Raw genomic sequence first — 57671 nt, forward strand, 5'->3', positions numbered from 1 at the left:
ATATTGGGGGATTTGAATAAACCTCTGCCGAATCAAAATATTATTATTAAGCGCGAAACGCCGGTTTATTTAGCGGCAGATGTCGACAGCGAACAATTCGCGACTCTGGTTGAGAACTTGCGCTACCCCATTGTGGGTAAGTTGAAAGACCGGCTAAGTAATACCTGGTATCAGGTCAATATTGGCGATCGTTTGGGATATGTCAGCAGTGCTGATGCTGAAATAGATAATGGCATTCCTATCCTGACTTATCACCATATGTTGAAGAATGAGGAAAATAAACGTTTCCTGAATACCTCAACGACAACCTCTGATGCTGCATTTAGCAATCAGATGACCTATCTCAAGCAGACCGGTTACGACACTATTTCTCTTTATCAGCTTGAGGGTTATCTGAATAACAAGATAAACCTGCCCGCAAAAGTGGTCGTGCTGACATTTGATGATGGTCTTAAATCGGTCCATCGCTATGCTTATCCGATTCTGAAAGAAAACGGCTTCCGGGCCACGGCATTTATTATTTCATCGCGTATTAAACGCCACCCGCAAAAGTGGAATTCGGACTCATTACAGTTTATGAGCATTTCTGAGTTGAAAGAGATTCAGGATGTATTTGATATTCAGTCTCATACTCACTTTTTACACCGGACAGATAATAAACGTAATCCCATTTTATTGAGCCGTTCTTATCATAATATTGTTTTTGACTTTGAACATTCCCGCCGGGCATTGTCGCAGTTTAATCCGCATGTGATTTTCCTGTCATACCCTTTCGGTGGTTTTAACCAAACGGCTATTGATGCGGCGAAAAATGCAGGTTTCCATTTAGCGGTGACGACCATGCAGGGCAAGGTTAAACCGGGTGATAATCCGTATACTCTCAAACGGCTTTATATCCTGCGCACGGATTCTATTCCGACGATGGCTGAGCGTATCGCGAATGAACCTGGCCAAGTTCCAGTACCAGCCGCACCGGCGGTGATGGAGTCGGATTAACTCTGAATAGTTTAAGTATATGAAAAAAGGCGCTTTAATTAAGCGCCTTTTATGGTGAAAATTCAACTATTACAGGTGATTAGGCAACCTGAACCGGCACCGCTTTAGCCTTGCGCTGTAGTTGATTCTCGCCCTCAAAATATGCCACTTTGGGGTGATGCAGGCGGGCATCTGCATCGGACATCTGGACATAGGAACAGATGATCAATTTATCACCCGCACAAGCACAACGTGCTGCGGCACCGTTCACTGAAATAATTCGTGAACCGCGCTCAGCGGCGATGGCATAGGTCGAAAAACGTTGGCCATTATCAACGTTATAAATATCAATAGCTTCGTATTCAAGAATACCTGCGGCTTCCAGAAAATCCTGATCAATAGCGCAGGAACCTTCATAGTGCAAATCAGCTTGAGTGACTTTCACCCGGTGCAGTTTGCCTTGCAACATAGTGCGTATCATAACTCTTACCTTTGACCCCGGTTATTGCCCAGAATAAGTCTGGCACCCTATCCCATCATCGACCGATTTAGGGAGAAGCATTCAGTTTTGCTGATTTTATATCAGTTGTCTATGACTGACTTTACTGCTGGCTATTCGCCCTAATCAGTTACCTGTGTCGGGCCAGATAGTCAGCTTTGCAGATCAACCTGTTGATTATCAATCAGGCGCGCTTTACCCAGCCAGGCGGCCAGCAAAATCACCGCTTGCTTGCTGTCCACAGTCAGCGGCTGCAAGGATTGGGCATCGCGAATAAACAGTTCGTCTGGAGTGAAACCGGCATGGCGTAATTGCTCGGCGGTATCTGCCAATAAATCATCAATTTGCCGCTCACCCGCAGTCATTTTCTCGGCCAATGTTTGCATTATCTTATATAGCTGCGGTGCAATTTTGCGCTCTTCAGCACTCAGATAGCCATTGCGAGAACTCAGCGCCAGGCCATCTTTGGCTCGCACAATTGGCACGCCAACAATATTGATGTCATAGCCCATGTCCGCCACCATTTTGCGGATCAATGCCAGTTGCTGATAATCTTTTTCGCCAAAACAGGCCACATCCGGTTGCACCAGATTGAACAGTTTGCTGACGATAGTGGACACCCCACGGAAATGGCCGGGGCGGCTGGCACCTTCCAAAATAGTGGACAGGGCAGGGACGTCAACATAAGTCTGAGCATCAAGGCCCGCGGGGTAGACATCTACAGCTGCGGGGGCAAACACTAAATCCACCCCGTGGCGGGTTAATTTCTCACAATCTTCTTGCAAAGTGCGCGGGTAGCGAGCCAAATCATCAGGTCGCTCGAATTGCAGCGGATTAACAAAAATACTCACGACGACAACATCGGCGCGCATTTTGGCATCTTCCACTAATGTCATATGCCCCTCGTGCAAATTGCCCATCGTGGGAACCAGCGCGACCCGCAGGCCCTCCTGCCGCCAGCGGCGAATTTGCTGGCGCAACAGCGGCAAGGTTTCAATAATCAGCATTCTTTTGCTCCGCTATTTTTATCCGCAATGATTTACTGGAATGTATGTTCTTCAGCTGGATAGACACCGCTCTCAACTTCTTGAATATAAAGCTGAATGGCCGCACGAATATCCCCGGCACTTTGCGCCAGGAAGTTTTTGCTGAACTTAGGTGTATGGCCCCCAGTAATGCCTAGGGCATCATGCATAACCAGAATCTGCCCGTCGGTAACATTACCCGCGCCAATACCAATTACCGGGATTGTCAGCGCCTCAGTCACGCGTTGTGCCAGTTCCACTGGGACACATTCCAGAACCAGCAACTGTGCGCCGGCATTTTCCAGCGCCTGGGCATCTTTCAACAGCTGGTTGGCGGCGACTTCTTCGCGGCCCTGCACTTTGTAACCACCAAAGATATTGACCGACTGCGGTGTTAATCCTAAATGTCCGCACACCGGAACCGCGCGCTCGGCCAGCATGCGAATGGTGTCGCACAACCAACTGCCACCCTCGAGTTTGACCATATTAGCCCCAGCCCGCATCAGCTCGGCTGCATGGATAAATGTCTGTTCTGGGGTGGCATAACTCATGAACGGCATATCTGCTAATAACAGGCAGTGAGGCGCGCCACGGCGCACGGCACGAGTATGATAGGCGACATCTGCAATGGTGACCGGTAGAGTAGAATCGAACCCTTGTAATGTCATACCGAGCGAGTCACCCACCAGCAAAACTTCTATTCCCTGCTCGGCAAATAGCTGAGCAAAGCTGGCATCATAGGCAGTCAGTGTGGCGAACTTGCGCTTATCGAGCTTCCATTGGCGTAAGTGGCTGATGGTAGTAGCTTTCATCACTCTTTCTCCTGAGACGGTAGATTAAGATGGCGGGATATCAGATAGGCGTATTATATGTTGGGTTTAGCCCGTACTGCTACCAAAGCACAAGACCATTTTTATCCACGAGTTTAAGGCGCTCTGACAGTGATTCGCCGTCGGGGAAAACCAAGTCTGGGGCGATATCAGCCAGTGGGTAGAGCATAAATTCGCGCTCTTTCAGGCCATAATGCGGCACGATAAGGCGATCGGTTTTTATCACCAAGTCACCATACAGCATAATATCAAGGTCCAGTGTGCGCGGGCCCCAGCGCTGTTCTTTCCTCACCCGCCCCTGATTGCGTTCAATGGCTTGGGTGTTATCTAACAGTTGCTCTGGTGGCAGAGAAGTCTCTAACGCGACTACCGCATTAAGAAAATCGGGTTGATCCTGTGGGCCTAACGGTTTAGTGCGATAAAAAGGTGAACAGGCCACTAGCCGGGTGCGCGGCAGATGCTCCAGCGCCTCCAGTGCGGTATTCACCTGTTGCAGTGGCATGGACTGATTACTGCCTAGCGCAATATAGACCCGGATCATAGTGCGTATTATGCCCCTTCTTTACGTGGTGCCGGCTTGCGTGGGCGGCGAGGGCGAGAGCGGCGCGGCGCGGGATCGGCCCCTAAAGTATTTAGCATATTCTTTTGTTGTAGCGGCGTTGCTTCTTGGAATTCCCCCCACCACTGCGTAAGACGCTGTAGTTCATGGTTATTTTCCACTTCGGCACGTAGTGCCAGCAAGTCGTAAGCAGCCCGGAATTTTGGATGCTCCATCAGTTTGTGCGCACGTTTACCCTGGCGACGTGACAGGCGCAATTGCAGCAGCCAAATATCTCGCACTAATGAGGTAATACGTTTTGGAATCGCTAGTGAACGGCACTCTTCATCCAGCACGTCATTCATTGCCAGAGCGAAAGCATCGTAGTATGCCAAGCCACTCTCTTGGGTCAGCTTCTGCGCATGTTCGATCAATGGATACCAAAGCATCGCGGCAAATAAGAAGGCAGGATTGACGCGCTTATCATTATGTAGACGATGGTCAGTATTTTTCAGTACCTGCACCAACATACGTTCCATCGGCGAGTCATGATGCTCGGTAAAATGACGGGCAATGAGTGGGAATAACGGCTGGAAAAGCTGATATTCACACAGTTTTAAATAGGTTTTATAGCCATAGCCCGATTGCAACAATTTGAGTGATTCTTCAAACAGGCGAGCGGGGGGGATCTCACGTAGCAAAGAAGCCAGACGAGGGATCGGCTCCGCCGTTTCCGGGCTTATCATCATATCCAGTTTCGCGGCGAAACGAACAGCGCGTAGCATCCGCACTGGATCTTCACGATAGCGAGTTTCAGGAGAACCAATCAGGCGGATAACACCCTCTTTCAGATCACGCAAACCGCCGGTGTAATCCCGCAGTGCAAAATCAGAAATCCCGTAATAAAGGCTATTGATGGTGAAATCACGGCGCTGGGCATCATCTTCAATAGTGCCGAAAATGTTGTCACGCAGCAGCATGCCATTTTGTGCCTGTTGGGAAGAGTTTTTGTCGCTATCTTCTGCCTGTTGCTGCTCGTGGTGACCACGAAAAGTTGCAACTTCAATGATTTCCGGGCCAAACATCACGTGGGCCAGACGGAAACGGCGGCCGACCAAGCGGCAGTTGCGGAATAATTTTCGCACTTGCTCTGGTGTGGCGCTGGTGGTGATATCAAAATCTTTCGGTTTTTTGCCCAGCAGCAGGTCACGGACGCCGCCACCAACCAGATAAGCTTCATAACCTGATTTATTCAGGCGATAAAGAACCTTCAGTGCATTATCACTGATATCTTTACGGGAAATATTGTGCTGATCGCGCGGGATAATTGTCATCGAGCCCTGTTGTGAAGCAGGCTCCGCATGATTTTTGCGGCCAGTATTCGTTCTGGCAGGCCTTCTCTCTTTGCGGGCCACGTTATCTTCACCTTGCACTATATCTTTACGGGCACTGCTATCACGAGCCGTGTCATCACGGGCTGTTTGGCTATCGCGAGCTAATTTATCATCGCGAATCAGTACCTTACGGCAGAAATTGGCTACTCGGGTAAAAATGGTACACCTCGATAGTGGCTAATAAATTACAGAACAACAGAAAAACAGCGGCTAATCATAGCTCACCGTGCTTCTTTTGAGAATGCCGTTGTGTTGTCAGTGGCGGCTAGCGCCCCCTGACGTGGAATTGTTGCTAAGTCCCAGTTTTTGACAGCAAAACGTAATAATAACGGCAAATCAAGATCTTGCCAGCATTCTGGCACAGGTTGATGCAAAAACTTCAGTGCCGCAACCAAGACTGGGCGCGGATCACCATGGGGCAACGGCGGCGCATGATTTTGCTTAGAGAGCTTATTACCATCATGGTTCAGTGCCAGTGGCAAGTGCAAATAACAAGGTGCTGGTTGCTGTAACTGCTGGTAGAGCGCGATCTGACGCACCGTCGGCTCGATTAAATCTGCGCCGCGCACAATCTCGGTGACGCCCTGAAAAGCATCATCGACCACCACAGCCAAATTATAGGCAAATAGGCCATCTCGGCGGCGAATAATAAAATCTTCTTCGGCCAGCGCGGGCACAGCATGCAGCTCACCCAGTAATTTATCACAAAAGGTATAAACCGGATGAGTCTGTCGTAAACGAATAGCGGCACCGGCGGCGGGCACATGACGGTTACGGCAATACCCATCGTAATAACCGCCAATCTGCTGAATGCGGTTGCGGGTGCAGGTGCAGTAATAACTCAGCCCTTGTTGCTCCAGCCAGTCTAAGGCCGCGCGATAGGCGGCGTGGCGCTGAGATTGATAGATAACCGGGCCATCCCAATGCAGGCCATAGTGCTCGAGCGTCGCTAAAATGCGCGCCGCAGCACCAGGGATTTCGCGAGGGGGATCAATATCTTCGATGCGAACCAGCCAGCGCCCATCTTCGGCACGAGCTTGCAGGTAACTACCCAATGCCGCAATCAGCGAACCGAAATGTAAATCACCAGATGGGGATGGCGCAAAGCGCCCAACATATGGCACACGTTTCTGCAGAGCTTGCTGAGAATGGATATTTTTTGGCATAAAGGAGAGGAAATTCAGCGGGTTAAATACGGTACCAGAAATGACTCTGGCACCGTATTATTGCTGTGTTAGCCTGCCATCTGCTTTTCGCGGATTTCGGCTAGGGTTTTACAGTCAATGCACAAATCTGCAGTTGGCCGTGCTTCCAGACGGCGAATGCCTATCTCTACGCCACAAGATTCGCAGAAACCGAAATCGTCATCCTCGACTTTTTTCAGTGTCTTCTCGATCTTTTTAATCAGTTTACGCTCACGGTCGCGGTTACGAAGCTCAAGACTGAACTCCTCTTCCTGCGCGGCACGGTCCACCGGATCGGGGAAATTAGCAGCTTCGTCTTGCATGTGCGATACAGTACGGTCCACTTCATCCCTGAGCTGGTTGCGCCATGCTTCAAGAATAAGCTTGAAATGCGCCAATTGGGCGGCATTCATATACTCTTCGCCTGGCTTCTCTTGGTATGGTTCTACCCCAGCGATGGCGAGAATGCTCAAGGACGAGGTTTTACGTTTTTGCCCTTCTTGCATGATGCTTCTCCTACATTCATACGCACTATCGAAATCCCCAAGACGGGGAAAAATCAGGCCGCTATAAATAACAGAAGGAAGGTAGGTTGGCAATTATTCCTGTCGCCTGCTTGACAATGGTGTGAAGGAAGGCGTATTTGGCGAGCAACTTCATCCAAAAATCGCTTCTTTATTCAGCGTTATGGATTTGGTGTTTCGTCCAGTAATAACGGTAGGCGGGCGTCCAGCGCAATACCGTCAGGCGATAGTTGAAAACCGTAGCAAATCACCTCCACTCCTGCTTGCTGAGCCTGGGCCAGCAATTGGGCATAGCGATTGTCAATGTGTCGGGCGGCGGCAACTTGCCTGATACCCGTATGCAATACGGCAAAAAAAAGTACCGCCCGGTGACCGTTGGCGACCCTGTTTTGTAGCTCCCTGAGATGCTTCTGACCCCGCAGGGTGACGGCATCCGGGAAATACCCACATTGTTGCTGTAATAAGGTAACCGACTTGACTTCAATATAGCAGTTAGACCTATTTTCTGCCTGCAATAACAAGTCTATACGGCTGTTCTCATCCCCATACTTAACCTCTCTTTTGACAGAAGTGTAACCAGATAATTCAACAATATGATTATTATCTATTGCAGCACTGGCTAACTCATTGGCGCGTAGGGTATTTACGCAGATCCAATCACCGGTTTGGGTTTGAGTTAGCTCCCAACTATGGGGATATTTACGTTTGGGATTATCCGAGGTCGAATACCAAACTGTGTCCCCAGGTGTGGCGCAGCCAGTCATTGCTCCAGTATTAGCGCAATGAATAGTTAATGTTTCTCCAGCGGGCGTCACAATATCAGCTAAAAAGCGTTTATACCGCAGGATAAGTGTGGCGGGTTGTAACCGAGGAGCAAAAGTCAGTAGCTGCGGGTTAGATGGCATCGGAAGTCCTGTGTGTGCTAGTCAATGGCCAGCTTTGTACAATGTTATAACGGGTTCGACCGCGTGCAAATACCGACTCATATAACGAAAAATGGTCCACCCGAAAGCTTTCACTCGTCGTTTTCGCCGGAATAGCGACGGGGCGAATAGCCGCGCGGAACAAGGTGACATGGGGATGAAATGGCAGCGGTGTTTGGTAGCAGCCACTGCGTGCCGCTTGAGATCGCAACAACTGAGCCAACTGCAACAGCCCGCGCGCGGGATTTTTACATCCCAGCCAGATCACTCCGGAGTTGGGCCAGTGGCCCATATCATCCAGCGTTACATGAAAACCTGACTGACTAATTCGCCCGGCTTGTTGTTGCAATATCTGTGCTTTGGCCTGACTGACCTCACCGAGGAACGCCAGTGTCAGGTGAAGATTCGCCGCCGCAATGGGCCGTCCCGCGTCTGGCGGGAAATGAGCTGCTCGCCATTGCACTATGTTCTGTTGCACGGTGTCGGGCAGGTCGAGTGCAAAAAACAGGCGTTTATTCATCGTTTTATCAACAGTATTAATCATTAGGCTGGCATAATCACTCGGCTAAATACGCTATACGGCCATGATGTTACAATGGCTGATGATGAAAGTAGAGAGGATGGGGAAGAATGTGGTGGTGAGTTGGAAAGAAAGTGATGCTGCGAGGGGCGCTTTGCCCGTAAGTGAAGTGCTTGATGCGCTTTTGGCCGCGCTGCAAACCTCACCGCAAGTTCTGCTCCATGCCCCCACCGGGGCCGGTAAATCGACTTGGCTGCCGCTGCAAATCCTGCAACGGGGGGGCTTGTCTGGCCGCATTATCATGTTGGAACCCCGCCGGTTGGCGGCAAAAAATGTGGCTTATCGCTTGGCGCAACAATTGGGTGAACAACCGGGCCAGACCGTGGGTTATCGGATGCGCGCCGAAAGTAAAAGCGGGCCAGATACCCGGCTAGAAGTGGTCACTGAGGGCATTCTCACGCGAATGCTCCAACAAGATGCGGAGCTGAGCGGGATATCGTTGGTCATCCTCGATGAATTCCATGAACGTAGCTTGCAGGCCGATTTGGCGCTGGCGCTGTTGTTGGATGTGCAGCAAGGGCTACGCGATGACCTGAAACTGCTAATAATGTCCGCGACCCTGGATAACCAGCGCCTTTCTGCCTTATTGCCATCCGCCCCGGCAATAGTTTCCGCGGGGCGCAGTTTTCCTGTCGAGCGCAGCTATCAGCCTCTATCGAGCCATGAACGGCTGGAGGATGGGGTTGCCCATCGCGTTAAGCGCTTATTAAACGAACAATCGGGTTCTTTGCTGCTATTTTTACCCGGCGTAGCAGAGATTCACCGCGTTATGGAGCGGTTGCAAGGTGAAGTTGCCAATGACACTGACCTTTGCCCACTGTATGGCGCTCTGCCACTCAGTGAGCAGCAGAAAGCCATTCAGCCCGCTCCGGCTGGGCGGCGCAAAGTGGTGCTGGCGACCAATATTGCCGAAACCAGTTTGACGATTGAAGGTATTCGGCTGGTAGTGGATAGCGGATTGGAGCGGGTGGCGCGTTTTGATGTCAAAAACGGCCTCACCCGATTGGTCACTCAGCGCATCAGTCAAGCTTCGATGGTGCAGCGCGCCGGGCGTGCTGGGCGATTGGCTCCGGGGATTTGTTGGCATTTGTTTGCTAAAGAACAGGCCGAACGCGCGGCGCAATACAGTGAGCCGGAAATTCTTAACAGTGATTTATGCAGCCTGTGGCTGGAGCTATTGCACTGGGGATGTCAGGAGGCGGGCCAGCTCAATTGGCTTGATAAACCGCCTCGAGCGGCACTGGCCGCGGCGCGCGATTTATTGCGGAACTTAGGGGCGATTGATTCACCAGGGCAGCTTACTGGCATGGGGCGCATGATGGCCAGTTTAGGCTGCGAACCGCGTCTGGCCGCCATGCTGTGTTTTGCCGCCGGACAAAGTCCGGATGCATTGGCGACAGCGGCGTTATTGGCCGCGATTCTGGAAGAACCCCCGCGTTCAGGCCAAATTGATTTACATGACTGGCTCAGCCGCCCACAGCCGCATTGGCAGCGGCGGGCGCGGCAATTGACCTCAAGAATTAATGCGCGCGTCGGCGCCATCGACAGTGATATCGCGGGCCAATTGTTGGCATTGGCTTATCCGGACCGCATCGCCCAACAACGTGGACAGGATGGGCGCTATCTGCTGGCCAATGGTATGGGCGCTGCCATGGCGCAAGATGAGGCGCTAGCACGAGCACCTTGGTTGGTGGCGGCCAGTTTGTTACAAAGCAACAGTGGGCCGGATGCGCGCATTCTATTGGCGCTGCCGATTGATATTGACCAACTGGCGCAACAATCGCCCCGTTTGGTCGAAGAAAAAACCGTGGTGGAGTGGGATGAGGAAAAGGGCACATTGCGTGCCTGGCGGCGCTGGCAAATTGGGCGGCTGACATTGCGGGCGCAGCCATTAGCGAAACCCAGTGACGAAGCATTGCAATCGGCGTTGTTAAACTGGGTGCGCGAGCAAGGTTTGCAGGTACTGAGCTGGGATGAGCAGGCTGAACAGCTGCGCACCCGCTTACATTGTGCCAGCCGTTGGCTCCCCGAAGAGCCATGGCCGGCCACCGATGATGATAGTTTACTGAGCCAGCTTGAGCTATGGCTGCTACCCTCACTGCCCGGTGTACGGGATTTGCGTGGCTTACGGCAGGTGAATATGGCGGAGGCGTTGACGCGTTTGTTGAGCTGGCAATTACGTCAACGGCTGGATACTGAGCTGCCAACTCATTACACTGTGCCGACTGGTAGCCGCCTGCCCATCCGTTATGCTGTTGAGAGGCCGCCGGTGTTGGCGGTGCGTTTGCAGGAAGTTTTTGGTGAGCAGCATAGCCCAATGTTGGCGAGTGGGCGGGTCGCCGTGGTGCTTGAGCTGCTTTCCCCAGCACAGCGGCCGCTACAAATTACTGGCGATTTGGCGGCTTTCTGGCAGGGAGCTTATCGCGAGGTACAAAAAGAGATGAAAGGGCGCTATCCCAAGCATGTTTGGCCGGATGATCCCGCCAATACCCGGCCAACTCGTCGGACTAAAAAGTACCAAGATAAGTAAGGTCACATGGCTAACAGCCAATAATTTCAGATGTTTCCCCTTTCTATCCGATAAATTGGGGAATATATGATAGCCAAAGTAATTCGAGTTGCAGGAAGGCGGCAAGCGAGAGAATCCCGATGAGCTTACTGTAGTAAGTGATTCGCGTGATTGAACGCAGCCAACGCGCATGCAGCTTGAAGTATGACGGGTATAAGCCGCAATAATCGCCAATGCGCGTGGAGAGAAAGACATGTCTGGGGATGACCGCGAGCCAATAGGGCGCAAGGGCAAGAAAGCCCAACCCAAAGCTGCACCAAAACGGCCAGTGCGCCGGCGGCGTGATGAAGATGAATACGAAGATGAAGATTATTTAGATGACGCAGACCAAGACGATGATGACTATGACGACGAGGAAGAACCGATGCCAAGAAAGGTAGCATCACGTCCGCCCCGCAAAAAACGCCGTTGGCTTGGCTTATTTATCAAACTGTTCCTGGTCGGCGCGGTGGTATTGGCTATTTATGGCGTTTACCTTGACTCGCAAATTCGTAGCCGAATAGATGGTAAGGTTTGGCAATTGCCCGCCACTGTTTATGGCCGCATGGTGAACCTTGAGCCGGGGATGTCTTACAGCAAAAAAGAAATGATCGATTTGCTGGAGGGTATGCAATACCGGCAGGTTACCCGTATGACTCGCCCGGGCGAATTTACCGTGCAAGGTGACAGCATCGATATTTTGCGTCGCCCATTTGATTTCCCTGACGCGAAAGAAGGCCAAATTCGTGCGCGTTTGGTGTTTAAAAATGATCGGCTAGCCCAGATTCAAAACCTGGATAATCAACGCGATTTTGGTTTCCTGCGGCTTGATCCTAAGTTGATAACCATGCTGCAATCGCCGAATGGTGAGCAGCGCTTGTTCGTGCCGCGGGCTGGCTTCCCTGATTTGCTGGTTGATACTTTGCTGGCAACAGAAGACCGCCATTTCTATGAGCATGACGGTGTCAGCCCCTATTCCATTGGCCGTGCCGTGGTGGCTAACCTGACTGCCGGTAAGGCGGTACAGGGCGGGAGTACCCTGACACAGCAATTGGTCAAAAACTTGTTCCTGACCAATGAGCGTTCGCTGTGGCGTAAGCTTAATGAAGCCTATATGGCGCTGTTGGTGGATTACCGTTACAGCAAAGACCGAATTCTGGAACTGTATCTGAATGAAGTGTATCTCGGCCAAAGTGGCAGTGATCAGATTCGCGGTTTCCCGCTGGCGAGTTTGTATTACTTTGGTCGACCGGTGAATGAATTGAGCCTCGACCAGCAAGCCATGCTGGTGGGGATGGTGAAAGGGGCCTCGCTGTACAACCCATGGCGCAACCCGGCTCTAGCACTCGAGCGCCGTAACTTGGTGCTGCGTTTATTGCAAAATCAGGGGGTGATTGATGCCGAGCTGTATACCATGCTCAGCGCCCGCCCACTGGGGGTGCAGCCGAAAGGTGGGGTTATCACTCCTCAACCTGCTTTTATGCAGATGGTGCGCCAAGAGTTGCAACAGAAGTTGGGCGACAAGATTAACGACTTGTCCGGGGTGAAAATCTTCACCACGCTAGATCCGGTATCACAGGATGCGGCAGAAAAAGCCATCGAAGATGGGATCCCAGCCTTGAAAGCTGCCCGTCATTTGGATGATTTGGAAGCGGCAATGGTGATTGTCGACCGTTTCAGTGGTGAAGTTCGTGCTATGGTCGGTGGCGCACAGCCGCAATTCGCCGGTTTTAACCGCGCGATGCAGGCGCGCCGTTTGGTGGGGTCGCTCGCCAAGCCACCGACTTATCTTACTGCCTTGAGTGAGCCGGATAAATACCGACTTAATACTTGGCTGTCTGACCAACCGCTGTCGATTAAGTTATCCAACGGCACATCATGGCAGCCTAAAAACTACGATCGTCAGTTCCGGGGTCAGGTGATGCTGGTTGATGCTTTAGCCAACTCGCTGAACGTGCCGACGGTTAATCTGGGGATGTCTGTCGGCTTGGATCAGATAAGTGCCATGCTACAACGTCTGGGGATCCCGAAAGCGGTGATTAACCCCGTGCCGGCGATGCTGCTGGGGGCGATTGACCTGACGCCGATTGAAGTCGCGCAGGAATACCAGACTATCGCCAGTGGCGGCAATCGTGCGCCATTATCTGCCGTGCGCTCGGTGATTGCTGAAGACGGTACGGTGCTGTATCAGAGCTTCCCGCAAGCGGAGCGCATGGTACCTGCACAGGCCGCCTATCTCACTCTTTATGCTATGCAACAAGGGGTGGCGCGTGGAACATCGCGTTCATTATCAGTGAAATTCTCAAAATACAATCTGGCCGCCAAAACGGGTACAACCAATGATCTACGTGATAGTTGGTTTGCCGGTATTGATGGCAAAGAGGTGGCGATTGCTTGGGTAGGGCGCGACAATAATGGCCCAGCCAAATTGACCGGTGCTAACGGCGCATTGACTTTGTATCGCCGCTATCTCGAGAATCAAACGCCATTACCGCTGGTATTGCAGCCACCAGAGGGAATTAGCCAGATGAACATTGATTCGGCTGGGAATTTTGTCTGTGGTGATGGCGGCGGTATGCGCTCAATCCCGGTGTGGACAGAAAATCCGCAAGGGTTGTGTCAGGCGGCCCAACCAGCAGAGCAAGCCAAACCCGATGGTGATGGTGTCGCAGGCTGGATTAAAGATATGTTCGGCCAGTAACGTTTTATCGGCTGGCGCGGAAATCATCACCGTGCCAGCCTCTCCCGCTGTACTTGCCGACTCAACCTCTGTGTTACGCCCGAGTAAATCGTCTGGCTTTGCGCTTGCAGTTCGCCGTGGGTTACGCATAAACTATTTGCTTTGATAACTATTATCGTTTCGATTCACTTTCTCGTTATTTATCGATAACGTTCGGGTTGCAATAACAGCTACACCCGTTAACTTCTTCAATCGCAGGGCACCATCTTGGACCAACAGGCAAGCCAATCCAGCGTATTTTCACTCCGTGAGCTGAGTTTCTCGGTTCCTGGTCGAAGCTTATTGCAGCCATTGTCACTGACCTTTCCGCAAGGAAAAGTATGCGGGCTGATTGGGCATAATGGTTCTGGCAAATCGACACTCTTAAAAATGCTGGGTCGCCACCAACCGCCCTCCAGTGGTGAGGTGCTACTGAATGACGTGGTTTTATCTCAGTGGGATAACAAAGCCTTTGCCCGTGAAGTGGCCTATTTGCCACAGCAATTACCCGCCGCGGAGGGGATGACGGTACGTGAGTTGGTGGCGATTGGCCGTTATCCCTGGCATGGCGCGCTGGGGCGTTTTCGCCAAGAGGATCGTGAACAGGTGGAGGAGGCCATTGCGCTGGTCGATTTAAAACCACTGGCAAATCGGCTGGTTGACAGTTTATCGGGGGGGGAACGCCAGCGAGCTTGGCTGGCGATGATGGTGGCGCAAAATAGCCGGTGCCTGTTGCTCGACGAGCCGACCTCGGCACTGGATATTGCTCATCAAGTTGAGGTGCTGGGGCTGATTCAGCGCCTCAGCCGCGAGCGCGGCCTGACCGTGATTGCGGTATTGCATGATATTAATATGGCAGCCCGCTATTGCGACCATTTGGTGGCATTACGCGGGGGCGAGATGATAGCGCAAGGCCCAGCGTATAGCCTGATGCAAGGTGCGGTACTGGAACAGATTTACGGCATTCCGATGGGAATATTGCCGCATCCGGCCGGTGGTGCGCCGGTAAGTTTCGTGTACTAATGGCCAAGTATTTCCCCATGGAACAATCCCATATAATGTCACCGGGCCTGACTCGGCGCAGGTTACTGACCGCGTTGGCTTTATCGCCATTATTGTATTCATTGCCCGCGGGGGCTGCTAATTCTCTCAAGATTGATAGCAGCAGGGTTGTCGCGCTTGAGTGGTTGCCGGTGGAGCTATTGCTGGCTCTTGGGGTGACGCCATATGGCGTGGCGGATACTCATAATTACCGGTTATGGGTCGAGGAACCGGCATTACCTGCGAGTGTGATTGATATAGGGCAACGTACGGAACCTAATTTGGAATTGTTACAACAAATGGCTCCGTCACTGATTTTGATGTCAGAGGGTTTTGGCCCCTCAGCGGAAAAACTTGCTCCCATCGCCCCCTCGATGAGTTTTGCTTTTAACCAACAGGGTAGCTCACCGCTGGCCACCGGCCAGCATTCATTGCGTGCGCTAGGTCAGCGGCTCGGGTTGGAAGCGGTTGCTGAGCAGCATATCGCTGATTTTAATCACTTTATGCAAACTGCTCGGCAACACTTCGCTGCCACTCATAAGACATCATTATTGATGTTCTCCCTGTTGGATACTCGCCATGCATTGGTCATAGGCCAAGGCAGCTTGTTCCAGGATGTATTAAACGAATTGAATATTAACAATGCCTGGCAGGGCGAGACCAATATGTGGGGCAGCGCCGTCGTGGGAATTGAACGTTTAGCCACGGTAAAACCAGGGCGAGCAATGTGCTTTGTCCATGGTAATAATGAAATTTTACAGCAGGTTGCCCGCACACCATTATGGCAATCCATGTCATTTGTGCGCCAAAATCAATTACAGATATTGCCCGCGGTGTGGTTCTATGGCGCAACATTGTCAGCCATGCGGTTTGTACGCCTATTGGCGTCAGCATGGGGTCAATCTTCATGATGGCCAAAAAACGACGTAAAAGTTGGCTGCTGCCAGCCTGCTTACTTGGCTTGCTGCTCATGTTTGCCGTGGCATTGACGCTATATAATTTTAGTCAGGTACTACCGGCCTCACTCTGGGGGGCTGCACTATGGCAGCCAAATAGTGATGATGTGCGCCAAATGTTATTTCACTACAGCCAACTTCCCCGGTTGGCGGTGGCACTGCTCACTGGGGCCGGGCTGGGGCTAGTGGGGGTTTTGTTTCAGCAGGTATTGCGCAATCCACTGGCTGAACCGGCCACTCTGGGGGTTGCTGCCGGTGCTCAACTTGGCCTGACTATCGCGACATTATGGATGTTACCCGGTGGTGAATTGACCCGGCAACTGGCGGCGATGGCCGGTGGCATCATGGTTGGGTTGTTGGTATTTGGTGTTGCCTGGGGCAAACGGATGTCGCCCGTGACCCTGATATTGGCAGGGTTGGTTCTCGGCCTTTACTGTAGCGCGGTCAGTAATTTGTTGGCGCTATTCAATTATGATCAACTGCAAGGATTGTTCCTGTGGAGTAGCGGTGCCCTGAATCAACAAGATTGGAGCACGGTGCAGTTTTTGCTACCGCGCTTGCTGATAACTGGTGTATTGGCTGCTTTATTAATTCGCCCATTAACTTTGCTCGGTCTGGATGATGGTGTGGCCCGTAATCTGGGCTTAGGATTGTCGTTAGCGCGGCTAAGTGCGTTGGCAGTGGCAATCTTATTTAGTGCAATGTTGGTTAATGCCGTCGGAGTCATTGGTTTTATTGGTCTATTTGCGCCTTTACTGGCAAGAATTTTGGGGGCTCGCCGATTAGCGCAACGTTTGATGTTGGCTCCGCTCTTGGGAGCTTTACTGCTGTGGGTTACGGACCAGAGCCTTATCTGGCTGGCACAAGTTTGGCAGGAAATCCCAACGGGGGCGGCAACTGCGCTAATTGGCGCTCCGCTTTTATTATGGCTGTTGCCTCGCCTGCATAGCGCGACCCCACCCAGTATGGATTTTGGTGACAATGTTCCTGCCGAACGGCAACATTTGGGCTTATGGATCAGTGGCGGCTTATTGATAATGCTTGCCGGCTTATCTGTGGCGCTAATGTTTGGTCGTGATAGTCATGGCTGGAATTGGATTTCTGGGGAGGATATCCAAGCATTGTTGCACTGGCGCTGGCCACGGGTCTTGGCTGCGCTGGCCGCCGGTATGATGCTGGCAGTTGCGGGAACATTAATTCAAAAACTGACGGGTAATCCAATGGCCAGCCCCGAAGTGTTGGGGATCAGTTCCGGTGCATCTTTCGGTGTTGTCATCATGATGTTTATCGTGCCAGGTAATGCGCTAGCATGGTTGCTACCCGCCGGAAGCTTGGGGGCGGCGGTAACTTTATTACTGATTTTGGTGGTGGCTGGCCGTGGCGGGTTTTCACCTGGCCGCATGTTATTGGCAGGGATTGCGCTGAGCACCGCCTTTACCACGGTGATAACTATGTTATTGGCCAGCGGTGATCCGCGCATGCGGGGTTTACTGACTTGGATCTCAGGTTCTACCTATGCTGTTGATGGCCCACAAGCATTGATTACCGGTGTTATTGCGCTGATTTTGGTGGCATTAACTCCATTGTGCCGCCGTTGGTTAACTATCTTGCCACTGGGGAGTGTGACCGCCAGAGCATTGGGGGTGGCGCTATTACCTAGCCGATTAGCCATCTTGCTGTTGGCGGCCACGATGACAGCAGCGGCCACATTGACGGTGGGGCCATTAAGTTTTGTCGGCCTGATGGCACCGCATATGGCTCGAATGCTAGGCTTCCGGCGTGCTATCCCACAGTTATTTCTTGCGGCTATCTTAGGTGGTTTATTGATGGTCTTTGCTGATTGGTGTGGCCGGATGTTGTTATTCCCAAATCAAATCCCCGCAGGGTTATTGGCGACGTTTATCGGTGCCCCGTACTTTGTTTATTTATTGCGTAAACAGGGGCGGTAATTGGATTCTATCGTCTATCTCATTCAGCCTGATAATAGGGTGTCCTCCATGGGCTAATGAGATAGCAATATCAGATTTTTTCTACAAAATTCTGATAATAAGCGCCACGTGAATTCATCTTTAAGGATAAAGATAGTGGTGCTAGTAAGTGAATTTAACCTTTTAATTTATATGCATATATTGTGTGTCTAGTTATATGAGTAATACAATCCCGCGAGGAAGGCGGTTGTAGCTATTACGAATGATGAAGCCACCGAGGAATTGAGCAAATATGAATTTTTTCACCACCCCCCATATTGGGAGATGGTGAATGAATTGGGATTAAAGCTTGGCAAAACAGCGACGAGCCGCATTCACAGTTTTCTGGATATCTTCTGGGCTGTGCGCCACGGACATAAAGCCCGCTTCAAAAGCCGACGGAGCCAGATAAATACCTTCTTCTAGCATCAAATGGAAGAAGTGCTTGAATCGCTCGACGTCGCAGTTCATCACATCCTGATAGCAAGTCACGGTTGGAGCATCGGTAAAGAATATGCCGAACATCCCCCCTACATGGTTAACTACCAGTGGAATATTCTCTGCTTTCGCGGCATGTAGCAGACCAGTCGCCAGAGAGTCGGTTAACTCTGTTAGGGTCTCATGAATACCAACCTGAGCCACCTCAGTCAGGCAAGCAAAACCGGCCGCCATGGCAATTGGGTTACCGGATAGTGTACCCGCCTGATAAACCGGGCCTGTTGGTGCCAGAGCATCCATGACATCGCGACGACCACCAAACGCCCCCACCGGCATACCGCCGCCAATAATTTTCCCCAGACAGGTCAAATCAGGGACAACACCGTAATAATCCTGCGCTCCGGCTAATGCCACACGAAAACCGGTCATGACTTCATCAATAATTAACAGCGCGCCAAACTCATCACATAATGCGCGTAATCCGGGCAGGAACTCCGGTAAGGGGGGAACGCAATTCATATTACCGGCGACAGGTTCAACAATGATACAAGCCACGTCTTGCGGATATTGCTCAAAGGTTTTGCGCACGGAGGCTAAATCATTATAGGTACAAGTCAGGGTATGCTTCGCAAAGTCTGCGGGCACGCCTGGAGAGTTAGGTTGGCCAAGTGTTAAGGCGCCTGAACCCGCTTTTACCAGCAGACAATCTGCATGGCCATGATAGCAACCCTCAAACTTGATAATTTTATCGCGACCAGTGAAGCCTCGGGCCAAACGAATGGCACTCATGGTCGCCTCTGTACCGGAGTTGACCATGCGCACCATATCCATGGTCGGGACTAAATTGGTTACCAATTCAGCCATTTTGACTTCCATTTCTGTTGGTGCGCCAAAGCTCAGACCGCGTTCGACTGCTTCAATCACGGCCTGACGAATTGCCGGGTGATTGTGCCCCAAGACCATTGGCCCCCAAGAACCAACATAATCAATATAGGCATTACCATCCACATCAAATAAATAAGCGCCATCAGCACGTTCAATGAATAATGGGACGCCACCGACACCGGTGAAAGCACGCACCGGAGAGTTAACCCCGCCTGGGATTAGCTGTTTTGCCTGGGCATACAGACTTTCGGATTTACTCATAAAACGGCTCCTGAATTGGGCGACATTAACATTGGCAACATCAGCCTTGGCAATAACAATGCTGCTTATTCTAAAGAACTGGCAGCAGTTATCAAATGATTGGCTATATTTAACCGCTAGCTTGCGCGATGCGCCGCAAATTGAAAATAAAGCCTTTTCTGAGCGAGATCATTTCATTAGCGTTTAAGTAGGCACACTCTCAACGTCTAAGCTAGACTCATATTGCGGATTTGTATTACTTATTATTCAACTCAAAACATACAAAATATGACTGACTCAACGCAAAACATATCTACAGAAGGCATTTCTGAGGTGAAACGTGGCCGCTTTATCCATGCTTTGGTTAATCGTGATACGACACCTTTAGTTATTCTTATCATGGCAGCGGTGGTTGGTGTGGTCACCGGTTTAGTCGGGGTGGCTTTTGATCGCGGCGTCGATTGGATTCAGCAAGAAAGGTTGTCGATTGTCGCAAACGTTGCTAACAATGCGATTTTAGTCTGGCCGCTGGCCTTTATTATGTCGGCATTGCTGGCGATGGTGGGGTATTTTCTGGTGCGCCGTTTTGCTCCTGAGGCCGGTGGTTCGGGGATACCTGAAATAGAAGGGGCCATGGAAGAGATGCGGCCCGTTCGCTGGTGGCGGGTTATCCCAGTCAAGTTTATTGGTGGCCTTGGCACACTCGGGGCTGGCATGGTGTTAGGCCGCGAGGGGCCGATGGTGCAAATGGGGGCCAATAGTGGGCGGATGATTGTCGATATCTTCCGTCTGCGCAGCTCTGAAGCTCGCCACTCTTTATTAGCGACCGGTGCCGCTGCGGGGCTATCTGCCGCGTTTAATGCTCCACTAGCGGGGATATTATTTGTTATTGAAGAGATGCGTTCGCAGTTCCGCTACAGCTTGGTATCCATTAAAGCGGTATTTGTCGGGGTGATAACTTCAACCATTGTCTATCGCTACTTTAATGGTGAGCGGGCCATTATCGATGTTGGCAAGCTCAGTGATGTGTCGCTAAATAGCTTGTGGCTCTATTTGTTGCTGGGCATTATTTTCGGAGCAGTGGGCGTGATGTTTAATGCGCTAATATTCCGTACGCAAGATATGTTTATGCGCTTTCACGGCGGTGATTGGCGCAAACTGGTGTTGATAGGCGGCTTACTGGGGGGGATGTGTGGTTTGCTGGCATTGATTCATGGTGAAGCTGTGGGCGGCGGTTTTGCATTAATTCCTATCGCGGTCGCCGGTAACTACAGTATTGGCATGTTGCTTTTTATCTTTGTTGCCAGAGTGGTCACCACTTTATTGTGTTTTGGTTCTGGTGCTCCGGGCGGGATATTTGCCCCTATGTTGGCTCTGGGAACCATTCTGGGAACCGCTTTTGGCTTATCTTGCGCGCACTTTTTCCCTGAATACGCTATTGATGCAGGGACTTTTGCCATCGCTGGAATGGGGGCGCTGTTTGCCGCTTCGGTGCGGGCACCTCTTACCGGGATCGTGCTGGTGTTGGAAATGACCGATAATTATCAGCTCATTTTGCCCATGATAGTGACTTGCTTGGGGGCAACATTAATCGCGCAATTTATGGGGGGTAAGCCCTTGTATTCAGCTATTTTGGCCCGCACTTTACAAAGGCAAGAGCAAGCAGCAAAGGCGGCGGAGCAACAAGCGGTGGTTGAAAGTAGCACTCAAACAGGTAGATAATATATAACATTAGGCCACAATACTTGAATGAATTACTCGGGTATTGGATAATCAATACATAGATCAGGCTGCCATTGTAGTAACCTGCACCTCGAACACCGGTTGGGAGTGATGAGTATGAGTGACGAAACAGTACTGCCCCTGCAGTTTACCGAGGCAGCGGCAAAAAAAGTGAAACTGCTGATTTCTGATGAGGAAAATCCAAATCTGAAGCTGCGGGTCTACATCACTGGTGGTGGATGTAGCGGGTTCCAGTATGGCTTTACTTTTGATGATCAGATAAACGATGGTGATATGACCATTGAAAAGCAAGGTGTTGAACTGGTTGTTGACCCAATGAGTTTACAATATTTGGTCGGTGGTGCAGTGGATTATACCGAAGGGCTGGAAGGTTCTCGCTTTATCGTGACAAATCCGAATGCGAAGAGCACTTGTGGGTGTGGCTCTTCTTTCAGCATCTAGCCTATCCCTGGTGCTACCGCTATGTTAGCGGCATTCATGCACCCGAATCACTGACTTGAGTAAGTTCACCGGGGTTTCTACCTTGCTGTAACACCAATGTTTTTGGCTATAAAATCACCTAATATTTTGCTAAAAAAAAACCGCAACCTTATACAGTTGCGGTTTTTTACATCAGAATATTACCACTCTACAGTAATCAATTGCGCCATCTGGCCGCTAACGGTTTTGCTCAATTGCGAGTCACCAGATGCAATCACGGAATGGCTAATTTTAGGTTCCGTAGCTAATCCATTCCCTCGATTACACTGTATTTCTGGATAATTCATTTTTGAGTCATTAGTTTGGCGCTCATTTTGAGCAGGCGATTGCACCTGACAAGATGGCACGATAGAAAGCTGTAAATTGATTGTGCCGCTTACCCCCTGGGCTAGCGACGGACTGGCAAAAAAGACCAGCCAAAACATCAACAAAAAGTATTTCATGATTTATAACTGCATTTTTAACTGCTACTGCCCAACCCAGGCAGTAATGATATCTAGATATCGGCTAATTATTTAAAAACTTGAAGATTTAATACGGACTAAAATATAAATTCCATATTAATTTATACGCCGCTACGAAAGCTTGTAGGCTCGGTGGGAGTCTACAAGTTATCCGCATTGTACAAAATATAGGCTGCTCCTGACAATCGGTATCTGTGCATCGCCATTAATGCTCGATTTCAAATGTTGGCAGTTTTAAACGCCAGCGAATAGCGGCGAGCCTGATACCAAGGGTTATCACCATGCCCAGCATCATCGCTTGTTGCAGTGGCATGCCAAAAGTATAAAACGCTGTTGCATGGACAATTCCGCCGATGATGCAGGCTGTGGCGTAGATTTCAGTACGCAGGATCATTGGGATCTCACGGGCTAAGACATCACGGATAATTCCTCCCCCAACGCCGGTTATTACTCCCATACAGATAGCGACTAAGGGGCTGGCATCGGCTGCAAAAGCTTTATTGACCCCGATCCCCACGAACACCGCCAAGCCAATGGCATCGAGCACCGGCAAGATCCATTTTGGTGTGCGTCGTGGCTGTCGCACCAGCAAAATAGTTGCCAGACAAGTGACCATCGCCACCACTAAGTCAGTGGGATCTTTGACCCAAAATACGGGGCCATTGGCTAAGGCCATATCGCGGATTGTCCCACCACCAACCGCGGTCACTACACCCAAAACCAGTACGCCAAAGGGATCCATACGCAACTTCCCCGCCAGCAACACACCAGAGATAGCAAATACCGCAGTACCTAAAATATCCAGCCAATAGACCAGCATTAATGTGACTCCGCCACAGAAGATGGAAGGCTGGCCATTTGTTGGCACAGCTGTTTGGCCGCCAGTACAATGCGTGGGCCAGCACGATTAAACCAGTCCTCATTGAGTGTTATCACCGGCACTGTAAGCTGGGGCTGCCAAAAGGTGTGGATGTTATCTGCCTGAGACTTATCACCACTTACCACTATCAGCTGTGGCTGGCGCGTCATCACTTGCTCACGACTAACTTGCGGCCAAGGAACACGGCTACCGGCAAAAATATTTTCCCCGCCACAAAGGGAAATAACTTCACTCTGTAATGTATGTCCTGAGCTGGTAAATAGCGGTTGAGTACCAAATTGCAGGAAAGTCCGTAGCGGCTGACTGCGGGCATTATTGTTGCGTAACTCACTGACTTCCTGACGTAATTTCCCAGCAGCCAGATGTGCTTTCTCTGGTTGTGGGCTGTATTGAGCCAGTTTATCCAGATCATCTGCAATTTGATCAATATTAGCGGGATCAGAATAGAAAATCGGAATACCAAAAGAAGCCAGTTGATCCAACGGGCGCTGTGGATTTCCGCCGCGCCAGGCAAGGATCAAATCTGGCTTTAATGCCAAAATACGTTCGACATTGACCCCTTGCCAGGAAGCGACGTGTTCCAGCTTTTTAGCCGCTGCGGGATAGTCAGAGTAAGCACTTACTGCAATTAGTTTGTCCCCAAGCCCGGCAGCATAGGCCAACTCAGTGGTGCTGGGAGACAAACTGATAACCCGCTCCGCTGCCAGCACTGATTTGGTCAACAGGCTGAACAACAATATCCCTGCCAAGGGCAGGATTATTGCTGCTCGCGCCCTCGGGGCAATCTTGCGCCGCACCATTAACCGCGCTGAGCCAGTGTGGTTAGCATTGCTTCAATCATCAGAGTCGACTGTTTGGCGGCGACAACCAGAAATTCATCAAAACTCAGATGAGACTCTCTATCAGCAACGTCAGAAATAGCGCGAACCACAACAAAAGGTGTTTTGAAGAGGTAGCAAACATGGCCGATGGCCGCGGCTTCCATTTCAACGGCTGCCACGGTCGGGAAAGTGGCGCGAATGCGAGCCAAAGGGGCTGCCCCATTGATGAAAGCATCGCCGCTACAAATCAGGCCACGCACTGCATTTAAATTCAATTCATTGATGCAACTTTCAGCCAGTGCAATCAGCTCAGGAGCGGCGATGAAAGCTGCTGGACAACCCGCCATTTGTCCTGGTTCATAGCCAAAAGCTGTCACATCGGCATCGTGATAGCGGACTTCAGTAGAAACCACGATATCGCCGACTTTCAGACTAGAGGCTAGGCCACCAGCGGAACCGGTATTGATAACAATGTCTGGCTGGCAATGCTCTAATAATAGAGTGGTGCCCATTGCTGCAGACACTTTACCAATACCCGATTTCAGCAAGGCGACATCAACACCATTGAGTTGGCCGGTGTAAATCTCACAGCCCGCGCGTGCTAAGGTTTGGCGATTTTCAATTTTGTCACGCAGCAGTGTGACTTCTTGTTCCATTGCACCAATAATGCCTACTTTCATATAGATACCTACCGATTTTAAAAAATGGATTATTCTGTAATCATCAAGACACAGTTTATCAGGTAAGTGATATAGTCGGGTAGTTCACCAAAGATAATGCGTAATGTGCCGCAGTTCACACGTAATCAATTGCATCTTCTCCTGAGAGTGGGTATCACTGTTTATTCCTTTGGTACTTGAAGTTACGGCGGCGTGATCGGCTCTTATACATCTGAATCACCAACTTATATCAGCTCGTAGGGATATACTCATTTGCTGCTTTGCCGTAATACTAATGACTGTTGGGATACACTTAGATACTCAGGGGGTAACATGTCCGGGATCGACTTTAAACAGAAAATAAGTTTTCAGCGGCCATTTGGTAAACCCAGCTCGGCTGAGGATGAATATGAGATTACCCGAGTATTTGAAAGTGATCGCGGCCGCATTGTTAATTCCGCTGCCATTCGGCGTCTACAACAAAAAACACAAGTCTTCCCGTTGGAGCGCAATGCCGCCGTCCGCAGCCGTTTAACTCATTCGCTGGAAGTCCAGCAGGTCGGCCGTTATATCGCCAAAGAGATCCTCAATCGCTTTAAGCAAGATAAAAAAATCACCGCCTATGGGTTAGATAAACTGCTTGATCCCTTTGAAAGTATTGTAGAAATGGCATGTCTGATGCATGACATTGGTAACCCACCTTTTGGCCATTTTGGCGAGTCGGCAATTAATAATTGGTTTACTAAACAAATGGATCCTAATGGAGGGGGGGCCGAGCCACGGGGTAAAGATCAATGCAAAGTTAATATATTAAAACTGCGGGAGGGGGAAACTGAACTCAATATTCTGCGCAGTAAAATCCGTCGTGATTTAAGTCAGTTTGAGGGCAATGCACAAGCTATTCGCCTGGTTTATAGCTTATTAAAGTTGAATCTCACCTATGCCCAAGTTGGTTGCATTCTTAAATATACCAAGCCAGCTTATTGGTCAGATGATATTCCGGCTTCTCATCACTATTTGATGAAGAAACCAGGATTTTATCTCGCTGAAGAGGCATATGTTAAAGATTTACGTCGTGAACTTAATATGGGGGAGTTTAACCGTTTCCCGCTGACCTATATTATGGAAGCTGCGGATGATATCTCTTATTGTATTGCCGATTTAGAAGATGCGGTGGAAAAAAATATTTTTAGTGCTGAACAACTTTATGAGCATATGGTGAAAGAGTGGGGAGAAGTGAGTCATGGTGATATGTTTGATAAAGTGGTTGGTGGTGCATTTCGTCAATTAGGACGCGAACAAGGTCGGCGTAGTTCTGAAGATCAATTCTTTATGTATTTACGGGTTAATACCGTAGGGAAATTAGTTCCGCATGCAGCACAGCGTTTTATAGAGAATCTACCGGCGGTATTTTCAGGTTCGTTTAATCAGGCTTTATTAGAAGACTCCAGCCCGGCGTGTAAATTACTGCAAATTTTTAAAAAGGTAGCCGTAAAGCACGTATTCAATTATCCAGAAGTAGAACAGCTTGAATTACAAGGATATAGAGTTATTAGTGGGTTGCTTGATATTTATAGCCCGCTATTAGCTATGCCGCAAACAGCATTTACGCAATTAGTGGTAGAAGACAGTCATCGGGAGTACCCGATTGAGACTCGTTTGTTCCATAAATTGTCAACTAAGCATCGTCTGGCCTATGCGGAATCCGCGGAGCGATTACGTAATTTACCGCCAGAACAACATGAGATATATGAATATTATTATCGTGCGCGTTTAATTCAGGATTATATCAGCGGTATGACAGACCTTTATGCTTATGATGAATATCGCCGTTTGATGGCCGCGGAATAGCATACAGAAAAACTAAAATGTCCGTTTAATTAACTATAGATTTGTAAAGACGGACAATATTTTTTACTTTTCCAATTATTGGTTCTCTGAACTTCATCCCCCATATTTAATCTTACTAAGCAAGACGACTATATCCCTCTTACTTGAAATTGTTGGGGTGCTAGCGGTTAGCATTCACCCGATTCACTAAATTGAGTTAGATTCTCGGGTTTGCCTGCGGTACCTGCGGCAACATCATTTATGACGGGATAAGTTTGCGATACACCATTTTATTGACTCATTATTAATTGTACAGCGAGAGCCAGAATACATGAAAAAAACAACTTTAGTGTTAAGTGCATTGGCATTGAGCATCGGTTTAGCCATGGGGCCGGTTTCTTCTGCCATTTCGGCAGAAACGGCGTCTTCTAGCAGCCAGCAGCTCCCTAGCCTGGCGCCAATGCTAGAGAAGGTCATGCCTTCGGTTGTGAGTATCAATGTGGAGGGGAGCGCTCAAGTCAGCAATGCTGCAGGCGCTATTCCACCACAGTTCCAGCAATTCTTTGGTGATGATTCGCCATTCTGCCAGGACGGTTCCCCGTTCCAAGCTTCTCCGATGTGTCAGGGCGGCCCTGGTAGCAAAGGTGGTGCGCCGAGCAAACAGGATTTCCGAGCTTTGGGCTCAGGTGTCATTATTGATTCCGCTAAAGGTTATGTCGTGACCAATAACCATGTGGTAGATAATGCGACCAAAATCAGTGTGAAATTGAGTGATGGCCGCAGCTATGAAGCGAAAGTGATCGGCAAAGATCCACGTACCGATATCGCCTTATTACAGCTGAAAGATGCTAAAAATCTCACCGCGATAAAAATTGCTGATTCTGATCAACTGCGTGTTGGGGATTATACCGTGGCAATCGGTAACCCTTATGGCCTGGGTGAAACCGTCACTTCTGGTATCGTGTCAGCATTGGGTCGTAGTGGCTTGAATGTGGAAAACTACGAAAACTTTATCCAGACTGATGCGGCCATTAACCGTGGCAACTCCGGTGGCGCACTGATCAACCTGAACGGTGAGCTGATTGGGATTAACACCGCTATTCTGGCACCTGATGGCGGCAATATTGGTATCGGTTTCGCTATTCCAAGTAACATGGTGAAAAACCTGACCGCTCAGATGGTTGAGTTTGGCCAGGTGAAACGCGGTGAACTGGGAATCATGGGCACTGAGTTGAACTCTGAGCTGGCCAAAGCGATGAATGTGGATGCACAGAAAGGCGCCTTTATTAGCCAGGTACTGCCAAAATCTGCTGCTGCTAAAGCAGGGATCAAGGCGGGGGATGTGATTGTCAGCATGAATGGCAAAGCTATCAACAGTTTTGCAGGCTTCCGTGCTGAGATTGGTTCTTTGCCAGTGGGTAGCAAAATGACCTTAGGTTTGCTGCGCGAGGGTAAACCAGTCAATGTGGAAGTCACATTAGAGCAGAGCAGCCAAACGCAAGTTGATTCAGGCAATCTTTACACCGGTATTGAAGGCGCTGAATTAAGCAACTCTGATGTTAATGGTAAAAAAGGTGTGAAAGTTGATAGCGTGAAAACAGGTACCGCTGCGGCGCGCATCGGCCTGAAAAAAGGCGATATTATCATGGGCGTTAACCAGCAACCTGTCCAGAATCTGGGTGAGCTGCGGAAAATCCTTGATACCAAACCATCGGTATTGGCATTGAGTATTCAGCGTGGTGATACTTCACTCTACTTGTTGATGCAGTAATAGCGCTTAATACAGTGGCTGTTATTTATACAGTAACATTATAGCTAAGCAGTAAAAGGGTAAATATCTCAAAAAGGGCACGGCCGATAATCGGTGTGCCCTTTTTTATTTCTGCCAGAGGCGGCAGGGTTATCAGGCTACGCCTAAATAACTTCGTGCGGCAAAGCGGACGTTTTCTATTTCATCTAGCAATTCAAGCCATTCGGGTTGCAAGTCTTGTAAATCAGCTTGTTGGCGTAATTGCTGTTCAATCGTCATACACATTTGCTTCAGCCGTGGGACACCGCTGCATGCGCAGCTGCCATGGAATTTATGAATTAGACTCAGAATATCATCATCATGGCTACCGGCCAGAATCGCCTGCACGCGCTTTGTCACTTGGGGCGTGAACTCTAATAACATGGCCAACAGATCTTTGGCCAGCGACTCTTTATTGGCCGCTTGTCTTACTGCCAGCGGCCAGTCTATTGCGCCTTCACATTCAGATGGTGAAATTGACGGAATCTCGGGTTCAGTGGGCGTTTGTGAGTCACAATCAGGTTGATAACGCGAAAGAGCTTGTATCAGCCGAGCTTCATCAATAGGTTTCGCTAGATAATCGGCCATGCCTAATTTCAATAATTGTTCTTGCTGCCCCCTAACGGCGTGTGCAGTGACGGCAATAATCGGAGTGTCCTGATGATGCGACATCTGGTGAATAACTTCGCTGGCGCGGATGCCGTCGATTTCCGGCATTTGGATATCCATTAAAATGATGTCCAAGGTGTTTTCACGAGCATAGGCGATGGCCTTCGCGCCACTGTCACATAACACCGTTTCTTCAACCTGTTCTTCCAGCAACGTACCGATTAATTTCAAGTTAGCCGGGTTGTCATCAACTGCCATCACTTTGAACGGCAGTTTTGGTAACTTGTGAGTTTGTTCGCCTAGCGGCAATTCATCAGGCGCTGCTTTACAAGATAATAATGGGACTAATCGATTAGCGGATATGGGCTTAACCAGGCATGCTTTGGCGCCGATTTGTTTAAGTTGCTCCGCTTCCACCTGTGATTGACTCGGTAGCGCCAAAATAACTTGCTCGGAAATCTTCAGGGCTGCTATCAGTTTATCCTGATGAACAGCCATATTATTGCGGTACGGAATAGGCACCCCAACCAGCAGGAAATCATAATGCTGTATCGGTAATTGAGCTAATGTTGGGCTATGAGTCACCTTCAACGGTGTGATGCTGAGAATATCCAGTGTTGCTCTCGCCGCAGCGGCATTACGTTCAATATATGCCAATGTTTTCCCTGCCAAATGCGGCATATCTGGGTGGCGATAGGGAATAGCCTCATTAAGATCCAACGTCAGGTGGAATCTGAAAGTCGAGCCACGATCGACTTGGCTGTGGAAGCTGATATCGCCCCCCATTTCTTTCACTAATCTTTCGGTTATTACCAGCCCCAGCCCCGTGCCGCCGTGGCGACGTGAAATACTGGCATCCGCCTGACGAAATGCCTGGAACAACTGTGCTTGTTGGGATTCGGAAATGCCAATGCCAGTATCATGAATTTCTACCACCAGAGTGATCTGCTGTGCGGTTTTGGTCTGCACCGCCACCAAAATATCAATATTGCCCTGTTCGGTGAATTTAATCGCATTACCCAGCAAGTTGGTGACTATTTGCTGCAAACGCATGGCATCACCAATCACTTGTTCTGGAACATCATTATTCACATGCAGAGTCAGTTCCAGGCCTTTTTCATGTGCGGTGTGCGCCAGCAGAATAACCACTTCATCCAGCGCCCCGCGCAGTGGAAACGGGATATGCTCGAGAACCAGTTTTTCGGCCTCTAACTTGGAGAAATCCAGCACATCATTAATGATGCATAACAGATTGTTAGCGGAACGCTGAATAGTTTGCAGATAGTCAGTTTGTGTCGGTGTCAGTGATGTTTTCAGCGTTTGGCGGGTAAAGCCAATGACCCCATTGAGTGGCGTTCGTAGCTCATGGGACATATTGGCCAGAAATTCAGATTTAATTCGTGCGGCTTCTTGCGCACGTTTTTTCGCTAACCCCAATTCGACGTTCTGGATTTCCATTTGTTCCAATGTTTCGCGCAAGTCTGATGTGGCTTGGTCGATATTTTGCTGCATCTCTTCATGATAGGCCGCGAGTGACATCGCCATGGAATTGATGCCATTCTTAAGAATGTTCAATTCACCGAGCATATGCCCCTCAACCCGGCTGTCTAATTGCCCACGGCGAATACGGTCGACGGCATTTACCATGTTACGAATGGGGCCGGTAACATCGCGCATCAGACGATATGCAAATAAAATTGCCACACACATACAGAACAACAGCAACAGCGTTGAAATGAAAATCTCTTTATATTGCTGCAAGCGCACTGACTGTAAATCCAAATCCATGGCGATATAGCCCAATGGCCGATTTGTGATATCGGAATCCGAGGCGCGGTCACTGGACAAATTAGATTCTGACACAATAGGCATTCGCAGAATTAAAGAGTCGCCGCGATAGGAAAGCATCAGGGAGCGGGGAATGGCGTCACTTTTCGGCAATCTTAATTGTGAGGAATTGTAATTATAGTTGGATGTGACAAAAAGATTATTATCTGCGTCGAAAACGGATATTGACCGAACAATATTTGAGTGGCGGCGATGGAGTAGATTAATCAGCTGACGAACAGTGTCACGATTGCGAAAGGTCATTCCGTACTCACTGGCAACAGCCAGCGGCTCAATAATATTGGTGCCGGCGCTAACTAATTGTTTTTGCAATTCATTATAACGATTGACCATAAAGGACGTACTCAGTAACAGCCCAAGGAGCAGCGTGGGGGCCAGGATTAAAATCATCATGCGCGCGCGAAGACTGTATTTGGTCATGGTATTCCAATGTGGGAGAATTAGCAGCTTACGAAACCGATGCTTGATCAATCAATATGGCGCAATTCTACTCTGCAAACCGACGTGTGACGACCAAACAAACGCTAACTGTGACAGTAAACTCGCTTGACCCTTTTGGTCAGGGGGTTGCGCGCCACAACGGCAAAGCCATCTTTATTCCTGGCGCTCTGCCGGGGGAGCAAGCTGAAATTGAGCTTACTGAGCAAAAGCGCCAATATAGCCGTGGTAAACTTAAACGTTTGTTGAACCGATGCAGTGAAAGAGCCGCTCCTGCTTGCCCTCACTTTGGAATTTGTGGAGGCTGTCAGCAGCAACACGCCAATAGCCAGCTACAACAGATGAGCAAGGCAGATTCACTGCGGCGTTTGATAATCCGGGAGACGGGAAGCTGCCCTGAGTTAGACCCGGTTATTAGTGGGCCGCAATACGGCTATCGGCGGCGGGCGAGATTTGGGCTGCTCTATCAGCCAAAGCAGCAGCGATTACAAATGGGGTTTCATCAAAACGAATCCCATGATTTAGTGAGTGTAAAACATTGCCCAGTTCTGCGGCCTGAGTTAGAGCGCTTGTTACAGCCGCTTTATCACTGTTTATCAGCTTTGCAGGCCGTGCGCCGTTTGGGGCATGTGGAGCTGGTATTGGCTGATAATGGGCCGTTGCTGGTGTTACGTCACCTTGATACCCTTAAAGAGGTAGACCGCGCGGCGTTAACTGACTTTGCTCAGCGAGAGCAAATAACCGTCTATCTGGCCGGTGATAGCGAGAGCTTGGAAAAACTTATTGGTGAGGAACCCTATTACCAAATTGAGGGTCTACGCTTAGCGTTTCATCCGCGAGATTTTATTCAAGTCAATGATGTCGTCAACCAGCAAATGGTAGCTCAAGCTATAGTTTGGTTGGATGTGCAGCCGGATGAGCGAGTGCTGGATCTGTTCTGCGGTATGGGCAATTTTACCTTGCCGTTAGCCAAGTTTGCCCGCGAGGTGGTTGGTGTGGAAGGAGTTGCGGCGCTGGTAGCGAATGGGCAGTATAATGCACTGAATAACGCATTGCCCAATGTGTCCTTTTTTCACGAAAATCTGGAATCTGACATCAGTTGTCAGCCGTGGGCAACACAAGGATTCGATAAAGTATTGTTAGACCCCGCCCGCGCTGGTGCTGCCGGGGTGATGTCACACATAGTCAAACTGGCGCCAAAGCGGGTGGTGTATGTTTCGTGTAACCCCACCACGCTGGCACGAGATAGTCAGGTGTTGTTAGCCGCCGGTTACCGTCTTGCTCAGGTGCGGATGTTGGATATGTTTCCCCACACTGGGCATCTTGAATCTATGGCGCTGTTCATGCAGGAGCCAGGGGTCGCAAAGTAGGGAGAAGTTATGGTTGCGGTACGAAGTGCACATTTGAATCCAGCGGGCGAGTTTGCTCTCGACGATTGGATCGCCAGTTTGGGGCTTCCTAATCCGCAATCTGGTGAGCGTTTAGCCGAAACCTGGCGGTACTGTGAGCAGCAGACGCAAAACCATCCCGATGCCTCATTGTTGCTGTGGCGTGGCCTTGAAATGGTTGAAATTCTTTCCACCCTGAGCATGGATAATGACAGTATGCGGGCCGCGCTGCTGTTCCCGCTGGTGGATGCCAATGTGGTGGATGAAGCCACGTTGACTGAGCAATTCGGCAAAAGTATTACTTATCTGGTACATGGCGTGCGCGATATGGACGCCATCCGTCAGTTGAAAGCCACCCACAATGACTCCATGAGCTCCGAGCAAGTGGACAATGTGCGCCGTATGTTATTGGCGATGGTGGAGGATTTCCGCTGTGTAGTCATTAAGTTGGCTGAGCGCATTGCGCATTTGCGTGAAGTGAAAGATGCGCCGGAAGATGAGCGCGTGCTGGCGGCCAAAGAGTGTTCCAATATTTACGCGCCACTGGCGAACCGCCTAGGTATCGGCCAGATTAAGTGGGAGCTGGAAGACTTCTGTTTTCGCTATCTGCACCCCGATGAATATAAGCAAATCGCTAAATTACTGCACGAGCGGCGTATCGATCGTGAGCAATTTATTGATGATTTTGTCGCGTCGTTACGTAAAGCCATGGCCGATGAAGGTATCAAAGCCGACATTTATGGTCGCCCCAAGCATATCTACAGTATCTGGCGCAAAATGCAGAAGAAGTCGCTGGCCTTTGATGAACTGTTTGATGTGCGCGCTGTGCGGGTGGTGGTGGAGCGCTTACAAGATTGCTACGCCGCGCTGGGGATTGTTCATACCCATTTCCGTCATTTACCTGATGAATTTGACGACTATGTTGCTAACCCTAAACCAAATGGTTATCAGTCGATCCATACGGTAGTGCTGGGGCCGCGTGGTAAAACGCTCGAAATTCAAATTCGTACCCGCCAGATGCATGAAGATGCTGAACTGGGGGTGGCGGCGCATTGGAAATACAAAGAAGGTGCTGTGGCTGCAGGCCGCTCTGGTTATGAAGGGCGGATTGCTTGGCTACGCAAACTGATTGCCTGGCAGGAAGAGATGGCCGATTCCGGCGAAATGCTGGATGAAGTGCGCAGTCAAGTGTTTGACGACCGGGTGTATGTGTTTACTCCGAAAGGCGATGTGATTGATTTGCCAGCCGGTTCAACCCCGCTGGACTTTGCTTATCATATCCACAGTGATGTCGGGCACCGCTGTATTGGGGCCAAAATCAGTGGCCGAATAGTGCCGTTTACTTATCAGCTACAGATGGGGGATCAGATTGAAATCATCACCCAGAAACAGCCTAACCCGAGCCGTGACTGGCTGAATCCGAACCTCGGTTATGTCACCACCAGCCGTGGGCGCTCTAAGATTCATAACTGGTTTAGAAAACAAGATAGAGACAAGAATATTCTTGCTGGCCGGCAGATGTTGGATGATGAGCTGGAGCACATGGATATCAGCCTGAAAGAGGCGGAGAAGCTGCTGGTGCCGCGCTATAACATGAATTCTATGGATGAAGTGTTGGCGGCTATTGGTGGCGGTGATATTCGGCTCAATCAGATGGTCAACTTCCTGCAAGGGAAACTCAATAAACCCACTGCGGAAGAAGCTGATTTAGAAGCTTTACGCCATCTGAATAGCAAACATCAGCCCGCGCCGCGCAATGCCAGCAAAGATAGCGGGCGCATTGTGGTCGAAGGTGTTGGCAATCTGATGCACCATATTGCTCGTTGCTGCCAGCCAATCCCTGGTGATGAGATTATTGGTTTTATCACCCAAGGCCGGGGCATTTCCATTCATCGTGCTGATTGTGAGCAATTAACTGAATTACAATCTCATGCTCCTGAGCGAATTGTTGATGCAGTGTGGGGCGAAAGTTATTCCAGTGGCTATTCGCTGGTGGTGCGAGTGAGCGCCAATGACCGCAGTGGTCTGTTGCGCGATATCACCACCATTTTGGCGAATGAAAAGGTCAATGTGTTGGGCGTTGCCAGCCGCAGTGATACCAAAAAGATGCTGGCGACCATCGACATGGATATCGAGATCTACAATTTGCAGGTGCTGGGCAGGGTGCTGGCTAAGCTGAATCAGTTGCCGGATGTTATCGACGCCCGTCGGCTCCACGGCAATTAGTGATCTTTAAACGGCTACTGCTCTTTGCCATATTGATAAATAATGTATCTGAGGCGGAGAGAATAGGCAGATCGTAAAGACGCCGTAAACCCATCCTTGGGGGGCTTGAGCCGCGCCATCCGTGGCGCGGACACTTTACTCTTCTGCCTATCCTTTTCGCTGATATTGTGCAAAATAACAAAAGTGATAAATAGTAATGACCCAATCAGTGACTTCCCCTGGTACCACCGCTTTAGCACTACAACGTTTGCTGGATATTATGCGCATCTTGCGTGACCCCGAACACGGCTGTCCGTGGGATCGTAAGCAGACGTTTGCCACCATCGCGCCTTATACACTCGAAGAAACTTACGAAGTGCTTGACGCGATTCAGCGCAAGGATTTCGACGATCTTCGTGATGAATTGGGTGATTTACTGTTCCAAGTGGTGTTTTATGCGCAGATGGGGCAGGAGCAAGGGTTATTTGCCTTTGATGATGTTTGTCATGCTATTAGCGATAAGTTGGTACGCCGCCATCCACATGTGTTCCCTGATGCGCCACCCAACGTCACAGACGCTATAATGGGCAGTGAGGCCGCATTGGCGGGGTGGGAATCACGTAAAGCCGAGGAAAGGGCGGAAAAAGCCTTGTATTCGGCATTGGATGATATTCCTGATGCACTGCCAGCCTTGATGAAAGCCCATAAAATCCAAAAGCGCTGTGCATCTGTCGGTTTTGACTGGGACACATTGGGGCCAGTGTTAGACAAAGTCTACGAAGAGATTGATGAGGTTATGTTCGAAGCGCGGCAAGCGGTGGTGGATGAAGAGAAATTGGGCGAGGAAATTGGCGATTTGCTGTTTGCCACGGTGAACTTATCTCGTCATTTAGGCCACAAAGCTGAAAATGCGTTACAGGCGGCAAACCGTAAATTTGAACGTCGTTTTCGTCAAGTAGAACAAATAGTTACAGCCTCAGGCAAGACGATGGAGAGTGCGACACTCGATGAGATGGAATCTGCCTGGCAGCAAGTTAAAAAGCAAGAAACTGAAATGTAAGGTGTTTTAATTCATTTGACCGATGGTTGTTGAATTTTAATTGCGTTAATATATTGAATTATAACGGATAGCAGGGCGATGTTCCGCGGGGTAAATACGGTGAAAACGGCCACCGATGCGGAGATAGTTTGTAGCGAAACCAAGGTTCGGGTATACTACTTTCCCGTCTTGGTTCTTCCATCGTCTTTAAACCTAAACTCTCAGGTTCAGCATGACAACTAATTATATATTTGTGACCGGCGGGGTCGTATCCTCTCTGGGTAAAGGCATTGCCGCAGCCTCTCTGGCGGCTATACTTGAAGCCCGTGGCCTCAACGTTACCATCATGAAACTGGACCCGTACATCAACGTGGATCCGGGCACCATGAGCCCGACACAACACGGGGAAGTTTTCGTCACCGAAGATGGTGCTGAAACCGATCTGGATTTAGGGCATTACGAGCGCTTCATTCGCACCAAAATGACCCGTCGTAACAACTTCACAACTGGCCGTATCTACTCTGAAGTCCTGCGCAAAGAACGTCGCGGCGACTATCTGGGTGCGACTATCCAGGTTATTCCTCATATCACCAATGCTATTAAAGAACGCATCATCGAGGGCGGCGAAGGCCACGATGTCGTATTAGTTGAAATTGGTGGTACTGTCGGTGATATTGAATCCTTGCCATTCCTGGAGGCTATTCGTCAGATGGCAGTTGATGTTGGTCGTGAGCATACACTCTATATGCACCTGACATTGGTTCCTTACCTGGCAGCGGCTGGCGAAGTGAAAACTAAGCCAACACAACATTCGGTAAAAGAGCTGCTTTCTATCGGTATTCAGCCAGATGTGCTGATTTGCCGTTCTGACCGAGCGGTTCCGGCTAATGAGCGCGCTAAAATCGCATTATTCTGTAATGTGCCAGAAAAAGCCGTTATCTCACTAAAAGATGTTGATTCCATTTATAAAATCCCGGGCCTATTGAAATCACAGGGTCTTGACGATTATATTTGTAAACGATTCAGCTTAACTTGTCCTGAAGCAAATCTTGCCGAGTGGGAACAGGTAATATACGAAGAGTCAAATCCAGGTGGTGAAGTGACCATTGGGATGATTGGCAAATATGTAGAATTGCCGGATGCCTATAAATCTGTGATTGAAGCCTTGAAACACGGTGGGTTGAAAAATCGCCTGACGGTGAATATCAAGCTGATTGATTCGCAGGATGTGGAGACGCGCGGCGAAGAGATGCTGAAAGGATTGGATGCTATCCTCATTCCAGGTGGTTTCGGTTACCGTGGTGTAGAGGGTAAGGTTCTGGCAGCGCGTTATGCTCGTGAACACAATATTCCTTATTTGGGTATTTGCTTAGGGATGCAGGTGGCACTGATGGAGTTTGCCCGCAATGTTGCGGGGATGGAAAACGCGAACTCCACAGAATTTGTGCCAGACTGTAAGTATCCGGTGGTTGCATTAATCACCGAATGGCGTGATGAAGACGGCAACGTTGAAGTGCGTACGGAAGAAAGCGATTTGGGCGGTACCATGCGTGTGGGTGGGCAGCAATGTCACCTGACCGAAGGTAGTTTGGTCCGTCAGATGTATGGCGAACCTACCATCGTTGAGCGCCATCGTCATCGCTATGAAGTCAACAACATGTTGTTGAAGCAGATTGAAGCCGCTGGATTACGTGTAGCAGGGCGTTCTGCGGATAACAAACTGGTGGAAATTATCGAGTTGCCAAACCACCCATGGTTTGTGGCTTGTCAGTTCCATCCAGAATTTACTTCGACGCCACGTGATGGTCACCCGTTGTTTGCCGGCTTTGTGAAAGCGGCTGGTGAGTATCAGAAGCGCCAAGTGAAATAAAATATTTGGTAGAAGGGGCGGCAGAGATGTCGCCCCCTCTGTCTGGAGTTTTAGTTTAACTTGTACTGAGGAAAATCTAATGTCCAAAATTGTTAAAGTCATCGGTCGCGAAATCATCGACTCCCGTGGTAATCCAACTGTAGAAGCCGAAGTTCATCTGGAAGGCGGTTTTGTTGGTTTGGCTGCGGCACCATCAGGTGCTTCTACCGGTTCCCGTGAAGCACTGGAACTGCGTGACGGTGACAAATCTCGTTTCCTGGGCAAAGGCGTTCTGAAAGCCGTTGCAGCAGTAAATGGCCCTATTGCTCAGGCAGTTTTGGGCAAAGATGCCAAAGACCAGGCTAACATCGATAAAATCATGATCGATTTGGACGGTACTGAGAACAAATCCCAGTTTGGTGCTAACGCCATCCTGGCTGTTTCTCTGGCAGCAGCGAAAGCAGCAGCAGCATCTAAAGGCATGCCTTTGTATGAGCACATCGCTGAACTGAACGGCACCCCAGGCAAATTCTCTATGCCATTGCCAATGATGAACATCATCAACGGCGGTGAGCATGCTGATAACAACGTTGATATTCAAGAGTTTATGATTCAGCCGGTTGGCGCAAAAACTCTGAAAGAAGCAGTTCGCATCGGTTCTGAAGTGTTCCATACTTTGGCGAAAGTTCTGAAAGCTAAAGGTATGAGCACTGCGGTAGGCGACGAAGGTGGCTATGCGCCAAATCTGGGTTCTAACGCCGAAGCACTGGCTGTTATCGCTGAAGCGGTAAAACAGGCAGGTTACGAGTTGGGCAAAGACGTGACTCTGGCGATGGACTGTGCTGCATCTGAATTCTATAAAGATGGCAAATATGTTCTGGCTGGCGAAGGCAACAAAGCTTTCACTTCTGAAGAGTTCACTCACTTCTTGGAAGATCTGACCAAACAGTACCCAATTGTGTCTATCGAAGATGGTCTGGACGAATCTGACTGGGCTGGCTTCAAATACCAGACCGAAGTTCTGGGCGACAAAATCCAGTTGGTTGGCGATGACCTGTTCGTTACCAACACCAAGATCCTGAAAGAAGGTATCGAAAAAGGCATCGCTAACTCTATCCTGATTAAATTCAACCAGATCGGTTCTCTGACCGAAACTCTGGCGGCTATCAAGATGGCAAAAGATGCCGGTTACACTGCGGTTATCTCTCACCGTTCAGGCGAAACCGAAGATGCGACCATTGCCGACCTAGCAGTTGGTACTGCAGCGGGCCAAATCAAAACTGGTTCTATGAGCCGCTCTGACCGTGTTGCTAAATACAACCAGCTTATTCGTATCGAAGAAGCGCTGGGTGACCGCGCACCATTCAACGGTCTGAAAGAAGTTAAAGGCCAGTAATTACTGTACCTTAGCTTTGATTTAAGTTGATTGAAAACCCGCTTCGGCGGGTTTTTTTATGTCATGGCTTTCTCATCCGATAACTATCTTCTTATTCTTTCTTAATTTTCTTCTTCGAGATTCTTCTGAATCTTGCTGGTCATCTGCCGCCGATTCACATCTATTGCACTATCGCCGTGCAGATAACTCATCAGCCGTTATTCTTAATGAGTGGTTGAATGATTCAATAATAATGCATAAAGGATGGTAATTGATGAAACTGAAATACTTACTGTTACCGGCGATGCTTATCTCCGGCGGTGTATTGGCGGCAGAAGTGACTGTCACCATGCATGAAGTACAGCCAACCGGCAATGGCAAGGCGCTGGGCACTGTTACCGTGAGCGAGACGCCTTATGGTTTACTGTTTACCCCAAATCTGACCGGGCTGGTCGCGGGCATTCATGGTTTCCATCTGCACGAAAATCCAAGTTGCGCCCCGGGGCAGAAAGAGGGCAAAGCGGTGCCAGCACTGGCTGCCGGAGGGCATTTTGATCCGCAAAAAACGGCGGCACACCTGGGGCCATATAGCGATAAAGGACATTTGGGTGATTTGCCGGGGTTAGTGGTAAATGCTGATGGCACCGCTACCTATCAGGTATTAGCCCCACGCCTGAAATCTTTAGCGGAACTAAATCAGCATGCGCTGATGATTCATGCCGGGGGGGATAATTATGCTGACCACCCGATGCCGCTGGGCGGCGGCGGTGCTCGAATGGCTTGTGGTGTCATCGAGACGGCCTGATACAAACAAATGGGTAGCTTCGCTGCTACCTGTTTGGTCGCCGCTGGGGAATCTGCGATAATCACGCACTATTTTGAATTGATGATAGAGATACTGATGCTGTACCCGATTAATGAAATGTTCCAGACCTTGCAGGGCGAGGGTTACTTCACCGGTGTGCCGGCGATTTTCGTGCGCTTGCAGGGCTGCCCCGTCGGGTGTAGTTGGTGCGATACCAAACATACTTGGGAAAAAGCGGCTGATCGTGAAGTCGATATGCAGCGCATCATGGTGAAAACTGCGGAAAGTGATGCTTGGGGGGCGGCCAGTGAACAGCAATTACTGGATATCTTTCATCAACAAGGATATACCGCCCGCCATGTGGTGATAACCGGCGGCGAGCCCGCTATTTATGATTTATTCCCGTTAACGTCACTGCTGGAACACGCCGGCTACAGTTGCCAGATTGAAACCAGTGGCACTCACCAAGTGCAGTGTTCAGCGGCCACGTGGGTGACGGTTTCGCCAAAAGTGAATATGCGCGGCGGCCTAAAAATATTGCCGCAGGCATTACAGCGCGCAGATGAAATTAAGCATCCGGTGGGGCGTTTACGCGATATCGAAGCACTGGAAGCACTGCTGGTCACACTGACAGATAACAAAAAGCGGATTATTGCGTTGCAACCCATCAGCCAGAAAGAGGAAGCCACCAAACTCTGTATTGAAACCTGTATTGCCAAGAATTGGCGTTTGTCGATGCAGACTCATAAATATCTAAATATTGCTTAATAGCTTGTATCCTTGGCGTTTTGCGGCAACGCCAAGGATTTTGGCGATAAATATTTACCCGCGATAAACACAGCCCGCTGAGCACGTCTCTTTCACCATCACCGCACTCAGTTCCGGCAATTGCGGTTTAAGCTGTTGCCAAATCCAGCTAGCCAGCACTTCACTGGTCGGATTTTCCAGCCCGGGAATATCATTCAGATAATGGTGATCCAAACGTTCCCAAACCGGTTTAAATGCCGCTTTGAGATCAGCAAAATCCATCACCCAGCCGGAGTGAGCATCAACTTCGCCCGTGACCTCGATACGAATCATAAATGAATGACCGTGCAGACGACCGCATTTGTGACCCTCTGGGACATGGGGTAGCCGGTGAGCGGCTTCAAACTGAAAATCTTTAAATAGGGTGGTGCTCATAATCCTGACCTTATTGACTCGAAAAACCGCCGCATAGTACCGGAAAGCACTGATGCTGGCTATGAATGTGCATGATGGCGCGGGCAATCTGGCCTGATACATCCCACTTAACCACACGTAGCCTACTGATTTATATACAGACGTATTGAATCTGTGGTGCAATATCCGTGGGCGAAAATTTTCCTAACAAGTTGAACACTTTAACTCATATCTATTACCTGAAAAACCGCTTAGTCGTTTTGGTTATTTATTATTTCCATCGCTTCTTTAATTGTTATTATCGGGATGGTTAACCTTACAAACATCAAGAATTCTATGCTGAAAATATTCGACTGACACTGGCGTAAGCTTAAGGGAATACGTACTGCAATGACGACTCAGGTTCCTCCTACTTCTTTACTCCCGCTATCGCCGGAGCAGTTAGACCGCTTACAGGCGGCGGTTGGTGAGTTTTCGCCCACCCAAATGGCATGGTTATCTGGCTACTTTTGGGGCAGGGTTAACCAGCAACCTGGTGCGGTGATTGCCCCAGCGGTGGCGGCCCCTGCGCCAGTCTCTATTACCCTGATCTCCGCTTCCCAAACCGGCAATGCCCGGCGTCTGGCGGAACAGCTACGCGATGACCTGCTAGCCGCCAAACTTAGCGTCAATTTAGTCAATGCTGGTGATTATAAGTTTAAACAAATTGCGCAAGAACGCTTGCTGGTGATAGTTGCCTCCACCCAAGGTGAGGGCGAACCCGCCGAAGAAGCGGTGGCACTGCATAAATTCTTGTTCTCTAAAAAAGCCCCGAAATTACCAGAGACTGCCTTCGCGGTATTTGGTCTGGGCGATACTTCCTATGAACACTTCTGCCAGGCCGGTAAAGATTTTGACAGCAAATTAGCTGAGTTAGGTGCGGAGCGATTATTAGCGCGAGTTGATGCGGATGTTGAATATCAAAACTCAGCACAGCAGTGGCGTCAACAGGTTGTGGCGACCTTACTGGCAAAAATCCCCGCACAATCAACAGCGACGGCGGCAGTAACCGCCAGTGGGGCGGTAGATGAAATTACCTCCAGCCCCTATAGCAAAGCCGCGCCATTGACTGCCCAGTTATCGGTGCAGCAAAAAGTGACGGGCCGCAATTCTGCAAAAGATGTGCGCCATATTGAGATTGATTTAGGTGACTCTGGGCTGCGCTATCAGCCGGGAGATGCGCTGGGTGTTTGGTTTGATAATGACCCGGCGCTGGTTGATGAGTTGCTGGCGCTGTTGTGGCTCAAAGGCGACGAGCCAGTCAGTGTTGATGGGCAAGATATGCCAGTTTCACAGGCACTGCGCAGCCACCTTGAACTAACACAAAATACCACGGTGATTGTCGATAAATACGCCGCGCTCTCGCGCGATGAAACATTGATTGCATTGCTGGCTGATAAACCGGCGCTGCAACATTATGCGAAAAATACCCCAATTGTCGATATGGTGCGTCAGGCACCGTCTGACCTGAATGCCGACCAACTGGTTGCTCTGTTGCGGCCGTTGACACCTCGCCTGTACTCCATCGCATCGTCACAAGCCGAAACCGAAAATGAAGTGCACATCACCGTCGGTGTGGTGCGCTATGACATCGAGGGGCGCCCCCGTACTGGCGGCGCTTCCGGTTATCTGGCTGACCGCTTGGCAGTGGATGGCGATATTCGCATCTTTATCGAACATAACGATAACTTCCGTTTACCGGCTAACCCAGAAACCCCAGTGATAATGATTGGCCCCGGTACTGGCATTGCCCCTTTCCGCGCCTTTATGCAGCAGCGTGAAGCCGACGGCGCGACAGGTAAAAACTGGCTACTTTTCGGTAACCCACATTTCACTGAAGATTTTCTCTATCAGGTGGAATGGCAGCGCTACGTCAAAGACGGCTTGCTGACTCGCATTGATCTGGCCTGGTCGCGCGATCAGGCCCATAAAATATACGTACAAGACAAACTGCGCGAGCAAGGCGCAGAACTGTGGAGCTGGATCCAACAAGGCGCCCACATTTACGTCTGTGGCGATGCCAACCGCATGGCCAAAGACGTTGAGCAGGTTTTACTGGATGTGGTGGCTTTGCACGGCGCGATGGATGCTGAGCAGGCTGATGAATATTTGAGTGAGCTGCGCCTGGCGCGCCGTTATCAGCGGGATGTGTACTGATGAATGAAAAACACCCAGGGCCACTGGTCGTGACCGGAAAACTTTCCGACGGCGAGCGCATGAAGTCACAAAGTAATTTCCTACGCGGGACTATTGCGCAAGACCTCAATGATGGGCTGACCGGCGGTTTCAATGGCGATAACTTTCTGCTGATCCGTTTTCACGGTATGTATCAGCAAGATGACCGTGATATCCGAGCAGAGCGCGCGGAACAGAAGTTAGAACCGCGCCACGCCATGATGCTGCGCTGCCGCTTGCCCGGTGGAATTATCACCCCACAACAGTGGCTGGGCATTGATAAGTTTGCCGCGGATAACACGTTATATGGCAGCATCCGGATCACCAACCGCCAGACATTCCAGTTCCATGGCATTTTGAAAGGGAATGTGAAACCGGCTCACCAGCTGCTCAATCAATTAGGTTTGGATGCACTGGCCACCGCAAATGATGTTAACCGTAATGTGCTTTGCACCTCGAACCCGGTGGAGTCAGTCCTGCATCAGCAAGCCTATGAATGGGCGAAGAAAATTTCTGAGCATTTGCTGCCGCGGACTCGTGCTTATGCTGAAATCTGGCTGGATGCGGAGAAAGTGGCGACCACTGATGAGGAGCCGATCCTTGGGGCGACTTATCTACCGCGCAAATTTAAAACCACAGTGGTTATTCCGCCGCAAAATGATGTGGATCTTCATGCCAATGACCTTAACTTTGTTGCGGTCGCGGAGAAAGGTCAGTTGGTTGGCTTTAATGTGCTGGTGGGCGGTGGTTTATCTATCGCTCATGGTGATAAGAATACTTACCCACGTAAAGCCAGTGAATTCGGCTATATCCCACTGCAACACACTTTGGCCATTGCCGAGGCGGTGGTGACGACTCAACGTGATTGGGGCAACCGCACTGATCGTAAGAATGCTAAAACCAAATATACCCTGGAGCGCGTTGGTGTTGATGCTTTTAAAGCCGAAGTTGAACAGCGCGCTGGCGTGAATTTCGCGGCCATCAGACCTTATCAATTTACCGGCCGTGGCGACCGTATCGGCTGGGTGAAGGGGGTCGACAAAAAATGGCATTTGACCTTATTTATCGAAAATGGCCGTTTGCTAGATTACCCCGGCCGCAGTCTGAAAACCGGTGTGGCAGAAATCGCCAAAATCCACCAAGGTGATTTCCGTTTAACCGCTAATCAGAATCTGATTGTGGCGGGAGTGCCAGAAAAAGACAAAGCCCGCATTGAGGCACTGGCCCGTGAGCATGGTTTGATGGATGACAGTGTCAGCCCACAACGTGAAAATTCGATGGCCTGTGTTTCATTCCCCACCTGCCCATTGGCAATGGCTGAAGCAGAACGTTTTTTGCCGGAGTTTGTGACGCGGGTGGAGGGGATTTTACAACAGCACGGTATTGCTGATGAACATATCGTCCTGCGCGTCACCGGCTGCCCGAATGGTTGTGGCCGTGCTTTACTGGCGGAAGTTGGGTTGGTGGGGAAAGCCGTCGGGCGCTATAACCTGCATCTGGGGGGGAATCGTGAAGGCACGCGGATACCGCGGATGTATCGTGAAAATATTACCGAAGATGAAATTCTGGCCATTATCGATCAGTTGGTTGGGCGCTGGGCTAAGGAACGCCATGCTGATGAAGGTTTTGGTGATTTTGTGATTCGCGCCGGTGTTATTGCTCCGGTGATTGATTCTGCCCGTGACTTTTATCATGTTCAGGAGGCGGTGTGAGCCAATTCAATTTGAGCGAACTAAAGGCCTTGCCAAAGGCGGAACAAGCTGCGGCATTAGCACTGGTTAATGGGCAATTGGAGCACTTAACCGCGCAGGAGCGCGTCAGTTGGGCGCTGGAAAACCTGCCCGGTGAATTTGTGCTCTCGTCGAGTTTTGGTATTCAGGCGGCGGTATGTTTGCATTTGGTCACTCGTCAGCGGCCTGATATCCCGGTAATCCTCACTGATACCGGTTACCTGTTCCCTGAAACTTATCAGTTTATTGATGAGTTGACGGAGAAACTTAAGCTTAATTTGCAGGTATTTCGCGCCCAGCAAAGCCCGGCCTGGCAAGAGGCCCGCTATGGCAAATTGTGGGAACAGGGCGTTGAGGGGATTGAGCGGTACAATGATTTGAATAAAGTTGAGCCGATGAACCGTGCTCTGGCAACGTTAGGGGCTCAAACCTGGTTAGCCGGCCTGCGGCGTGAGCAATCGGGCAGCCGTGCAAAGTTACCGGTTTTGGCTATTGCGCGCGGTATTTTCAAAGTGCTGCCGATTATTGATTGGGATAACCGGCAGGTTTACCAGTATTTGACGCAAAATGGCCTGAATTACCACCCACTGTGGGAACAGGGCTATCTCTCAGTGGGAGATACCCATACCACCCGTAAATGGGAGCCGGGCATGAGTGAAGAAGAAACGCGCTTCTTTGGCCTAAAACGTGAATGCGGTTTGCATGAAGGCTGATAGTGACCGATACCGAATAAGGGCGCTAATTGCGCCCTTTACTTTTGGCGACCAGACTATTTTTTAGCGCCAGCTAACTCTTGAACCAAAGGCAACATAATTTGCACCGTGTCGTGGGTGCGTTTAGTGATGCGGCCAGGCAAGAACTTATCCAGATAATTTAAGTTATCCAGCTGGCTGTGATGGCGGGTAGTTCCTTGCGGAAAATGCTTGCTGATCGCGCGCTGTTGGCAGCCATCTTTATTCCCCAAACTGTAGTTGCTGGCCTCTATCGACAACACCGCTATTGCGGCGGCATCAAATGCATTTTTCTCAGTCTGGCACGGGGAGGTGAGCTGGCCTGCTACTGTGGCGGCCGCAATGCCATAGCGACGAGCCAATGTGAGCGTTTGCTCCTTGGCTGCAATGGCCGCGGGCTGATTGTTGGCAGTAAAATAGAGGCGATCGCCCGTAATCAGATTATCCAAATTGATCACCAACCAAGTATTAGCTTTCTCTGTTGGACTCATACGTTGCAGGTAGTTTTCGGTTCCTTGGGCACCGATTTCTTCGGCGCTGAGTGCGACAAAACGCAAATCATAGCGTAGCGGTGTATTTTTGAGGCGCTCCGCCAGCTCGAGCATCACACCTACGCCCGCAGCATTGTCATCAACACCTTGCAACGTCAGCCCACCTAGATTTTTATCCAAATCTTGGTCGCTTTGCGGGGTATAGGTATCAAAATGCGCCATGATGATTATCTGCTTGGAGTTATCGACTTTGCTGACCGCATCTTGTTGATTGGCCAATACGTCGTGAGCAGCAATCACTGAAGTGGCACTGACATTCCGCCAGCTTTGCTTACCATTTTTACTGGTATAGAGATAACGCGTATTGAAACCACGTAAATTACTCTGATAGCCCATTTGCTGAAAACGATGATTGATATACTCAGCAGCCAGCAACTCCGCTGGGCTACCCGCCATACGGCCGGGAAAGTAGGTGCTGATATGGCGAACTTGCTGTTCAGCAATTTGACCGGTAGTTGGCGATGTCGCTGCCTGAAGGGGCAGGACGGTACTTAAACTCAGCGTAAATAGTGCCCACTTTAGGCAACGGCGGGAAAACATACCGAAATATCCTTGTTAAAGTCTGCGTCATACCTGTTGGTATGGATAACGTCATTAGTATGGGAGCGCTAGGTCTAATAGACAATCTGTATGGCTCCTAAAATGCAGATATTTATGTCAGCAGCTAAGAAAATCACTCACAGTGATAATTGGCTAACATAGCTGGGAACCTTACTATTGCGCCTATATATCATTATGGAACTTGTAATTACTTTTCGTCATTTCATAAGGCCATAGCCCCCCCCTATAGTCACCCTACGCTTATTATGTAATTGAAGGATGCTGTGGACTATCTACCTCTTTTTGCCGACTTGAAACGACGCCCGGTATTGGTTGTAGGCGGAGGTGAAGTTGCTGCGCGAAAAATTGACTTACTCCACCGCGCAGGCGCACAGGTGCGGGTAGTGGCACAGACCCTCTCAGCACAACTCGAGCAACAATATCAGGATGGCCGCATTCACTGGCTGGCATTGGATTTCTTGCCCGAGCAGTTGGATGAAGTATTTCTGGTGATTGCCGCGACTGATGACACGGCATTAAACGCGGCGGTTTTCGCAGCGGCAGATGAGCGGCATCTTTTGGCTAATGTGGTTGATGACCAACCGCGCTGTTCATTTATCTTCCCCTCAATTGTCGATCGCTCCCCACTGGTGGTGGCGATCTCCTCGGCTGGTCAAGCACCCGTGCTGGCGCGCTTACTGCGCGAGAAACTGGAAGCTTTGTTACCCAGCAGTTTGGCGGAGATGGCAACTATTGCCGGGCGTTGGCGTGGCCGGGTTAAACAGCAGTTGACCTCAATGGGCGCGCGGCGACGTTTTTGGGAAAACGCCTTTAGTGGGCGCTTTGCCAGTTTTGTCAGCCGTGGGCAGTTGGCGCAGGCCGAAGACGAACTGCAATTGGCGCTGGAGGGGCAGAGCAGCACTCAAGGCGAGGTTGCCTTAGTCGGTGCAGGGCCAGGAGATCCTGGCTTATTGACCTTACGTGGCCTGCAAGTTATTCAACAAGCTGATGTGGTGCTTTATGACCATTTAGTCAGCCCAGAAGTGCTGGATTTGGTGCGCCGTGATGCTGAACGTATTTGTGTCGGCAAGCGTGCCGGGGCGCATTCGGTCGCGCAGGAAGAAACCAATCAATTATTACTCACCTTCGCGCAGCGCGGAAAACGGGTGGTGCGGCTAAAAGGGGGCGACCCTTTTATCTTTGGCCGGGGCGGCGAAGAGCTACAAGTTGTGGCGTGCGCGGGCATTCCGTTTCAGGTGGTGCCAGGGGTGACGGCCGCTGCGGGGGCAACCGCCTATGCCGGTATCCCATTGACTCACCGTGACCACGCGCAAAGTGTGACATTTATTACCGGGCATTGCCGCTCTGATGGTGCTGATTTGGATTGGCAGGCATTGGCGCGCGGTCATCAAACTTTGGCTATCTATATGGGCACGGTGAAAGCGGCTGAAATCAGCCGAAAATTAATAATGCATGGTCGAGCCAGCACCACGCCAGTGGCGGTGATTGGGCGGGGAACGCGTACCGACCAGCAAGTTTTGACCGGCACATTGGCAGAGCTGGAATCATTAGCACATCAGGCCCCGACACCGGCACTGCTGGTTATCGGTGAAGTGGTGGATTTACATCATCAAATTGCCTGGTTTGGGCAGCAACCGCAGACTGAACAGGCCATCAGCCCGTCAGTCGTGAATTTGGCATAAAGGATCTGTTATGGACGAAAAACGACTCACTCATTTGCGGCAATTGGAGGCGGAGAGTATCCATATCATCCGTGAAGTGGCCGCTGAATTCGGCAACCCGGTGATGCTCTATTCCATCGGCAAAGACTCTTCTGTGATGCTGCATTTAGCGCGCAAAGCTTTCTTCCCCGGTAATTTACCTTTCCCATTATTGCATGTGGATACCGGCTGGAAATTCCGTGAAATGTACGAATTTCGTGACCGCACGGCCAATGCCTTCGGCTGTGAGTTACTGGTGCATCGCAACCCAGAGGGGCTGGCAATGGGGATAAATCCCTTTGTTCACGGCAGCGCTAAACATACCGATATCATGAAAACCGAGGGCCTTAAACAAGCGCTGAATAAATACGGTTTTGATGCCGCTTTCGGGGGGGCGCGGCGTGATGAGGAGAAATCTCGCGCTAAAGAGCGCATTTATTCGTTCCGTGACCGTTTCCATCGCTGGGACCCCAAAAATCAGCGCCCGGAACTGTGGCACAACTACAACGGCCAGATTAACAAAGGCGAAAGTATCCGCGTGTTCCCGCTGTCTAATTGGACTGAACTGGATATCTGGCAATATATTTTCTTGGAAAAAATCGACATTGTGCCGCTGTATTTGGCGAAACCGCGCCCAGTGCTGGAGCGCGATGGCATGCTGCTGATGGTCGATGACGACCGCATTGATTTACAGCCGGGCGAAGTGATTACTCAGAAAATGGTGCGTTTTCGTACCTTGGGATGCTGGCCACTGACGGGCGCGGTGGAGTCCGAGGCCGAAACCTTGCCCGCCATTATTGAAGAGATGCTTATCTCGACCACCAGTGAACGCCAGGGTCGCATGATCGACCGCGATCAATCCGGCTCCATGGAGCTTAAAAAGCGTCAGGGATATTTCTGAGGAGCGCCCGATGAGCACCAAATTTCAAAACCAATCTGTGGCCGAAAATCAGCCGGCATTGGAAAGTAAGTCAATGATTTTACACAATACATCTATTGCCCAGCAAATTGCTAACGAAGGTGGGGTAGAAGCTTACCTGCAGGCACAGCAGCATAAAACTATGTTGCGTTTTCTGACTTGTGGCAGTGTGGATGATGGCAAAAGCACGCTGATTGGCCGTTTGCTGCACGATACCCGCCAGATCTACGAAGATCAGCTCACAACGCTACACACTGATAGCAAGCGTATTGGCACACAGGGCGAGAAACTGGATCTGGCATTGTTGGTGGATGGCTTGCAAGCCGAACGTGAGCAGGGCATTACCATTGATGTGGCCTATCGCTACTTCTCGACTGAGCAACGTAAATTTATTATTGCTGATACCCCAGGACATGAGCAATACACACGCAACATGGCGACCGGTGCTTCGACATGCGATCTGGCTATTTTATTGATCGATGCGCGCAAAGGGGTATTGGACCAAACTCGTCGCCACAGTTTTATCGCCACGTTATTGGGGATTCGCCACTTAGTGGTAGCGGTGAATAAAATGGATTTAGTGGATTATCAGGAAAGTGTCTTTGAGCAATTTAAAGAAGATTACCTGAGTTTTGCTCAGCAGTTACCCACTGATTTGGATATTAAATTTGTCCCGCTGTCAGCGCTGGATGGCGACAATGTGGCCTCACCAAGTGAGAGAATGAATTGGTATTCCGGGCCGACGTTATTGGAAGTATTGGAAAGTGTTGATGTGGTTAACGCCAGTCGTCAGCAGCCGCTGCGCTTCCCGGTACAATATGTGAATCGGCCAAATCTAGATTTCCGTGGCTATGCGGGCACTTTGTCTGCTGGAATCGTGCGAGTCGGGCAAAAAATCAAAGTGTTGCCCTCGGGGGTGGAATCCACCGTTGCGCGCATTGTCACCTTTGATGGCGATTTGAGCCAAGCAATCCCCGGTGAAGCCATTACATTGGTACTGGCGGATGAAGTGGATATTAGCCGTGGTGACTTATTGGTTGATGCCAGTGACCCGCTAAAATCCGCGCAAAACGCACTGGTGGACGTGGTGTGGATGGCGGAGCAACCGCTGGTGGCCGGGCAAAGCTATGACATTAAAATTGCTGGGAAAAAGACCCGCGCACGCGTCGAAAAAATTCAATATCAAGTCGAAATTAACTCATTAACCCAGCGGGTGGTCGAAAGTCTGCCGCTAAACGGCATTGGTTTGGTTGAATTGGCGTTTGATGAGCCGCTGGTGCTGGACAGCTATCAGCGCAATCGGGATACCGGCGGCATGATTTTTATCGACCGGTTAAGTAATGTTACCGTCGGTGCTGGCTTGATTCGTGAAACGCTAGAATCGGTTTATCAGGAAAACACGGCGTTCAGTGCGTTTGAGTTAGAACTGAATGCGCTGGTTCGTCGCCACTTCCCACACTGGGGCGCGCGTGATCTGTTGGGGGGGAAATAGCGTGCCGGCGGATGAGAATATTGTTTGGCATCCACATGCCGTAACCCGCAAGGATCGTGAGCAGCAACATGGGCACCAAGGGGTTGTTTTGTGGTTTACCGGTTTATCCGGCTCAGGCAAATCGACCTTGGCCGGCGCGCTGGAGCAGGCGCTATTTGCCCGTGGTGTCAGTACTTACTTACTTGATGGCGACAATGTTCGCCATGGCTTGTGTCGTGATTTGGGTTTTTCGGATGCTGACCGGCGTGAGAATATCCGCCGGGTGGGCGAAGTCGCCAAATTGATGGTGGATGCCGGCCTAGTGGTGCTAACTGCGTTTATCTCCCCACATCGTGCTGAACGCGAAATGGTCAGAGATATGCTGGCCTCAGGCCAGTTTATTGAGGTGTTTGTGGATACGCCGCTAGAGATTTGCGAAGCTCGCGACCCGAAAGGATTGTATAAAAAAGCCCGTGCCGGTGAGCTGAGAAACTTCACCGGTATTGACTCCGTTTATGAATTTCCTGAGCATCCTGATATTCATCTGCAAGGTGAACAATTAGTAACAAATTTGATTGAACAATTGTTAGACGTGCTGCGTGGTAGAGCTATTATCAAGTCCTAAATATACCTTTGATAGTTGACGTTACAGGGTTATGAGTTGTGCGCATTCACCCGAATCACCGACTTGAGCCGCGTGTCGGGATTTATTCGTTTGCCGCCGACCTGTCACTGCAATGAACTTAGGTATCTATAGCCTTATTATTACAGGCAAAACGCCTTAGAGCGTGCCAGTATTAAACTGTGCCCACAGGATTTGTATGCAGAATATCACCCAGATTATTATTGACGAACAGCGGGAACGGGAGGAGCCGTCATACTCCTTTCTCGGTGGTGTCATTGGCTTTGTTTTCTATTGGCTGGCGTTTGCTATCCCATTCTTTGTCTATGGCCCCAATACCGTCTTTTTCTTGCTCTATACCTGGCCATTTTTTTTGGCCTTGATGCCGGTTTCGGTCTTGATCGGGATTACGCTCAGTATGCTATCGCGCGGTAATCTACTCGTTACCGTAGGGGGAACAGGGATTGCGGTGGTGTGTTTATTCTGGATGCTGTTTTCATTTCTCACCGGCTGGTGAGTGCGCAATCTGCGGGCTGTTTAATTGCTGTTTGCTAACAGCCCGCGTGAGTTTTTAATCTGGTCAATCTGTAGTGCTCAGCCCTGCGCTGACAGCACCTTGCTAAGGAATGCTTGTGTGCGTGGGTTACTCGGAGCAGTAAAAATCTCCTCCGGTTTTCCCTCCTCCTGAATTACCCCTTGATCAATAAACAATACTCGGTCGGCGACGTCGCGGGCAAAACCCATTTCATGGGTGACCACAACCATTGTCATCCCCTCCAGAGCCAATGCTTTCATTACCGCCAGCACTTCCCCCACCAGCTCCGGGTCAAGCGCCGAGGTTGGCTCATCGAACAGCATGATTTTCGGCTCCATCGCCAGGGCTCGAGCAATTGCCACTCGCTGCTGTTGCCCGCCTGACAGGCTGCTAGGATAGGCATCAATTTTGTCCAATAAACCGACCTTACGCAGTAACAATTCTGCCCGTTCAATAGCTTGCGCGCGCGACAGCTTTTTGACATCCATTGGCGCCATAGTCAGGTTTTCCAGCACTGTCATATGGGGGAACAGATTAAAACGTTGGAATACCATGCCGACACTTTCGCGCATGCGGTTAAGATCCGTTTTCGGGTTATGGATCTCAAAACCATTGACGGTTATCTCACCGCCAGACAAAGTTTCTAGCGCATTAATACAGCGCAAAAATGTACTTTTTCCTGAACCCGACGGGCCGATGATACAAACCACCTCTTTGGGCTGTATATCGCAGGAAATTCCGCGCAGCACATGGGTTTCGCCAAATTGTTTTTGTAGGTTATGTACGTGAATCACTTTTACCGAACCTCTTTTCCATATGCCGCACTAACAGCGAAAGTAAGAATGTAATAACCCAATAAATCACTGAAATAACCAGGTAGGGTTCCCAATAAGTGGCATAAGCACCGGAAACCGTACGCGCGGCATAGGCTAAGTCCGCCAGTCCAATGGCGGATGCCAGTGATGAGTCTTTCACGATGGCAATTGCATTGTTGCCCAGTGGCGGCAGCATACGGCGGAAAGCTTGCGGCAGGATAACCTTGCGCATGGTTTTCGCGTAGCTCATACCCAGTGAGCGGGAGGCTTCCATCTGGCCGCGATCAATAGATTGAATACCCGCCCGGAAAATCTCCGAGACGTAAGCCCCAGCATTCAGTGTGATAGCCACGATACAGGATAAAAACGCGCCATAATCAGAGCGCAGCATTCTGGCAAAATCGGAAGACATAATGCCATTGGTGACCAGAATGCCATCGCGTGGGTTGATAAACAGCGGCACCAGAGCAAAGTGCACCACCATTATCTGCACAAAAAGCGGTGTCCCACGAATGGCGCTGATATAGATACGCACCGGCCATTGAACAAAGTAATACAAAACGGGCTTCCAGATACCATGAGGTGCCTGTGCTAAGCGCCCCAGACCCAGGGTTAAGCCCCAGGTGGTGCCCAGAATCACACAAATAATTGTGCACTTTATTGTCATCCAAGCGCCATCCATAAACAGCGGGGCATATTCCTGAATGATTTCCCAGCGAAATCCTGACATATGAAATCCAAATACTCTGATACTTGACGGTTAGCCACCTGCCAAGCCCGGATTACTGAAAAGAGTCAGTGAACCGGGCGTTATTTATTGGCCGCTAGGCGGTAACGCCCATGACTTTGGCTCTAAAGTGTATTAAAAAAATTTATTTGGCTGGCAGTGTTGGCACCTGAGCATCAAACCATTTTTCATAGATTTTGGCGTAAGTGCCGTCGGCCACAATTTTTTGCAGGCCGCTGTTGATTTTACTACGTAATTCTTCATTACCTTTCGCGACGGCGATGCCGAAATATTGGCGCTCAAACTTATCATCAGCAACCAGCGCAAAGGCTTTCTCTGGATGGTTTTTTAGATAGAATTTGGCCACCCCCACATCCCCGACCGCGGCGGCTATACCATCTTCATATAACTCTTGCAGCATTAATGGCGTGTTATCAAAGCGCTTGATTGCGGTGCTATTTTTGCCCAGAACCTCGGATACCACGATATCCCCAGTGCTGGAATTCACCACACCGACATTCAAGTCTTTCAAGGCCGCAATGGAATCCACTTTCGAGCCTTTAGGAACCACGATAGTTTGCTCTGCCGGGAAGTAAGGGTCAGAAAAATCAACCATTTGTTTACGTTTATCGGTAATGGTGATGCCAGAAATAATGATGTCGCGGTCACCTGAACCTAGTGTGGCAAAAATACCTTCCCACGGCGTATTGACCAATTTGACCTGAAAACCTTCGGCTTTACCGATAGCTTTAATGATATCGATATCAAAACCTTCCAGTTGTTTTTGGCTGTTTTCATACTCGAATGGGCGATAAGTACCACCGGAACCAACGACATAAGTCGGCTCGGCGGCAATAACTGTGCCCGCAGATAACACCGCGGCCAAGCAAGTTCCGACCAACATTAAACGTGTAAACATGTAAATCTCCCGGCTAAAAGTTAAAAGTGAGTGAAAGCATGATTTTTTATTTATGCAGTTTAAGTGCATAAAAATAAACTTTTATATATGTAAACTCAACTGCGATATGGGTTATTTATTTATGGCGATATTAAATATGCAAATTACTGTTGATGGGGGGCATAAGCTAATGATAAAAACAATTTTTCTAGTGTTTACCTCTAGGTGATGTCGCCGGGTTATTCATCAGCCATATCGTGGGGAGAAAGTGTGCGAGAAATTAGCATTTAATGACATTTTGTCGATTTACGTGGTATTTTTGCCGGAAATCGTCCTTGACCTGTATCTTGTGGGCTATTTCCGTCACAGAGTGGAGTCCGACGAAAAGTTGTGGGATGATTAGGCAGTTTTTCAGGGGGCGGAAATGGGAAAACTTACGCTACTATTGCTGATTTTACTTGGCTGGCTACAGTATTCATTGTGGTTGGGCAAGAATGGTGTTCATGATTTTGTTCGGGTTAAGGATGACGTGGCGCTCCAAGAGGTCAATAACGGCAAACTTAAAGCTCGAAACGACCAGCTATTTGCTGAAATCGATGATTTAAACGGTGGTCAAGAGGCTATCGAAGAGCGCGCACGTAACGAGCTGGGTATGATTAAACCCGGCGAAAGTTTCTACCGTCTGGTTCCTGACCAATCCAGACGCAATGCGAGTATCCCTTCGACGCCAAATAACGCGCAACAATAAATAATGAGTAATTTCGCAGTTTCCCTTCCTGAAATCGTCGCCGTATTGCCGGCGGCGGGTATTGGCAGCCGAATGCAGGCTGATTGCCCTAAACAGTATTTAATTGCGGGGGGCAAGACCATCATCGAACATGCTGTTTTTTCTTTGCTGAGTCACCCACGAATTCAGCGGATTATCGTGGTGATACATCCGCAGGACACGCAATTCTCTCAGTTATCCATCGCCCAAGATCCCCGCATCAGAGTGGTTCACGGCGGAGATGAGCGAGCTGATTCTGTGATGGCGGGTTTACAGCATGCCGGGCAGGCCGAATGGGCATTGGTGCATGATGCCGCGCGCCCCTGTTTGCACCCGGATGACCTTGAAAGATTGTTGGCGATTACCGCACATAGCAAGGTCGGTGGCATTCTGGCTGCACCGGTTCGTGACACCATGAAGCGCAGCGAGGCGGGTATTCAAGCCATTGCTCATACTGTGGATCGCCAAGCGCTGTGGCATGCTTTGACTCCTCAACTTTTTCCACTTGAGTTATTAAAAATGTGTTTATCCCGTGCCCTACAAGACGGCGCGGTGGTCACTGATGAAGCTTCTGCATTAGAGCATTGCGGCTATCATCCGATGCTGGTTTCCGGGCGTTCGGATAATATTAAAGTGACGCGCCCAGAGGATTTGGCGCTGGCAGAGTTTTATTTAACCCAACGGCAACCCCCAAATTCATTGGAGTGTAATTAATGCGAATTGGTCATGGTTTCGATGTGCATAAATTTGGTGAAAATGGCAGTGGCCCACTGATTATTGGTGGGGTGCGCATCCCTCACGAAAAGGGCTTGTTGGCACACTCAGATGGCGATGTTGCATTGCATGCTGCCACCGATGCATTACTGGGGGCCGCGGCACTGGGTGATATCGGCAAGCTATTCCCCGATACAGACCCAGCATTCAAAGGTGCGGATAGCCGCGCATTATTGCGTGAAGCATATCGCCGCATTCTGGCAAAAGGCTATCGGCTTGGGAACCTGGACATCACAATTATCGCCCAAGCGCCTAAAATGGCCCCCCATATTCCACAAATGCGCGTTCATTTGGCAGAAGACCTACAATGTCATATGGATGATATCAACGTAAAAGCCACGACGACTGAACAGCTCGGTTTCACTGGCCGCGGTGAGGGTATTGCATGTGAAGCCGTAGCGCTATTAATTAAAGTTGAACAGATTTAAGGCATAACTGATGGATATGGACAATCTAACCTGGCTGCACGGCAAACCTAAGGCGAGTGGCATTTTAAAAGCCAATCCGGAAGACTTTGTGGTGGTCGAAGACTTGGGATTTGAGCCGGACGGTGAAGGCGAGCATCTCTTGGTTCGTATCCGCAAAAATGGCTGCAACACCCAATTTGTTGCAGATTATCTGGCGCGTTTCGCCAAAATTCACCCGCGGCTGGTGAGCTACGCGGGCTTGAAAGATCGCCACGCGGTCACCGAACAGTGGTTCTGCTTACATTTACCCGGTAAAGAAGCGCCAGATCTTGCCACTTTCGCGTTAGAGGGCTGTGAAGTCCTCGAGTCCGTGCGCCAAAAAAGAAAACTGCGTATTGGTTCATTGAAGGGCAATGCTTTTACCTTGGTATTACGCCATATTACGGACAGTCAGGACGTAGATCAGCGACTGCAGCAGATAGCCACTCACGGCGTACCTAATTATTTTGGTAGCCAGCGATTTGGCCGTGGTGGCAATAATCTGGTGCAAGCGCGTTTGTGGGCGAATAATGAAATTCGAGTTAAAGAGCGTAGCAAACGCAGCTTTTACTTGTCCGCCAGTCGCAGTGCCATGTTCAATCTGATTAGCAGCTGCCGTTTAGCTCAACAGCTGGCGACGACGGTACTGGCAGGTGATGCATTGCAGCTATCTGGCCGTGGGAGCTGGTTTGTCGCTGAGTCTGATGAGTTAGTCGCGTTACAGCAGCGCCTTGATGCCGGTGAATTGAATGTGACGGCTCCGTTGCCGGGTGATGGTGAACTGGGAACTCAGGCTGAGGCATTGGCTTTCGAACTGGCGTGTCTGGCAGATCAATCTGAACTACTGGCACTGATTAAACGCGAACGTGTCGAGGGTGCGCGCCGGGCTATCTTACTCAAACCGCAAAATATGCAGTGGAACTGGTGGGATGAGGTCACTTTAGAACTCAGCTTCTGGTTACCTGCGGGCAGTTTTGCCACCAGTGTCGTGCGCGAAATCATAAATCAGGATAATGCTGATGCTGCGGATATTGCTGAGTAACGATGATGGAATCACTGCGCCGGGCATACAGACGCTCGCTGCCGCATTACGGGAGTTTGCACTGGTGCACATTGTGGCACCGGATCGTAATCGTAGTGGCTCCTCTAATGCATTGACGCTTGACAGTGCTTTGCGCATTACCACCTTATCTAATGGCGATATTGCCGTACAGCAAGGAACCCCGACAGATTGCGTTTATCTGGGGGTTAATGCCCTAATGCGCCCTCGGCCAGACATTGTGGTGTCTGGCATCAATGCTGGCCCTAATCTGGGTGATGATGTTATCTACTCCGGCACGGTGGCGGCGGCCATGGAAGGGCGGCATTTGGGTTACCCGGCTTTGGCGGTTTCACTCAATGGGCATCAACATTATGCGACCGCCGCCGCCGTTACTTGCCGTATACTGCGCGCTTTACAACATAAACCGTTGCGCACGGGCAAGATACTGAATATTAATGTACCTGATTTACCTTTATCTGAAATTAAAGGGATTCGGGTAACACGTTGTGGTAGCCGCCAT

General features: G+C 49.9%; 50 protein-coding genes (2 of these 50 only partly in view). 30 read left to right on the forward strand and 20 right to left on the reverse strand.

Annotated elements, in window-relative coordinates; genetic code table 11:
* A protein-coding gene (locus D5F51_RS04430) for a polysaccharide deacetylase family protein (RefSeq protein WP_025379475.1) crosses the window boundary here: on the forward strand, positions 1-996 show its 3' portion. 315 nt of this gene lie to the left of the window's left edge; 996 of the gene's 1311 nt are visible here — the last part of the coding sequence; its start codon lies off the left edge, out of view; its stop codon occupies positions 994-996.
* 79 nt (positions 997-1075) lie between these two features.
* On the opposite strand, the gene panD is transcribed toward D5F51_RS04430, so the two are convergent.
* The 9 genes from panD to thpR form a co-directional block, all read right to left on the reverse strand.
* On the reverse strand, positions 1076-1456 hold the full coding sequence (panD, locus tag D5F51_RS04435; protein WP_025379474.1) for an aspartate 1-decarboxylase: 381 nt from the start codon (positions 1454-1456) through the stop codon (positions 1076-1078).
* 170 nt (positions 1457-1626) lie between these two features.
* Complete coding sequence (gene panC / locus D5F51_RS04440; RefSeq protein WP_129195725.1) at positions 1627-2481, reverse strand: pantoate--beta-alanine ligase; 855 nt, start codon at positions 2479-2481, stop codon at positions 1627-1629.
* A gap of 32 nt (positions 2482-2513) precedes the next feature.
* Positions 2514-3311 carry a 3-methyl-2-oxobutanoate hydroxymethyltransferase gene (gene panB / locus D5F51_RS04445; protein ID WP_025379472.1) on the reverse strand — a complete coding sequence of 266 codons (798 nt, stop codon included), beginning with the start codon at positions 3309-3311 and terminating at the stop codon, positions 2514-2516.
* Between the two features lie 79 nt (positions 3312-3390).
* The gene (folK, locus tag D5F51_RS04450; protein ID WP_025379471.1) at positions 3391-3870 is read right to left on the reverse strand and encodes a 2-amino-4-hydroxy-6-hydroxymethyldihydropteridine diphosphokinase; all 480 of its coding nucleotides are present in this window, start codon (positions 3868-3870) and stop codon (positions 3391-3393) included.
* Between the two features lie 8 nt (positions 3871-3878).
* Entirely contained in the window at positions 3879-5201 is a 1323-nt protein-coding gene (gene pcnB / locus D5F51_RS04455; protein ID WP_245994883.1) for a polynucleotide adenylyltransferase PcnB, read from the reverse strand.
* 281 nt (positions 5202-5482) lie between these two features.
* Positions 5483-6427 carry a tRNA glutamyl-Q(34) synthetase GluQRS gene (gene gluQRS, locus D5F51_RS04460; protein WP_129195727.1) on the reverse strand — a complete coding sequence of 315 codons (945 nt, stop codon included), beginning with the start codon at positions 6425-6427 and terminating at the stop codon, positions 5483-5485.
* A 68-nt stretch (positions 6428-6495) separates the two neighbouring features.
* Positions 6496-6951: an RNA polymerase-binding protein DksA gene (gene dksA, locus D5F51_RS04465; RefSeq protein ID WP_005156764.1), complete on the reverse strand. Its 456-nt coding sequence runs from the start codon at positions 6949-6951 to the stop codon at positions 6496-6498.
* 179 nt (positions 6952-7130) lie between these two features.
* Positions 7131-7874, reverse strand: a complete 744-nt coding sequence (gene sfsA / locus D5F51_RS04475) for a DNA/RNA nuclease SfsA (RefSeq protein WP_025379468.1) — start codon at positions 7872-7874, stop codon at positions 7131-7133.
* A complete protein-coding gene (gene thpR, locus D5F51_RS04480; RefSeq protein WP_025379467.1) occupies positions 7864-8436 on the reverse strand; it encodes an RNA 2',3'-cyclic phosphodiesterase in 573 nt (190 codons plus the stop codon). Before thpR ends, sfsA begins: the two co-directional genes overlap by 11 nt.
* 43 nt (positions 8437-8479) lie before the next feature.
* Between thpR and hrpB the strand changes: the two genes are divergently transcribed.
* The 5 genes from hrpB to fhuB all read left to right on the forward strand — a co-directional run bounded on the left by hrpB (position 8480) and on the right by fhuB (position 17685).
* Entirely contained in the window at positions 8480-11002 is a 2523-nt protein-coding gene (gene hrpB / locus D5F51_RS04485) for an ATP-dependent helicase HrpB (protein WP_129199186.1), read from the forward strand.
* A 232-nt stretch (positions 11003-11234) separates the two neighbouring features.
* Positions 11235-13721, forward strand: coding sequence for a bifunctional glycosyl transferase/transpeptidase (gene mrcB, locus D5F51_RS04490; RefSeq protein ID WP_129195728.1), 2487 nt, complete (start codon positions 11235-11237; stop codon positions 13719-13721).
* Positions 13722-13967: 246 nt separating this feature from the next.
* Positions 13968-14762: a Fe3+-hydroxamate ABC transporter ATP-binding protein FhuC gene (gene fhuC / locus D5F51_RS04495; protein ID WP_025379464.1), complete on the forward strand. Its 795-nt coding sequence runs from the start codon at positions 13968-13970 to the stop codon at positions 14760-14762.
* 17 nt (positions 14763-14779) lie between these two features.
* Positions 14780-15691, forward strand: a complete 912-nt coding sequence (fhuD, locus tag D5F51_RS04500; protein ID WP_391592415.1) for a Fe(3+)-hydroxamate ABC transporter substrate-binding protein FhuD — start codon at positions 14780-14782, stop codon at positions 15689-15691.
* Positions 15688-17685 (forward strand): Fe(3+)-hydroxamate ABC transporter permease FhuB, encoded by a 1998-nt coding sequence (gene fhuB, locus D5F51_RS04505; RefSeq protein ID WP_129195730.1) that lies wholly within the window; start codon positions 15688-15690, stop codon positions 17683-17685. Before fhuD ends, fhuB begins: the two co-directional genes overlap by 4 nt.
* A gap of 321 nt (positions 17686-18006) precedes the next feature.
* Here fhuB and hemL read toward each other — a convergent pair whose 3' ends face one another.
* Entirely contained in the window at positions 18007-19287 is a 1281-nt protein-coding gene (gene hemL, locus D5F51_RS04510) for a glutamate-1-semialdehyde 2,1-aminomutase (RefSeq protein WP_025379461.1), read from the reverse strand.
* A 267-nt stretch (positions 19288-19554) separates the two neighbouring features.
* On the opposite strand from hemL, the gene clcA reads away from it, so the two are divergent.
* Both clcA and erpA read left to right on the forward strand, forming a co-directional pair.
* A complete protein-coding gene (clcA, locus tag D5F51_RS04515) occupies positions 19555-20988 on the forward strand; it encodes a H(+)/Cl(-) exchange transporter ClcA (protein ID WP_025379460.1) in 1434 nt (477 codons plus the stop codon).
* Between the two features lie 117 nt (positions 20989-21105).
* Positions 21106-21450 (forward strand): iron-sulfur cluster insertion protein ErpA, encoded by a 345-nt coding sequence (gene erpA / locus D5F51_RS04520; RefSeq protein WP_004706254.1) that lies wholly within the window; start codon positions 21106-21108, stop codon positions 21448-21450.
* 179 nt (positions 21451-21629) lie between these two features.
* On the opposite strand, the gene D5F51_RS04525 is transcribed toward erpA, so the two are convergent.
* The 4 genes from D5F51_RS04525 to mtnN form a co-directional block, all read right to left on the reverse strand.
* Positions 21630-21932, reverse strand: coding sequence for a hypothetical protein (locus D5F51_RS04525; RefSeq protein WP_129195731.1), 303 nt, complete (start codon positions 21930-21932; stop codon positions 21630-21632).
* A gap of 226 nt (positions 21933-22158) precedes the next feature.
* A complete protein-coding gene (locus D5F51_RS04530) occupies positions 22159-22773 on the reverse strand; it encodes a TRIC cation channel family protein (RefSeq protein WP_025379458.1) in 615 nt (204 codons plus the stop codon).
* Positions 22773-23633: a vitamin B12 ABC transporter substrate-binding protein BtuF gene (gene btuF, locus D5F51_RS04535; protein ID WP_162301684.1), complete on the reverse strand. Its 861-nt coding sequence runs from the start codon at positions 23631-23633 to the stop codon at positions 22773-22775. The genes D5F51_RS04530 and btuF overlap by 1 nt, the downstream gene beginning before the upstream one ends.
* Positions 23633-24334, reverse strand: coding sequence for a 5'-methylthioadenosine/S-adenosylhomocysteine nucleosidase (mtnN, locus tag D5F51_RS04540; protein WP_025379456.1), 702 nt, complete (start codon positions 24332-24334; stop codon positions 23633-23635). Before mtnN ends, btuF begins: the two co-directional genes overlap by 1 nt.
* 312 nt (positions 24335-24646) lie before the next feature.
* On the opposite strand from mtnN, the gene dgt reads away from it, so the two are divergent.
* Both dgt and degP read left to right on the forward strand, forming a co-directional pair.
* Positions 24647-26164 carry a dGTPase gene (gene dgt / locus D5F51_RS04545; RefSeq protein ID WP_100273983.1) on the forward strand — a complete coding sequence of 506 codons (1518 nt, stop codon included), beginning with the start codon at positions 24647-24649 and terminating at the stop codon, positions 26162-26164.
* A gap of 310 nt (positions 26165-26474) precedes the next feature.
* Positions 26475-27914: a serine endoprotease DegP gene (degP, locus tag D5F51_RS04550; protein WP_129195732.1), complete on the forward strand. Its 1440-nt coding sequence runs from the start codon at positions 26475-26477 to the stop codon at positions 27912-27914.
* Positions 27915-28046: 132 nt separating this feature from the next.
* On the opposite strand, the gene barA is transcribed toward degP, so the two are convergent.
* Entirely contained in the window at positions 28047-30809 is a 2763-nt protein-coding gene (barA, locus tag D5F51_RS04555; RefSeq protein ID WP_129195733.1) for a two-component sensor histidine kinase BarA, read from the reverse strand.
* Between the two features lie 56 nt (positions 30810-30865).
* Between barA and rlmD the strand changes: the two genes are divergently transcribed.
* From rlmD to queE, 7 genes are all read left to right on the forward strand, one after another.
* Positions 30866-32197 carry a 23S rRNA (uracil(1939)-C(5))-methyltransferase RlmD gene (gene rlmD, locus D5F51_RS04560; RefSeq protein ID WP_129195734.1) on the forward strand — a complete coding sequence of 444 codons (1332 nt, stop codon included), beginning with the start codon at positions 30866-30868 and terminating at the stop codon, positions 32195-32197.
* Positions 32198-32206: 9 nt separating this feature from the next.
* Entirely contained in the window at positions 32207-34441 is a 2235-nt protein-coding gene (gene relA / locus D5F51_RS04565; protein ID WP_025379451.1) for a GTP diphosphokinase, read from the forward strand.
* Positions 34442-34637: 196 nt separating this feature from the next.
* Complete coding sequence (mazG, locus tag D5F51_RS04570) at positions 34638-35480, forward strand: nucleoside triphosphate pyrophosphohydrolase (RefSeq protein ID WP_129195735.1); 843 nt, start codon at positions 34638-34640, stop codon at positions 35478-35480.
* Between the two features lie 211 nt (positions 35481-35691).
* Entirely contained in the window at positions 35692-37329 is a 1638-nt protein-coding gene (gene pyrG / locus D5F51_RS04575; protein ID WP_025379449.1) for a glutamine hydrolyzing CTP synthase, read from the forward strand.
* A 79-nt stretch (positions 37330-37408) separates the two neighbouring features.
* On the forward strand, positions 37409-38704 hold the full coding sequence (gene eno / locus D5F51_RS04580; protein WP_025379448.1) for a phosphopyruvate hydratase: 1296 nt from the start codon (positions 37409-37411) through the stop codon (positions 38702-38704).
* 253 nt (positions 38705-38957) lie between these two features.
* Positions 38958-39488, forward strand: a complete 531-nt coding sequence (sodC, locus tag D5F51_RS04585) for a superoxide dismutase family protein (protein WP_129195736.1) — start codon at positions 38958-38960, stop codon at positions 39486-39488.
* Positions 39489-39584: 96 nt separating this feature from the next.
* On the forward strand, positions 39585-40256 hold the full coding sequence (queE, locus tag D5F51_RS04590; RefSeq protein WP_129199190.1) for a 7-carboxy-7-deazaguanine synthase QueE: 672 nt from the start codon (positions 39585-39587) through the stop codon (positions 40254-40256).
* Between the two features lie 54 nt (positions 40257-40310).
* On the opposite strand, the gene queD is transcribed toward queE, so the two are convergent.
* Entirely contained in the window at positions 40311-40670 is a 360-nt protein-coding gene (queD, locus tag D5F51_RS04595) for a 6-carboxytetrahydropterin synthase QueD (RefSeq protein WP_025379445.1), read from the reverse strand.
* 369 nt (positions 40671-41039) lie between these two features.
* On the opposite strand from queD, the gene cysJ reads away from it, so the two are divergent.
* From cysJ to D5F51_RS04610, 3 genes are read left to right on the forward strand one after another with little or no spacing between them, the layout of a single operon-like run.
* Positions 41040-42845: an NADPH-dependent assimilatory sulfite reductase flavoprotein subunit gene (cysJ, locus tag D5F51_RS04600; RefSeq protein ID WP_129195737.1), complete on the forward strand. Its 1806-nt coding sequence runs from the start codon at positions 41040-41042 to the stop codon at positions 42843-42845.
* A complete protein-coding gene (cysI, locus tag D5F51_RS04605) occupies positions 42845-44575 on the forward strand; it encodes an assimilatory sulfite reductase (NADPH) hemoprotein subunit (RefSeq protein ID WP_087768643.1) in 1731 nt (576 codons plus the stop codon). The genes cysJ and cysI overlap by 1 nt, the downstream gene beginning before the upstream one ends.
* The gene (locus D5F51_RS04610; protein WP_129195738.1) at positions 44572-45306 is read left to right on the forward strand and encodes a phosphoadenylyl-sulfate reductase; all 735 of its coding nucleotides are present in this window, start codon (positions 44572-44574) and stop codon (positions 45304-45306) included. Before cysI ends, D5F51_RS04610 begins: the two co-directional genes overlap by 4 nt.
* A 56-nt stretch (positions 45307-45362) precedes the next feature.
* Here the strand turns inward: D5F51_RS04610 and D5F51_RS04615 are convergent, their stop codons facing one another.
* Positions 45363-46415 (reverse strand): aminopeptidase, encoded by a 1053-nt coding sequence (locus D5F51_RS04615; RefSeq protein WP_129195739.1) that lies wholly within the window; start codon positions 46413-46415, stop codon positions 45363-45365.
* A 284-nt stretch (positions 46416-46699) separates the two neighbouring features.
* Here D5F51_RS04615 and cysG point away from each other — a divergent pair, with 284 nt between their 5' ends.
* The 5 genes from cysG (at position 46700) to D5F51_RS04640 (ending at position 51665) form a co-directional block, all read left to right on the forward strand.
* Entirely contained in the window at positions 46700-48118 is a 1419-nt protein-coding gene (gene cysG / locus D5F51_RS04620; RefSeq protein ID WP_129195740.1) for a siroheme synthase CysG, read from the forward strand.
* Between the two features lie 10 nt (positions 48119-48128).
* Positions 48129-49037 carry a sulfate adenylyltransferase subunit CysD gene (gene cysD / locus D5F51_RS04625; protein WP_025379439.1) on the forward strand — a complete coding sequence of 303 codons (909 nt, stop codon included), beginning with the start codon at positions 48129-48131 and terminating at the stop codon, positions 49035-49037.
* 10 nt (positions 49038-49047) lie between these two features.
* Entirely contained in the window at positions 49048-50547 is a 1500-nt protein-coding gene (gene cysN, locus D5F51_RS04630; RefSeq protein WP_162301685.1) for a sulfate adenylyltransferase subunit CysN, read from the forward strand.
* On the forward strand, positions 50486-51151 hold the full coding sequence (gene cysC / locus D5F51_RS04635) for an adenylyl-sulfate kinase (protein WP_167480521.1): 666 nt from the start codon (positions 50486-50488) through the stop codon (positions 51149-51151). The genes cysN and cysC overlap by 62 nt, the downstream gene beginning before the upstream one ends.
* 196 nt (positions 51152-51347) lie before the next feature.
* Positions 51348-51665 carry a DUF3561 family protein gene (locus D5F51_RS04640; protein ID WP_087768645.1) on the forward strand — a complete coding sequence of 106 codons (318 nt, stop codon included), beginning with the start codon at positions 51348-51350 and terminating at the stop codon, positions 51663-51665.
* A gap of 77 nt (positions 51666-51742) precedes the next feature.
* Here D5F51_RS04640 and D5F51_RS04645 read toward each other — a convergent pair whose 3' ends face one another.
* The 3 genes from D5F51_RS04645 to D5F51_RS04655 all read right to left on the reverse strand — a co-directional run bounded on the left by D5F51_RS04645 (position 51743) and on the right by D5F51_RS04655 (position 54144).
* On the reverse strand, positions 51743-52477 hold the full coding sequence (locus D5F51_RS04645) for an amino acid ABC transporter ATP-binding protein (protein WP_129195742.1): 735 nt from the start codon (positions 52475-52477) through the stop codon (positions 51743-51745).
* Positions 52461-53228, reverse strand: a complete 768-nt coding sequence (locus D5F51_RS04650) for an amino acid ABC transporter permease (protein ID WP_025379435.1) — start codon at positions 53226-53228, stop codon at positions 52461-52463. The genes D5F51_RS04645 and D5F51_RS04650 overlap by 17 nt, the downstream gene beginning before the upstream one ends.
* Positions 53229-53370: 142 nt before the next feature.
* On the reverse strand, positions 53371-54144 hold the full coding sequence (locus tag D5F51_RS04655; RefSeq protein WP_129195743.1) for a basic amino acid ABC transporter substrate-binding protein: 774 nt from the start codon (positions 54142-54144) through the stop codon (positions 53371-53373).
* Between the two features lie 403 nt (positions 54145-54547).
* Here D5F51_RS04655 and ftsB point away from each other — a divergent pair, with 403 nt between their 5' ends.
* The 5 genes in view from ftsB to surE are tightly spaced (at most 10 nt apart) and all read left to right on the forward strand, a layout consistent with a single transcriptional unit that may run on beyond the window.
* Positions 54548-54871: a cell division protein FtsB gene (gene ftsB / locus D5F51_RS04660; protein ID WP_025379433.1), complete on the forward strand. Its 324-nt coding sequence runs from the start codon at positions 54548-54550 to the stop codon at positions 54869-54871.
* Between the two features lie 3 nt (positions 54872-54874).
* The gene (gene ispD / locus D5F51_RS04665) at positions 54875-55603 is read left to right on the forward strand and encodes a 2-C-methyl-D-erythritol 4-phosphate cytidylyltransferase (RefSeq protein ID WP_025379432.1); all 729 of its coding nucleotides are present in this window, start codon (positions 54875-54877) and stop codon (positions 55601-55603) included.
* The gene (ispF, locus tag D5F51_RS04670) at positions 55603-56091 is read left to right on the forward strand and encodes a 2-C-methyl-D-erythritol 2,4-cyclodiphosphate synthase (protein ID WP_025379431.1); all 489 of its coding nucleotides are present in this window, start codon (positions 55603-55605) and stop codon (positions 56089-56091) included. Before ispD ends, ispF begins: the two co-directional genes overlap by 1 nt.
* 10 nt (positions 56092-56101) lie before the next feature.
* Complete coding sequence (truD, locus tag D5F51_RS04675; RefSeq protein ID WP_129195744.1) at positions 56102-57151, forward strand: tRNA pseudouridine(13) synthase TruD; 1050 nt, start codon at positions 56102-56104, stop codon at positions 57149-57151.
* A protein-coding gene (surE, locus tag D5F51_RS04680) for a 5'/3'-nucleotidase SurE (RefSeq protein WP_025379429.1) crosses the window boundary here: on the forward strand, positions 57129-57671 show its 5' portion. The gene runs 228 nt beyond the window's last position; only the first 543 of its 771 coding nucleotides appear in the window; the start codon lies at positions 57129-57131; its stop codon lies off the right edge, out of view. The genes truD and surE overlap by 23 nt, the downstream gene beginning before the upstream one ends.

The organism is Yersinia hibernica (assembly GCF_004124235.1).
GTDB lineage: Bacteria > Pseudomonadota > Gammaproteobacteria > Enterobacterales > Enterobacteriaceae > Yersinia > Yersinia hibernica.

Bases quoted from the DNA above. Each gene is read 5' to 3' on its own strand.
- eno (WP_025379448.1), top strand. From the start codon at position 37,409: ATGTCCAAAATTGTTAAAGTCATCGGTCGCGAAATCATCGACTCCCGT.
- rlmD (WP_129195734.1), top strand. From the start codon at position 30,866: ATGGCGCAATTCTACTCTGCAAACCGACGTGTGACGACCAAACAAACG.
- ftsB (WP_025379433.1), top strand. From the start codon at position 54,548: ATGGGAAAACTTACGCTACTATTGCTGATTTTACTTGGCTGGCTACAG.
- sfsA (WP_025379468.1), bottom strand. From the start codon at position 7,874: ATGCCATCTAACCCGCAGCTACTGACTTTTGCTCCTCGGTTACAACCC.
- mazG (WP_129195735.1), top strand. From the start codon at position 34,638: ATGACCCAATCAGTGACTTCCCCTGGTACCACCGCTTTAGCACTACAA.
- pyrG (WP_025379449.1), top strand. From the start codon at position 35,692: ATGACAACTAATTATATATTTGTGACCGGCGGGGTCGTATCCTCTCTG.
- btuF (WP_162301684.1), bottom strand. From the start codon at position 23,633: ATGGTGCGGCGCAAGATTGCCCCGAGGGCGCGAGCAGCAATAATCCTG.
- cysD (WP_025379439.1), top strand. From the start codon at position 48,129: ATGGACGAAAAACGACTCACTCATTTGCGGCAATTGGAGGCGGAGAGT.
- cysJ (WP_129195737.1), top strand. From the start codon at position 41,040: ATGACGACTCAGGTTCCTCCTACTTCTTTACTCCCGCTATCGCCGGAG.
- fhuD (WP_391592415.1), top strand. From the start codon at position 14,780: ATGGAACAATCCCATATAATGTCACCGGGCCTGACTCGGCGCAGGTTA.
- erpA (WP_004706254.1), top strand. From the start codon at position 21,106: ATGAGTGACGAAACAGTACTGCCCCTGCAGTTTACCGAGGCAGCGGCA.
- gluQRS (WP_129195727.1), bottom strand. From the start codon at position 6,427: ATGCCAAAAAATATCCATTCTCAGCAAGCTCTGCAGAAACGTGTGCCA.
- hemL (WP_025379461.1), bottom strand. From the start codon at position 19,287: ATGAGTAAATCCGAAAGTCTGTATGCCCAGGCAAAACAGCTAATCCCA.
- folK (WP_025379471.1), bottom strand. From the start codon at position 3,870: ATGATCCGGGTCTATATTGCGCTAGGCAGTAATCAGTCCATGCCACTG.
- D5F51_RS04655 (WP_129195743.1), bottom strand. From the start codon at position 54,144: ATGTTTACACGTTTAATGTTGGTCGGAACTTGCTTGGCCGCGGTGTTA.
- queE (WP_129199190.1), top strand. From the start codon at position 39,585: ATGCTGTACCCGATTAATGAAATGTTCCAGACCTTGCAGGGCGAGGGT.
- cysC (WP_167480521.1), top strand. From the start codon at position 50,486: ATGCGCTGGTTCGTCGCCACTTCCCACACTGGGGCGCGCGTGATCTGT.
- relA (WP_025379451.1), top strand. From the start codon at position 32,207: ATGGTTGCGGTACGAAGTGCACATTTGAATCCAGCGGGCGAGTTTGCT.
- panD (WP_025379474.1), bottom strand. From the start codon at position 1,456: ATGATACGCACTATGTTGCAAGGCAAACTGCACCGGGTGAAAGTCACT.
- thpR (WP_025379467.1), bottom strand. From the start codon at position 8,436: ATGATTAATACTGTTGATAAAACGATGAATAAACGCCTGTTTTTTGCA.
- panC (WP_129195725.1), bottom strand. From the start codon at position 2,481: ATGCTGATTATTGAAACCTTGCCGCTGTTGCGCCAGCAAATTCGCCGC.
- mrcB (WP_129195728.1), top strand. From the start codon at position 11,235: ATGTCTGGGGATGACCGCGAGCCAATAGGGCGCAAGGGCAAGAAAGCC.
- D5F51_RS04615 (WP_129195739.1), bottom strand. From the start codon at position 46,415: ATGTTTTCCCGCCGTTGCCTAAAGTGGGCACTATTTACGCTGAGTTTA.
- dksA (WP_005156764.1), bottom strand. From the start codon at position 6,951: ATGCAAGAAGGGCAAAAACGTAAAACCTCGTCCTTGAGCATTCTCGCC.
- D5F51_RS04640 (WP_087768645.1), top strand. From the start codon at position 51,348: ATGCAGAATATCACCCAGATTATTATTGACGAACAGCGGGAACGGGAG.
- cysI (WP_087768643.1), top strand. From the start codon at position 42,845: ATGAATGAAAAACACCCAGGGCCACTGGTCGTGACCGGAAAACTTTCC.
- hrpB (WP_129199186.1), top strand. From the start codon at position 8,480: ATGTTACAATGGCTGATGATGAAAGTAGAGAGGATGGGGAAGAATGTG.
- pcnB (WP_245994883.1), bottom strand. From the start codon at position 5,201: ATGACAATTATCCCGCGCGATCAGCACAATATTTCCCGTAAAGATATC.
- truD (WP_129195744.1), top strand. From the start codon at position 56,102: ATGGATATGGACAATCTAACCTGGCTGCACGGCAAACCTAAGGCGAGT.
- mtnN (WP_025379456.1), bottom strand. From the start codon at position 24,334: ATGAAAGTAGGCATTATTGGTGCAATGGAACAAGAAGTCACACTGCTG.
- D5F51_RS04530 (WP_025379458.1), bottom strand. From the start codon at position 22,773: ATGCTGGTCTATTGGCTGGATATTTTAGGTACTGCGGTATTTGCTATC.
- ispF (WP_025379431.1), top strand. From the start codon at position 55,603: ATGCGAATTGGTCATGGTTTCGATGTGCATAAATTTGGTGAAAATGGC.
- D5F51_RS04650 (WP_025379435.1), bottom strand. From the start codon at position 53,228: ATGTCAGGATTTCGCTGGGAAATCATTCAGGAATATGCCCCGCTGTTT.
- cysN (WP_162301685.1), top strand. From the start codon at position 49,048: ATGAGCACCAAATTTCAAAACCAATCTGTGGCCGAAAATCAGCCGGCA.
- ispD (WP_025379432.1), top strand. From the start codon at position 54,875: ATGAGTAATTTCGCAGTTTCCCTTCCTGAAATCGTCGCCGTATTGCCG.
- clcA (WP_025379460.1), top strand. From the start codon at position 19,555: ATGACTGACTCAACGCAAAACATATCTACAGAAGGCATTTCTGAGGTG.
- fhuB (WP_129195730.1), top strand. From the start codon at position 15,688: ATGATGGCCAAAAAACGACGTAAAAGTTGGCTGCTGCCAGCCTGCTTA.
- queD (WP_025379445.1), bottom strand. From the start codon at position 40,670: ATGAGCACCACCCTATTTAAAGATTTTCAGTTTGAAGCCGCTCACCGG.
- degP (WP_129195732.1), top strand. From the start codon at position 26,475: ATGAAAAAAACAACTTTAGTGTTAAGTGCATTGGCATTGAGCATCGGT.
- D5F51_RS04525 (WP_129195731.1), bottom strand. From the start codon at position 21,932: ATGAAATACTTTTTGTTGATGTTTTGGCTGGTCTTTTTTGCCAGTCCG.
- sodC (WP_129195736.1), top strand. From the start codon at position 38,958: ATGAAACTGAAATACTTACTGTTACCGGCGATGCTTATCTCCGGCGGT.
- dgt (WP_100273983.1), top strand. From the start codon at position 24,647: ATGTCCGGGATCGACTTTAAACAGAAAATAAGTTTTCAGCGGCCATTT.
- barA (WP_129195733.1), bottom strand. From the start codon at position 30,809: ATGACCAAATACAGTCTTCGCGCGCGCATGATGATTTTAATCCTGGCC.
- panB (WP_025379472.1), bottom strand. From the start codon at position 3,311: ATGAAAGCTACTACCATCAGCCACTTACGCCAATGGAAGCTCGATAAG.